The sequence below is a fragment of the Flavobacterium tibetense genome, from assembly GCF_003293845.1.
GTDB classification, from domain to species: domain Bacteria; phylum Bacteroidota; class Bacteroidia; order Flavobacteriales; family Flavobacteriaceae; genus Flavobacterium; species Flavobacterium tibetense.
In genome coordinates this window covers 1-43,156 of record NZ_QLST01000019.1, presented here as the reverse complement: position 1 = coordinate 43,156, position 43,156 = coordinate 1, and the positions used below count along the sequence as shown (strand labels likewise).

The 43,156-nt window shown below is 31.2% G+C and carries 37 protein-coding genes; 24 read left to right on the top strand and 13 right to left on the bottom strand.

Annotated elements, in window-relative coordinates:
• On the top strand, window positions 1-828 hold an 828-nt coding region (locus DPN68_RS12185), incomplete at its 5' end, for a transposase (protein ID WP_239987041.1).
• Between the two features lie 156 nt (window positions 829-984).
• Here the strand turns inward: DPN68_RS12185 and DPN68_RS12180 are convergent.
• The 8 genes from DPN68_RS12180 to hemN all read right to left on the bottom strand — a co-directional run bounded on the left by DPN68_RS12180 (window position 985) and on the right by hemN (window position 9,554).
• Window positions 985-1,554: a hypothetical protein gene (locus DPN68_RS12180; RefSeq protein WP_133256605.1), complete on the bottom strand. Its 570-nt coding sequence runs from the start codon at window positions 1,552-1,554 to the stop codon at window positions 985-987.
• Window positions 1,555-1,756: 202 nt separating this feature from the next.
• The gene (locus DPN68_RS12175) at window positions 1,757-2,071 is read right to left on the bottom strand and encodes an HPF/RaiA family ribosome-associated protein (RefSeq protein WP_113989920.1); all 315 of its coding nucleotides are present in this window, start codon (window positions 2,069-2,071) and stop codon (window positions 1,757-1,759) included.
• Window positions 2,072-2,146: 75 nt separating this feature from the next.
• Window positions 2,147-2,788 carry a hypothetical protein gene (locus DPN68_RS12170; RefSeq protein WP_113989919.1) on the bottom strand — a complete coding sequence of 214 codons (642 nt, stop codon included), beginning with the start codon at window positions 2,786-2,788 and terminating at the stop codon, window positions 2,147-2,149.
• Entirely contained in the window at window positions 2,775-5,459 is a 2,685-nt protein-coding gene (locus tag DPN68_RS12165) for a cation-translocating P-type ATPase (RefSeq protein ID WP_113989918.1), read from the bottom strand. The genes DPN68_RS12170 and DPN68_RS12165 overlap by 14 nt, the downstream gene beginning before the upstream one ends.
• Window positions 5,460-5,490: 31 nt before the next feature.
• Complete coding sequence (locus tag DPN68_RS12160; protein WP_113989917.1) at window positions 5,491-6,069, bottom strand: cytochrome b/b6 domain-containing protein; 579 nt, start codon at window positions 6,067-6,069, stop codon at window positions 5,491-5,493.
• Window positions 6,070-6,160: 91 nt separating this feature from the next.
• On the bottom strand, window positions 6,161-6,733 hold the full coding sequence (locus DPN68_RS12155; protein ID WP_113989916.1) for a pentapeptide repeat-containing protein: 573 nt from the start codon (window positions 6,731-6,733) through the stop codon (window positions 6,161-6,163).
• A 6-nt stretch (window positions 6,734-6,739) separates the two neighbouring features.
• The gene (locus DPN68_RS12150; protein WP_113989915.1) at window positions 6,740-8,089 is read right to left on the bottom strand and encodes a DEAD/DEAH box helicase; all 1,350 of its coding nucleotides are present in this window, start codon (window positions 8,087-8,089) and stop codon (window positions 6,740-6,742) included.
• A 100-nt stretch (window positions 8,090-8,189) separates the two neighbouring features.
• Window positions 8,190-9,554, bottom strand: a complete 1,365-nt coding sequence (hemN, locus tag DPN68_RS12145) for an oxygen-independent coproporphyrinogen III oxidase (protein ID WP_113989914.1) — start codon at window positions 9,552-9,554, stop codon at window positions 8,190-8,192.
• Window positions 9,555-9,688: 134 nt separating this feature from the next.
• Between hemN and trxA the strand changes: the two genes are divergently transcribed.
• The 10 genes from trxA to DPN68_RS12095 all read left to right on the top strand — a co-directional run bounded on the left by trxA (window position 9,689) and on the right by DPN68_RS12095 (window position 18,658).
• Window positions 9,689-9,991, top strand: a complete 303-nt coding sequence (gene trxA / locus DPN68_RS12140; protein ID WP_113989913.1) for a thioredoxin — start codon at window positions 9,689-9,691, stop codon at window positions 9,989-9,991.
• A gap of 26 nt (window positions 9,992-10,017) precedes the next feature.
• Window positions 10,018-10,401 carry a rhodanese-like domain-containing protein gene (locus tag DPN68_RS12135; protein ID WP_113989912.1) on the top strand — a complete coding sequence of 128 codons (384 nt, stop codon included), beginning with the start codon at window positions 10,018-10,020 and terminating at the stop codon, window positions 10,399-10,401.
• Between the two features lie 18 nt (window positions 10,402-10,419).
• Window positions 10,420-10,635: a YgaP family membrane protein gene (locus tag DPN68_RS12130; RefSeq protein WP_113989911.1), complete on the top strand. Its 216-nt coding sequence runs from the start codon at window positions 10,420-10,422 to the stop codon at window positions 10,633-10,635.
• Between the two features lie 230 nt (window positions 10,636-10,865).
• Window positions 10,866-13,202: a catalase/peroxidase HPI gene (gene katG / locus DPN68_RS12125; protein ID WP_204673663.1), complete on the top strand. Its 2,337-nt coding sequence runs from the start codon at window positions 10,866-10,868 to the stop codon at window positions 13,200-13,202.
• A gap of 231 nt (window positions 13,203-13,433) precedes the next feature.
• Window positions 13,434-14,687 (top strand): tyrosine-type recombinase/integrase, encoded by a 1,254-nt coding sequence (locus tag DPN68_RS12120; protein ID WP_113989910.1) that lies wholly within the window; start codon window positions 13,434-13,436, stop codon window positions 14,685-14,687.
• Window positions 14,687-15,382 (top strand): hypothetical protein, encoded by a 696-nt coding sequence (locus DPN68_RS12115; RefSeq protein ID WP_113989909.1) that lies wholly within the window; start codon window positions 14,687-14,689, stop codon window positions 15,380-15,382. The genes DPN68_RS12120 and DPN68_RS12115 overlap by 1 nt, the downstream gene beginning before the upstream one ends.
• 113 nt (window positions 15,383-15,495) lie before the next feature.
• Window positions 15,496-15,774, top strand: a complete 279-nt coding sequence (locus DPN68_RS12110; protein WP_113989908.1) for a helix-turn-helix domain-containing protein — start codon at window positions 15,496-15,498, stop codon at window positions 15,772-15,774.
• A gap of 79 nt (window positions 15,775-15,853) precedes the next feature.
• On the top strand, window positions 15,854-16,837 hold the full coding sequence (locus DPN68_RS12105; RefSeq protein WP_113989907.1) for a replication initiation protein: 984 nt from the start codon (window positions 15,854-15,856) through the stop codon (window positions 16,835-16,837).
• A gap of 183 nt (window positions 16,838-17,020) precedes the next feature.
• Window positions 17,021-17,887 (top strand): toprim domain-containing protein, encoded by an 867-nt coding sequence (locus tag DPN68_RS12100; RefSeq protein ID WP_162298420.1) that lies wholly within the window; start codon window positions 17,021-17,023, stop codon window positions 17,885-17,887.
• Window positions 17,888-18,028: 141 nt separating this feature from the next.
• Window positions 18,029-18,658 (top strand): BfmA/BtgA family mobilization protein, encoded by a 630-nt coding sequence (locus DPN68_RS12095; RefSeq protein WP_113989906.1) that lies wholly within the window; start codon window positions 18,029-18,031, stop codon window positions 18,656-18,658.
• Window positions 18,659-18,660: 2 nt separating this feature from the next.
• On the opposite strand, the gene DPN68_RS12090 is transcribed toward DPN68_RS12095, so the two are convergent.
• On the bottom strand, window positions 18,661-19,284 hold the full coding sequence (locus DPN68_RS12090) for a hypothetical protein (protein WP_133256604.1): 624 nt from the start codon (window positions 19,282-19,284) through the stop codon (window positions 18,661-18,663).
• A gap of 381 nt (window positions 19,285-19,665) precedes the next feature.
• Between DPN68_RS12090 and DPN68_RS12085 the strand changes: the two genes are divergently transcribed.
• From DPN68_RS12085 to DPN68_RS12050, 8 genes are all read left to right on the top strand, one after another.
• Window positions 19,666-22,935 (top strand): type ISP restriction/modification enzyme, encoded by a 3,270-nt coding sequence (locus DPN68_RS12085; RefSeq protein WP_113989904.1) that lies wholly within the window; start codon window positions 19,666-19,668, stop codon window positions 22,933-22,935.
• Window positions 22,936-22,939: 4 nt separating this feature from the next.
• Entirely contained in the window at window positions 22,940-23,395 is a 456-nt protein-coding gene (locus tag DPN68_RS12080) for a hypothetical protein (protein WP_113989903.1), read from the top strand.
• A 103-nt stretch (window positions 23,396-23,498) separates the two neighbouring features.
• Window positions 23,499-26,681: a P-loop NTPase fold protein gene (locus tag DPN68_RS12075; RefSeq protein ID WP_113989902.1), complete on the top strand. Its 3,183-nt coding sequence runs from the start codon at window positions 23,499-23,501 to the stop codon at window positions 26,679-26,681.
• A 36-nt stretch (window positions 26,682-26,717) separates the two neighbouring features.
• Complete coding sequence (locus tag DPN68_RS12070; RefSeq protein ID WP_113989901.1) at window positions 26,718-28,325, top strand: coiled-coil domain-containing protein; 1,608 nt, start codon at window positions 26,718-26,720, stop codon at window positions 28,323-28,325.
• 51 nt (window positions 28,326-28,376) lie between these two features.
• Window positions 28,377-29,519, top strand: a complete 1,143-nt coding sequence (locus tag DPN68_RS12065; RefSeq protein WP_113989900.1) for a putative phage abortive infection protein — start codon at window positions 28,377-28,379, stop codon at window positions 29,517-29,519.
• Window positions 29,520-29,596: 77 nt separating this feature from the next.
• A complete protein-coding gene (locus tag DPN68_RS12060; protein WP_113989899.1) occupies window positions 29,597-32,866 on the top strand; it encodes a DEAD/DEAH box helicase in 3,270 nt (1,089 codons plus the stop codon).
• Between the two features lie 71 nt (window positions 32,867-32,937).
• Window positions 32,938-33,432, top strand: coding sequence for a helix-turn-helix transcriptional regulator (locus DPN68_RS12055; RefSeq protein ID WP_113989898.1), 495 nt, complete (start codon window positions 32,938-32,940; stop codon window positions 33,430-33,432).
• Complete coding sequence (locus tag DPN68_RS12050) at window positions 33,432-34,082, top strand: nucleotidyl transferase AbiEii/AbiGii toxin family protein (RefSeq protein WP_113989897.1); 651 nt, start codon at window positions 33,432-33,434, stop codon at window positions 34,080-34,082. The genes DPN68_RS12055 and DPN68_RS12050 overlap by 1 nt, the downstream gene beginning before the upstream one ends.
• A gap of 398 nt (window positions 34,083-34,480) precedes the next feature.
• Here the strand turns inward: DPN68_RS12050 and DPN68_RS12045 are convergent, their stop codons facing one another.
• Window positions 34,481-34,684, bottom strand: coding sequence for a hypothetical protein (locus tag DPN68_RS12045; protein ID WP_113989896.1), 204 nt, complete (start codon window positions 34,682-34,684; stop codon window positions 34,481-34,483).
• Between the two features lie 266 nt (window positions 34,685-34,950).
• On the opposite strand from DPN68_RS12045, the gene DPN68_RS12040 reads away from it, so the two are divergent.
• The 4 genes from DPN68_RS12040 to DPN68_RS13265 all read left to right on the top strand — a co-directional run bounded on the left by DPN68_RS12040 (window position 34,951) and on the right by DPN68_RS13265 (window position 36,636).
• The gene (locus DPN68_RS12040) at window positions 34,951-35,709 is read left to right on the top strand and encodes a hypothetical protein (RefSeq protein WP_113989895.1); all 759 of its coding nucleotides are present in this window, start codon (window positions 34,951-34,953) and stop codon (window positions 35,707-35,709) included.
• A 47-nt stretch (window positions 35,710-35,756) separates the two neighbouring features.
• Window positions 35,757-36,149: a DUF5675 family protein gene (locus tag DPN68_RS12035; protein ID WP_113989894.1), complete on the top strand. Its 393-nt coding sequence runs from the start codon at window positions 35,757-35,759 to the stop codon at window positions 36,147-36,149.
• Window positions 36,150-36,227: 78 nt separating this feature from the next.
• A complete protein-coding gene (locus tag DPN68_RS12030) occupies window positions 36,228-36,461 on the top strand; it encodes a hypothetical protein (protein ID WP_394336429.1) in 234 nt (77 codons plus the stop codon).
• A 1-nt stretch (window position 36,462) separates the two neighbouring features.
• On the top strand, window positions 36,463-36,636 hold the full coding sequence (locus tag DPN68_RS13265; protein ID WP_164496748.1) for a hypothetical protein: 174 nt from the start codon (window positions 36,463-36,465) through the stop codon (window positions 36,634-36,636).
• Between the two features lie 208 nt (window positions 36,637-36,844).
• Here DPN68_RS13265 and DPN68_RS12020 read toward each other — a convergent pair whose 3' ends face one another.
• From DPN68_RS12020 to DPN68_RS12000, 3 genes are all read right to left on the bottom strand, one after another.
• The gene (locus tag DPN68_RS12020; RefSeq protein WP_113989891.1) at window positions 36,845-39,040 is read right to left on the bottom strand and encodes a hypothetical protein; all 2,196 of its coding nucleotides are present in this window, start codon (window positions 39,038-39,040) and stop codon (window positions 36,845-36,847) included.
• A 138-nt stretch (window positions 39,041-39,178) separates the two neighbouring features.
• Window positions 39,179-39,601: a DUF6943 family protein gene (locus tag DPN68_RS12015; protein ID WP_113989890.1), complete on the bottom strand. Its 423-nt coding sequence runs from the start codon at window positions 39,599-39,601 to the stop codon at window positions 39,179-39,181.
• Between the two features lie 1,356 nt (window positions 39,602-40,957).
• Window positions 40,958-41,602 carry an SOS response-associated peptidase gene (locus DPN68_RS12000; RefSeq protein WP_113989887.1) on the bottom strand — a complete coding sequence of 215 codons (645 nt, stop codon included), beginning with the start codon at window positions 41,600-41,602 and terminating at the stop codon, window positions 40,958-40,960.
• Between the two features lie 716 nt (window positions 41,603-42,318).
• On the opposite strand from DPN68_RS12000, the gene ltrA reads away from it, so the two are divergent.
• A partial coding sequence (gene ltrA / locus DPN68_RS11990; protein WP_113988696.1) for a group II intron reverse transcriptase/maturase occupies window positions 42,319-43,156 on the top strand: 838 nt, incomplete at its 3' end.

Sequence of the window (43,156 nt, the reverse complement as noted above, 5' to 3'; positions counted from 1 at the left end):
TATTTTGGACAAATCGCAGTAGACGATGCACACCATGTTATTACTGGAGCGTGTTCTGATTTTGCAGACAAGCGCGATAGTCAATGTTTAGAAAAAATTGTGGAACTTATCGAAGAAAACCTAAACGAAAACGACATTGAATTAGAAGAACTTTTAGCCGATGGCGGTTACAGCAGTGGCGAAGCGTTGGCGTATTTACATAAAAAAAATATTGATGCCTACATTCCTAACTTCGGGCAATACAAACCCGAGCGCGAAGGTTTTACCTTCAACAAAGAGGAAAATTATTACCAATGCACTAAACCCGAAGGCAACCAAGCCAAACTCCTTTTCAAAGGCGAAAAAACGGATAGTAAAGGCTACACCAAACGCACGTACCGAAGCAGCGAGAGTGACTGTAAAAACTGCCCACTCAGAGAACAATGTTGTGGCAAAAGCACTAAGTTTAAAAAGCTAGACGATAGCATCCACAAAGAACATTACGACCGTATGCATCAAAAACTCACACAAAATGCCAAATATGCCAAAAAGATGTCGAGAATACGAAGTAAAACAGTCGAACCTGTGATTGGAACCTTGGTCAACTTCACGAACATGAAACGAGTCAACACCCGAGGCATCAAAAACGCAAACAAACATGTACTCATGGCAAGTTTAACCTACAACTTGAAGAAATACTTGCGTTTTACCATCAAAAAACCAAGTGTTTTAGCCCAAGTTATTTCCTTAAAACAAGGGAAGTGCTTTGCTTTTATAAAAACGGTCTATCAAGACTTTATAATTTCAAATTTAAGCAACCAAAATTTTAGAATTTTGTACAGGAACTAAAAAGACAAACCTCGCTTAAAAGTGTTTAAACGAGGTCGGAATTTTATGTTTTTTGAGATTTTATTTTAAAAAATAGTAGTTGTGCAACAGTTACGGCTGTTAGCGGTTCGGGCTTCTTTTTCAGCGTCAATATTTTGTCTGTTTTCGAAATTCATTTTAGTCAAATATGTCTCTTACAAAAACTTTTGAACTGTCTAAATTAGTCCAAATTGTTTGAATATTTTTACTGTCGTTTGTTGAATATTCATAAACTATAATTGTGTCGCCTAAAGTCGCTGGATTGAACCAATCTAATGTTTCACCGTAAGGAATTTTCCCGTCCCATTTTGCTGTCGATAGTCTTTCTGTTGTAAACTCGTGTCTCGATAAAATTCGCTTTAATTCGTCAGGGCAAGTTTCAAAGTGTAACCAAATTGCATAGTCAATTTTTGGAACAACTTGGTCTTGGAAATTCAAAATCTTAATGCAGTCCGATTGTCTTTTGTCAAATAATGCGTCATAAATTTCTTCACCTGTTCTAGGTCTTAAAGTTTCTGATACTTTGTTATAGGTCTTACTTACAAACTTAAAACCTGTCCAAGCTGTCAAACCGATAAATGCAAAAAATAATAGTAAAGCTGTTAGTTTTAGTTTCTTGTTCTTTTTCGTAAAACCCAAAATCAGTGTCACGAGAAAAACCAAAAACGCAAGTCCTGAAATTACTGTCAATATTATTAGTTCCTTCATTTATTATCTCGTTTCGTTGTCTGTCTGTTGTGTCGTCTTTTAGCCTGACCGCTAACTTGTTTATATGCGAAACTTTCGAACTAGTTTCATGCCATAAAGGCAAGATAGGCGAAAGTTTTGCAATTTTTTAATTCGTTTATTTTTCCAAATATACAAAAAACCTCTTACAAAAAAATCCCGATTCTCATCGGGATTTCTAGTATTAATGTTCGCGCATTTTCTCTAAAGTAGTGCTTAAGGAACGCTTTATTTTTTCAACGGCTTCGTAAAAGGCTTTTTCAGGTGTATCGGAATGTGCTGTTACTGCAATTGGATTTTTCTTTTCCATTCTTGCTTCAATCATGCACTTTTTATCATTTTTTCCAAATTTATCGCCATTTTCGTCGCCTAAATGCACTTCTATTCGGGTTATTTTATCATCAAAACGAGCTAGTTCTTTTTTAATTTCTTCTGAAAAGAATTCATTCATTCGGCTGTGACCTTCAATGTTTTTGTCGGTGTTGATTTGTATTAACATATCTAATTGGGTATTAAATTAATAATACTTAAAGTTACGAATTTTCACTCAAATTAACAAGTGTAACTGTAAGAATTAACTATTTTTTATCTTTTGACCTAAAAATGCTTTCATGAAGTAACCAAACAACAATCCAGCTACTAACCAAACTGGAATGCTAATTAAAACTTTCTTCCAATTAAAAGGCGTTTCATCAATCAAAGGAGAAATTAGATTCATGAAAACAAACATAAAAAAACCAAAACTCAACCCTTGTTTCAACCACATGTTTTTTCCAAAAGGATTTTCAAAAGTTGCTAAATCAATGTTTTCAAAGCGTTTGGGTTGTGCCGCTAACCATTTGGCTTTCCAATTGTCTCTAAACCAATACCAAACAGGAAAAGTAAGCCATTTTAATAAAAAAGTAGTAGCATTCATCAAACACGGAATAATTTCACCACAACTCACACAATACAAGCCAAACCAGTTTTTCATGTGTGTTTTGTAATTGGCAGACCAAAGCCGAGCATCGTGCAAGGTATTGCAATGCGGACAAGGAACATAGGAACGCTCAATAAAGGGTTTGTCTTTTTGTGTTTTGTCTACCAATGAAACTTTTGGAACGCGCATTCCCAAGAAAATTTCATTAAACGCAATTCCTGGATTGATGATGTAATGCAGCACCATCCAGTTTTTCCAAGAATAAATTTTGTATTGTTTGGAATCAAATTCTTGCATTTTTTATCATTTTATAAATTTCCATTACTAAAACTATTGGTATAGCTAAAAGAGCAACTAAAACCCAATGGTCAAAACTAATTTTTTCTACACCAAGAATTTGTTGCATAAATGGAATTTGCATACTTAAAATATGAATTCCTTGTGCTAAAAGCACACCAAAAACAAGAATGATGTTGTTTTTTAATGACACTTTAAAAGTAGAAACTCGCTCTGAACGGCAATTGAACACATGGAAATTTTGCAAGAAAACCATTAAAAGTAAGACTAAATTTCGTGCAGAAGCTTCTTCAATTGTAGTATATTCTAATAAATAATACCAAAGTCCGGCAGCTAGTATTCCCATAGTTAAACCAGAAATCATATTTTGCTCTATCATTAAGCGATCAAAAATAGATTCTTTTGGGTTTCTTGGCGGATGCTTCATCGCTCCCTTTTCTCCTTTTTCAAATGCTAAAGAAACATCTTGTATGCCATTGGTCACTAAATTCAACCATAATAATTGCACCGCTAACAATGGTAAAGGCAATCCTAATAACAAAGCAACTAAAAAAATGAATATTTCCGCAGTTCCAGTAGAAATCAACAAATAAATCACTTTTCGCACGTTGTCATACGCAAACCTTCCTTCTTCAATTCCTGCTACTATTGAAGCAAAATTATTATCAACTACAATCATAGCACCAACTTCTTTTGCTACATCAGTTCCTGAACCCATGGCAACTCCAATATTTGCTTTTTTAAGTGCGGGCGCATCGTTTACACCATCACCGGTTACAGCAACAAATTCTCCTTTTTCAATTAAAACTTCAACAATTTCCAGTTTTTGTTGGGGTGAAACTCTAGCAAACACGGTTGAAGACAGAATTAAGTCTTGCCAAATTTCTTTATTTTCTTTGTGCTTGGTTAGCATTTGACCTGTAACTACTTTGGTATTCTGATTGGCAATGCCCAACTCTTTTGCAATGGTTAAAGCAGTTTCAGGATGATCGCCAGTAATCATAATTACTTTTATTCCTGCATCATGACACTCCGCTATAGAGGCAATTGCTTCAGGACGTAATGGATCAATAAAACTGATTAGACCTAAAAATACAAGAGACGAATATTCCTTTTCATTAGTTTCATCAAAATCAGCACTTACATTTTCATAGGCAAATGCTAGTACGCGGTAGCCTTTTTTGGCTAATGCTTCTGCATCGGTGGTGATTTTTTCTATATCTAGTGGAACAGTTGTGTCATCAATTTGCATTCGATTGCAAAATCCAAGAATAGTTTCAACTGCTCCTTTAACAAACAACTGTTTTCCTTCTGTATTTTGGGTTATTGCACCAGCAAATTTTTTCTCTGATTCGTACGCAATGGTTTGAAGCAATGTTACTTCGTTTAAAATTTCGTTTTGTTGGATTCCAAATTTGTATCCTAATCCTAATAGCGCAATATCCATAGAATCTCCAGAATAGTTCCATTTTTCATTGTCCAATGTTAAGGTAGCTTCATTGGCAATTAAAGCCGTTTTAATCAGATTCGCTAATGGATGTTCCGTTGAAAAAGTAATAGGATTGTTTGCAGCGTCATTTATTGTTCCAATGCCATTATAACCTTCTCCAGTAATTGAAAATTGGTTGCCATTGGGTAAGGTAATGACTTTTGCAGTTTGTTCGTTTACGGTTAGGGTTCCTGTTTTATCACTAGCAATTAAGGTGCAACTGCCTAAACTTTCCACCGAAGTTAGTTTTCTTACCAATACATTTCGTTTTGCCATTCGTTTAGTAGCAATAGATAAAGCCACGGTCAACGCAATAGGTAATCCTTCAGGAATTGCAGAAACGGCTAGTGCTACAATGAAAAAGAAAATAGCAGTGAAATCAGCACCTTGCAAACGCATGATGATGGCTAGAATAACACTAATTACAGCAATTATGATGGTTATTTGCTTCATAAAACGCTCCATTCTTTGTACCAATGGAGGTTTAGCAGATTCTGATTCGGTAACGCTTTTTGAAATTTGCCCTACTTGAGTTACTGTTCCTGTGGCAACGACAATACCAATTCCTCTACCTTTTAAAACGGTTGCGCCAGCAAAACCCATGTTTTTTCTTTCGGCAACTAGGGTGTTTTCTTTGGTAGTGCCAACAAATTTTAAAGAAGGAATAGATTCACCTGTTAAAAAACTTTCATCAATTTCTAAATTGTTTACTTCTAGAAAGCGCATATCAGCTGGGACTTTCATTCCTGATTCTAAATAAACAATATCTCCAGGGACAATTTCTTCAGCTGGAAGATTAACTAAAGAGTTATTTCGTTTTATTCGGGCATTAATTTTTATTAATTGTTGCAAACTAAATGCACTTTCTTCGGCTTTGAATTCTTGATACGTACCAATGAATGCATTGAAAAAAATTACAATAAAAATGAAGAGCGAATCACCACTTTCTCCAATCGCAATTGCAGCAAATGCCGCAGCAACTAAAACAAAAATTAGCGGATTAAGAAACTGACGTATAAAAATTTGAAAAACAGTTGTACGTTTGTTAGTTGGCAAAACGTTGGAGCCAAATTTTGTTCTTTTTTCAATTACCTCATTATCACTAAGACCTTTTGGAGTACTTTGAAAAGAAGTGAAAATTTCATCTAAATCTAAACTGTGCCAGTTGTTTTTTGTATGCATTGGAATTGTTTTAGCCAAAGCAGTAAGATAGCTATTTATTTTGGTTTCCCGAAATAATATTGGAAATAATTCCTTTTTGGTTACTAAATTCAGCCCATAAAACGCCGCTGAAATGAATCACTATAAAAGCGAGTAAATAGTAAATAGAAAGTTCGTGAATCGATTCCATTGGTTTTTTATAGGATTTTGGTCCCCATTCAATGATTAATCCTGTGATTAATGAAATTCCTGTGAAAATATAGAAAATCAAATACGTCCAATAATGGAATTTAGTTTTGGTGTCTAAATCTTTTTGAAACGGAGAAGTAAATTTCATTTCACCAAAAAAGGGTAGTGCTAAACGGATGCAATACAAACCTACTAAAACATATCCAAAATAGATGTGCCAAACCCACATTGGTTTTCTGATTTTTTTAGCCAAAACAATTGCTTCATCTTGTGGTAAGGTTTCGTAATTGTTTTCTGTTAAATAGGTTTGGATAATTTCGGCTACATGATTTTTTTCCATCCAAGTTTTTCTCAGGAAAATAGTCAGCAATAACAATAGAAAGGTAATGGCAATAGACCAATGTAAAACACGAAATATTTTGGAATAGTTTCTAGGTTTCATAAAGTTATTTTTAATTAGTCCAAATTTAGTAAAATTCGTTGAAGAAAAAACAGCAAAATAAAATTTAACAAATTCTAAAAAATAGCTTCAATTATTTAATAATCAAATCGTATTTTTCTAACAAACCTTTCAAACCTTCTAAGGAGAATTTGGCTTTTTTCAATTTGTTTTGTTCTGGGTCAATGGTGAAGTTGAAACTGGTACTAAAATCGGCTTTATTCGCTATGGTTTTGGAAAAAACAGCTCTGCGTAAATCGCAATGATCAAAAATAGATTCGGTTAAATCGGTTTCCATGAAATCGGCTGCAACCATACTACAACCAATGAAACGAATTTGTTTTAACTTGAGTTTGTAAAATTGGGTGTAATCTAAAGTACAATCGGTAAAATGAAAGGAATAAATAACCTGATCGGTCATGGCAAAGTTCACACTTGTAAAATCGCATTGTTTGAATTCTACATCGCGTAAGGAAACGTAATTAATTTTTGCTTCTCTAAAATTGCAACCAATAAAAGTACAATCTAAAAAGAAAACACTCTGAAAATTACATTTCGAAAAATCGCAATTGATAAAAACACAAGTATCAAATTGTTTGTATTTTATGGCATTTTCCTCAAAAACTTGGTTGTTCAAGGTAGTATCTCTTACAAAATCAGAAATCATAATTGTTTAACGATTTTTCTTTTTAGCGTCTCGTTTTGCTTCTACACCACGATTTCTTGGTGCGGTTTTTCTTGGTTTTGTTTTTCCTGGTCCGCCCAAGTTAACTTTTTTGTTTTTATCTTTTTTCTCGTGAAAAGCAGCGCCTTTTTCCTCTACATTAATTTTTTTACCAATGGTTTTGAACCTCTTTTTATCTTTTTCAAATTCCAATTTCTTTTCTTCAACAGTCACTTGCTCAGGAAACGGTACGAATTCAATTTCTTGGTTCATCAGTTCTTCAACTGCTAGTTGTTTTTCTTCTTCATAAGGAGCAACAAAACTAATGGCAATACCTTCTTTATCGGCTCTACCAGTTCTTCCTATTCGGTGAATGTATTGTTCGGGAACTTCAGGAAATTGTAAATTGAAAACGTGTGTAATATCAGAAATATCTAAACCACGCGCCATTACATCGGTTGTAATCAAACCTCGTAAGTCGCCATTTTGGAAACTTGCCATGGTTTGTAAACGATAATTTTGAGTTTTATTGGAATGAATTACACCAAATTGCCCAGGGAAAGCTTCTTCCAAAGCATCAAAAGCCACTTCCACAATTCGTTTGTTATTTACGAATAATAAAACGCGTTCTGTAGTTGCATCCGTCTCTAAAAGATGTTTTAACAAATTGATTTTCGTTAAGAAATTGGGAATATGATATACTTCTTGTTTGATTTTTTCTAATGGAGTTCCGCTTGGAGCCAAAGAAACTTCTTCAGGGAATTCGAAAAACTCATCTAGCAAAGCATCAACATCTTCTGTCATGGTTGCAGAAAACAAAATATTTTGTCGTTTGCTACGAATCATGGATAAAATAGAGGTCAACTGCACTCGGAATCCTAAATTTAAGATTTCATCAAATTCATCAATGACTAATTTCTGAAGCACATCAAATCGCAATACCCCGTCTAATGATAAATCCATTACTCTTCCTGGTGTTCCTACCAAAACATCTACTCCTAAGGCTAAGTCTTTTCTTTGTGTGTTGATATTAACTCCACCATAAATGCCTAAAGTTCGTACCGACATGTACGTGGTTAGTTTTTGAACTTCTTCTACCACTTGAACTACTAATTCTCTTGTTGGAACTAAAATTAGTACTCTTGGACTATCTGTTTTTTGAAATTTCCATTGCTTTAAAACAGGTAACAAATAAGCAAATGTTTTACCCGTTCCTGTTTGGGCAATTCCCATCATATCTCTTCCTGATAAAATTACAGGAAAAGCTTTTTCTTGAATAGGAGTTGGGTTTGTAAAGCCTAGTTCTTCAACGGCTTTTTGTAAGGATTTAGGTAAATCAAAATCTTCAAATGTCTTCATAGCGGGTAATTTGCCACAAAGGTACTCTTTTTAAACGAAATAGAAAGTTTTCACCATTTCGGTTACGGCATTTGAATTTTTATAAAATGATTTACTGGTATTAAATGGTCATTGAAAACAATTGCGTTTGTGGTGCTTTTCTCTTTAGGCGTAAATCAAAAGCCATACAAATATTTCTTATAAAGGGTTTTCCTTTTTCTGTTACTGTAATTTTGTTTGCTGAAATTGCCAATAAACCATCATTTTCCATTTCTTTTAATGCACTTACTACTTCATCAATTTCTGGAAATTGCATTTCGGGTTTTTCCCAAGAAGTTTCAAATTGGCACATAATATTTAAAATATGACGACGAATGATCAAATCTTCTTCATTCAACAAATGACCACGATAAATTGGAATTTCGTTTTTGTCTAATCGGTCGTAATAGTCTTCCAATACTTTTTCGTTTTGTGCAAAAGCGGTCCAACTATCACTTATGGAAGAAACGCCTAAACCAATCATTAATTGGGTATTAGTAGTGGTGTATCCCATGAAATTGCGATGCAGTTCTCCTTTTTGGAACGATTGGTACATGGAATCGTTGGTTAGAGCAAAATGATCCATTCCAATTTCATGAAATCCATTAGCCGCTAATTTTAATTTTCCTTGTTCGTATAATTGACGTTTTACATCATCTTTAGGAACATCTTCGTCATTGAAACCGCGTTGTCCGTTTCCTTTAATCCATGGCACATGAGCGTAGCTATAAAAAGCCAAGCGATCGGGATGTAAGGAATTCGTTTTATCGATAGTATCCAAAACATCATCAAGTGTTTGAAAGGGTAAACCAAAAACCAAATCATGACTAATAGAAGTATAGCCAATTTCTTTCGCCCAAAATGTCACTTTAGCTACATTATGGAAAGGTTGCATGCGATTGATTGCCTTTTGTACTTTTTCGGAATAATCTTGAACACCAAAACTTACTCTTCGGAAACCCAAATCATATAAGGTTTGTAAATGTTCTTTGGTTGTATTATTAGGATGCCCTTCAAAGCTAAATTCATGACTTGGAGCAACGTTACTTTTTGCTAAAATTCCTTGAATCAGAGTAGTTAGATTTTCAGGAGAAAAAAACGTGGGAGTTCCGCCACCCAAATGAATTTCTTTTATTAGTGGTTTTTCAGGGAACAATTGGCAGTATAAATCCCATTCTTTTAAAACGGCTTTGATATATGGATTTTCAACTTCATGACGTTTGGTAATTCTTTTATGGCAACCACAAAACGTACACAAACTTTCACAAAAAGGTAAATGAATGTATAAACTAATACCTTCTGAAGCGTTGGTTTCTTGAAACGTTTTTAAAAAGGAGTTTTGCCAATCTTTAGCCGTAAATAGTTCTTCTTCCCAATATGGAACCGTAGGATAACTGGTATATCTTGGGCCAGGGACGTTATATTTTTGTACTAATGAAGGTTGCATAGTAATAAATTTTGTCAAATGTATATCGATTTGAAACAATAAAAAATGACAATTGTCATATTGGCAGTTTTGTAACAAATATTACAGATGCGAACATTTGAATGCTGTAATTTTGTGTAATTAAAATCATAATTATGAATACGAAATTTAATACCCTTATAAACGAGAGACAATTAACCTTAGTTGATTTTTATGCCGATTGGTGTGGCCCTTGTAAGATGTTAGCTCCAATTTTACAAGAAGTGAAAGCTATATTGAAAGATGAAGTACGCATTATTAAAATCAATGTTGACCAACACCAAGATTTAGCTGCTGAATTTATGGTGCGTGGTGTCCCAACTATGCTCTTGTTTAACGAAGGAAAAATGCTTTGGAGACAATCTGGAGTTTTGAGTGCTCAAGATTTAGTGACAATAATTCGTCAACATTCCAAATAATTTTATAATTTTAGAAAAAAAATAGTATGAAAGTATTTTTATTGAGTTTCTTAACATTGCTTGCTTCATCATGTTTAAAACAAAAAACGGAAGGAGTTTTAGTGGTTAATGCATCGGTTTTTGAACAAAAAATGGCAGAAGAAGGCATTCAACTAGTAGATGCCAGAACTCCAGAAGAGTTTAGTGAAAAACATATAGCGAATGCTTTAAATGCAAATATTTTAGGAGAAGATTTTGAACAAAAAGTTACATCCCTTGATAAAAACAAACCTGTATTGGTGTATTGTAAATCCGGTGTTCGTAGTGCTAATGCGGCAGCTAAATTAAAAGCGATGGGTTTTACAACTATAATCGATTTGGATGGAGGAATAACGCAATGGATAGCTGATGGGAAACCAGTGGAGAGCTAATCAATAAACTATAAAATTATGAAAAAAAATGTAGGTAATGGAGATCGTTTTCTTCGCGTCATACTAGGTGTTATTGCACTTATTTTAGGTTTATCTGGAGCATTTGATGGTACTACAAAATGGGTTGTTTTAGCTATTGGGTTGTCAATGGTACTAACATCATCCTTTCAGTTTTGTCCAGCTTACACGCTTTTAGGTATTAATACTTGTAAGGTTAAGACCAAAAAGAAATAGTTTTCGAGTGGTATTTGCCACTCTTTTTTTAAGAACTATTAATTGAAAAACTTAGACAATTTAATTTTTGTCTATAAAAATTTATGATTATCAATCAAAAGTTTTTGTTTATAGCTATTTTAATTAATTATATTTAAAATCTATAGTAGTATAAAATTTATCATTCTAAAATACCGTTTTTTTTACTCAATATTGTTGAATTTTGAATTATAAAATTTAAAATCAAACAAATGAAAAGAACAGTATTACTTTCAAGTTTATTTCTTGCGTCAGTTGCTTTTGCACAAGAAACCGTTACTTGTCCGGTGACTGGTAAAACTTACAATGTGGGCGAAATGGGAGCACAAAGAGGTCCCCACACAAGTTCCATTGAACAATACACTAATGCCAAACCAACTACAAATCCTAAAGTTGAAGTAGCTCAAAAAGGAAGTGAAAACAAAGACAAAAACAAAGAATGGTGGCCTAATCAGTTAAATTTAGACGTTTTGCGTCAGAATTCTGAATTAAGTAATCCAATGGGAGCTAAGTTTGATTATGCGAAAGAATTCCAATCATTAGATTACAATGCTTTGAAGAAAGATTTAACGGAATTAATGACGCAATCTCAAGAATGGTGGCCAGCTGATTTTGGTCATTATGGAGGGTTATTTATTCGTATGGCATGGCACAGTGCAGGAACTTATAGAACAGGAGATGGTAGAGGTGGAACGCGTGCTGGTCAACAACGTTTTGCACCACAAAACAGTTGGCCTGATAATGGGAACTTAGACAAGGCACGTCGCTTGTTATGGCCTATTAAACAAAAATATGGTAATAAGATTTCTTGGGCAGATTTGATGATTTTAACCGGAAATGTAGCCTTAGAATCAATGGGTTTTAAAACATTTGGCTTTGCTGGAGGTAGAGAAGATGTTTGGGAACCAGAATCACATGTCTATTGGGGACCAGAATCAAAATGGTTAGACGATAAACGTTATTCTGAAGGAAGAAAATTAGAGAATCCATTAGCTGCTGTTCAAATGGGATTGATTTATGTGAACCCAGAAGGACCAAACGGAAATCCAGACCCAGTACTTGCGGCAAAAGACATTCGTGAAACTTTTGGAAGAATGGGAATGAACGATGAAGAAACAGTAGCCTTAATTGCTGGTGGACATACGTTAGGAAAAACTCACGGTGCTGGAGACGCAAAGCATGTAGGTCCTGAGCCAGAAGCAGCTCCAATTGAAGAACAAGGTTTTGGGTGGAAAAGCAGTTACAAATCAGGAAAAGGTACTGATGCAATTACTTCAGGTTTAGAGGTAACTTGGACATCAACTCCTGCAAAATGGAGTCATGATTATTTGACGTTCTTGTTTAAATACGATTGGGAATTAACTACAAGTCCGGCTGGTGCAAAACAATGGATTGCAAAAACAGATGACAAAATTATTCCAGATGCATTTGACAAAAACAAAATGCACAAACCTTATATGTTAACTACAGATTTATCCTTGCGATATGATCCGATATATGAGAAAATATCAAGACGTTTTTTAGCAGATGAAAACGCTTTTAATGAGGCATTTGCTCGTGCTTGGTTTAAGTTAACTCATCGAGATATGGGACCAAAAGCTACATATTTAGGACCAGAAGCTCCAAAAGAAGATTTAATCTGGCAAGATCCAATTCCTGCTGTAAATCATAAATTGGTAAATGATAAAGATATCAAAGCACTAAAAAATCAAATTTTAGTTTCAGGTTTATCCATTCAAGATATGGTAACGGTAGCTTGGGCTTCAGCTTCTACTTACAGAGGTTCGGATAGAAGAGGTGGAGCTAATGGAGCGAGAATTCGATTAGAGCCGCAAAGAAGTTGGGAAGTTAATAATCCAATGCAATTGAATCGTGTTTTACCAATTTTAGAAAAAATTCAAGCAGATTTTAATGCAAAATCTAAAGACAAAAAAGTTTCTATAGCTGATTTAATTGTATTAGCAGGAAATACTGGAATAGAACAAGCAGCTAAAAATGCGGGTTACAATGTGCAAGTTCCCTTTACACCTGGTAGAATGGATGCTTCTCAAGAACAAACGGATGCAAATTCATTTGCAGTGTTAGAGCCACAAGCGGATGGATTCCGAAACTACCTGAAAACAAAATATACGTTAGCAACCGAAGAATTACTAGTTGACAAAGCGCAATTATTAACATTGACAGCTCCAGAAATGACAGTTTTAGTTGGTGGAATGAGAGCTTTAAATACAAACTACAACGGTTCAAAACATGGAATTTTTTCAAATAAAAAAGACCAATTGACGAATGATTTCTTTGTGAATTTATTAGCAATGGGAACAACTTGGAAAGCAACTTCTGATGATCAAGAACTTTTTGAAGGTAGAAACATGAAGACTAATGAATTAAAATGGACAGCAACTCGTGCCGATTTAATTTTTGGTTCTAATTCAGAATTAAGAGCTATTGCTGAGGTTTATGCTCAAGAAGACAACAAACAAAAATTTGTAAATGACTTTGTAGCTGCTTGGACGAAAGTTATGAACTTAGATCGCTTTGATGTAAAATAAAATTATAGTTATTTAAAATTTAAAAGCCTGTAAATCATACGATTTGCAGGCTTTTGTACTCTTTTGAATTTGTTTTAGTGGAGTCGGAGAGAATCGAACAATATATATATTGATATATTGTTAATAACTTAAATGCTATATTTATCAATACATTACAGGTTTATTTATATTTGTATATATCATTTTTTTATATGTAAATATAAAAAAAACGGCAACTAAAACGGCAACTGTATGAAATATACTTTTAAATTAAAAGAACCCAATTCTAATAAAGAAACACTAATTCTTTTTACCTGTTCATTTAAAGATGAGAATAAAAAATTTGTCTATTCAACAGGAGAAAAAATACATCCAATTAATTTTGACTTCCAAAATAAATTTCCATTTGCAGCAGGAAAAAATAAAGCAAAGGGATTTGAAAGTATTAAGATGCAATTAAACCGATATTCAGATTTATATCTTGAAACTTCAAGTCTTTATAAAAGAATCAATGAGCCTTTTAATTCAATATTACTTAAAAAGACATTTGATGAAGCTTTTAAAAAGACTAAGAATGTTAAAAACATTTTCTTTGATGCTTATGATGTTTTTACTGCTGAAAAGATAAAAGGGAAAGAATGGTCAGCTTCTACTATCAAAAGATATCAGAATATTAGAAATATACTTGAAAACTTTGAAGTAGCAAAAAAGTATAAATTGACTTTTAGTAAAATCGATCATGCATTTCATCGTGAATTTACAACTTATTGCATGGATGATTTAAAGCATATTAATAATACTTATGCTAGAAATCTAGGGTTATTTAAAACATTTATGTTTTGGGCTAAAAAAAACAAATATACTTTTAACGATACTTTCACCGAATTTAAAAAAGTAGAGCGTGTTATTACTAACCAGGTTGCATTGACAATTGAAGATATTGAAAAGCTTTTAAATCATGAATTTGAAAGCAAAAAACTTGAGAGAGTTAGAGATGTTTTTGTCTTTGCCTGTGTTACAGGAATGCGTTTTGGTGAATTATCCTTAATTACAAAAAGCAATGTAACTGATTCCGAAATATTGCTAAAAGAAGATAAAGACACAAATAAAGTTGCAAGAAATATACCTTTAACTACTATTTCTAAGTTCCTACTTTCAAAATACGATTATAAATTACCTCTAATTGCAAATCAAAAGCAAAACAAATACATAAAAGATGTTTTTGAAGAACTCGAATACACTCATAAAATTCAGAAAGTTACAACTAAGGGTAAAGAAAATATTAAGGAAGACTTGTTTTTTTATGATAGGATTTCAACTCATACCGCAAGGAGAACCTTTATTACGATGATGAAGCGTCAAGGTAAGTCAGATAAGTTAATTGCCTCTATAACAGGGCATAACGACCTAAAAACCCTAAATCAATATTATCAAGTTGATAGTGAGCAAAAAAAGGAAGCAATGGATGAAGTATTTAATGTTGAACTTAAAATGAAAGTTGTGTAATGGAAAATCATAGAGGAAGATTATATTCTGTTTTATTAATTGTAATTATAATTAGTAGTATTGTTTGGTATTTTTATAAATTGGATAGTAACATTTCTAATTATAGAACATTTATTATTCTTGTTTTATCAGTTATCTGTTTGCTTTTTTACTTACAAGGGCTATTTAAAATTCATAATTTGGAATTTTATGGTATAAAATTAAATCAAGAAATTAAGAATTCAAATATTTATAGAACAAGTCATAATGATAAAAGTGACAAATCATTTTTTATAGAATATGAGGTTGTTGATGATGTTTTTTCGAATCAATATTTTACAGAAAGTAGTCTTGTTCAAAATTTTGAAAAGACTTCAAACAATTTTGACAAGAAAAAAGAAGAAGATAAATTCGATGAAAAATTGAAAAATAAATTAATTAAAATTGTTGAAGATTTAAAAATTACAACAAAAAAAGACTTTGTGATTTTATTGCTTTTTGTAAATGAAAACGAATATCCACTAAAAAAAGACACTTGGTTAGTTGAAAATTTTAATTTAATTTTTAATAATGATATCAAAGCTCAGTATGTAAATCAAATTAGAAAAACTGAGTTTGAAATTTTTCATAAAAATGGCGAGTTTACTAGAGTTCAAAAAAAATCTTATGAATTATATGAGAGAATTAAATCTCATTTTATAGCTATAAGTGAGTGAAAATTATAAATAATGATAATATTTTACTTTAATTTACTTTAGAAAAGTCTTCTAAACTATTCTAAAGTATTGGAATTAATAACATTGCGGTAAACTTTTTAAAACGCAATGTTATGACTCACACAAATCCATTTGAAGCAATTCATTCAGAGTTAAATGAATTGAAGGGTATGGTAAAACAGATTCTTACCGCACCTAAAGAAGATTATTCTTTAAAAATCTATACCGTTCAAGAAGCTGCAAAAATACTTGGATGTAATCATCAAACGGTAACTAATAATATTAAAAAAGGTAATATTGAAGCCTTTTATGTAGGTAATAGAAAAAGAATCAAACACGACCAAATTTTTGATTCTAATAACAAAGTAAAGTCAATTAAATACAAAAGATAAGTATGGAACTAAGGTTCTGTACTTGTCTTTTTTGTTTACAATAGTTGAGGAAAATTGTACCAAGCTAAAAATTTAGACTTTGAAAAACACTATTTACATAAGAAAACCCAATCATATTTCGACGGCTCGATTTACATTGTCAACTATTGAATATAATATCATTTATTTCATTATTGATGAGCTTACAAAATCGCAAAGTTTAGATGTTAATGTGGAATATTCGGAGCAAGAAATTGTAATTGAATTAAAGAAAATAGAAAAGCATAATAATTATCAAAGAGTAAAAGATTCAATTAAATCATTAGCTTCAAAACAAATAGAATATCATATTAACATTCCAGGAGTTAATGGAAAATCACAACAAATCCAAGAGAATATTACTTCTTTAATTAGTGGAATAAAGTATGTTAGAAATTCAAAGTACATATCATTCATCGTTCCTTCACAAGCATGTAGGTTTTTTTGCTATTTAGGAGGCGGTTTTACGCCAATTCAGAAGACAATCGCAATAGGATTAAGCTCAATCTATTCTAAAGCCTTATATGAGCTTTGTTGTCGTTGGTTAGATAAAGGTGGTTATAATTGTTCTATTGATGATTTAAAAGTGTATTTGTCTATTGAAAATAAATACAAACAATTAGCGCATTTTAGACAAAGAGTGCTTGATGATTCTATCATTGAGTTAAAAGAAAAAGCAGATTTATTTTTCACTTACACATTGACAAAATCCAATAAAAAATACGACAGAATTTCAATAAAAATTCATGGTAATTATAAAAACAAAAGTGGCTTTTCTGGTGTTAAAGAGGAGCATTATAGATTCGTTTATTTCTTTTTGAAACGTTATTTTCCAGATTATTTAGACTCTAAAGCATTGGATTACACGGAAATTTTAGTCAAGCAGAATAATTTAGAGAAAGCGTATTATCGATTTCTTAAACTAGACGATAACCATTCCGATGGAAGTAAAACTAAAGAAGATATTTACAATTTATTAATAAATGTGATTTTGCCTGAACTGGAAATTACAAAATCACACAAAACTTTAAATAAGTGTGAGTGATTAATGAACTTAGTCATTTTGTGTGATTTACTTAGTCATTTTGTGTGAATTGATTAAAAAAAGTTAGTCATTTTGTGTGATTTACCTTTGTTAACCCCAATAAAATAAGCACTTAACAACCTTGTACAATAGGTTAACCTATAATTAATTTTACAAGTTAAACGAAAAAAAAAAAATTTCCTGATGAAAAAAGAAAAAATCACTTTGGAAAAAGCTCGAAATATTTCAATTGAATTAGTACTTCAAAAAATGAATTATACACCATCAAAAAAAATAGGTTTTGACATTTGGTATTCCAGTCCTCTACACGAAGAAAAAACACCTTCATTTAAAGTGAATACTAAAATTAATCGATGGTATGACCACGGACTTCAAAAAGGCGGTAACGTTATAGATTTTATTTCAATTAAATTCAATTATTCGATTCCAGAAGTTTTAAAGTTCTTAGAAAACTATTCAGATGAATCTATTTTTTCTTTTCAAAAGCAAGAAAGTATAGAATTCAATTTTACTGAAACTGAAAGTAAAATTAAAATCAATAAAGTGATTGATATACAGCATTTTGCATTGAAGCAATATTTAGAAAATAGAAAAATTTATTTCTATGATAATGAACCATTTTTAAAAGAGGTTCATTACGAAGTAAATGGGATAAAATATTTCGGAATTGGATTTCAAAATCAAAGCAATGGATTTGAAATTCGTTCCAAATATGCAAAAGTTTGTATCGTTAAAAAAGACATCAGTTTAGTTGTAAAAGGTTATAAAAACAAATTAAGAATTTTTGAAGGTTTTTTGGATTTTTTATCATTCACAAACACATACAAATCTGATTCCGATTTTTTAATTCTTAATTCAATAGCATTGATAAATCGATGCGATGAAATTTTATCAAACTATGAAGAAATTGAGTTGTATTTTGATAATGATGCAGCAGGAAATTCTCATACAAAATCAACTCAAGAAAAATTTAAAAATGCAAAAGATTGCAGAACATTTTTTAAAGATTTCAAAGACTTAAATGAATGGCTTATAAATACGATTTTATGAGGGTGGTTTAAGACACGCAAGAGGGAACGGAGTTAACACTCCATTCTATCAGTAAATACGACATTAGTTTTTTAGATTTTACGGAAATAATACGTAAATAAAGTTTAATTAGTTTATAATCAAATATTTAATACTACGGAAATGAAAAAATTGACACAAAATAAAGACATCCGTTTATCAGGAACTTTAGCAGACAGATGGGTAACATTGCAAAATAGATTTGGTTACAAAACCAATATTCATTTAATTGAAGATATGATGTATTTTTTTGAAACAAATCCAGTAAATCCAAAACAAAGTTTTGGTGGACTTTTAAAAAAATTAGAAGAAAAAATGATTGAATTTAATTCAGATAATAATCGAGTTATTGCAATTGTTCGTAACATTGAAAAAATAAAAATTGACCCAATATACCGTATTCTATCGACTGAAATAACTTCAGATTTAAGAGATATTAGAAAGAGAATATTGCTATCAGAAGCGTATAGAAAACCTTCAGAAAACAACTCTGAAATCCAAAAAGAAATTGAAGAAAAAATTACAAAACAACTTACTGAAAAATATGAAAATAAATTAACAGAGCACCGTAAGAGCTACATGGAATTAAATAAAAAATATGACCAAATCACACTTGAAAACGCTCGAATTCAGAATAAATTTTTAAAGTTTGGTAAATTATATTCAATTGAAAAATCAACATTTGGTTCAAAAAATAAAATTGTTTTCGATATGAGTGAAAGTGATTTTTTGGAATTAATTTCTTTAAAATAAATTTATTCAAACTGAATTTTTTTTGTTGTATAAATTTTCAAAATTGATTCATATTCCTTTTCCGAAATTTGAAAACTTTTTGAAAATTTTGATTCGAATAAATCAACGAAATATAATCTGAAATAGATAAGAATCAGCGTATTTAATTGGTTGTCTGACTGATAATAGAGCAACATTTTTAAGAATTTAGCTTGAATATTATCAGGTTTATTTTTGAAATGTTTTTCTATTTCCATTGTAAATAAAAACAATAAAACATCATAACTATTTTTATCATCTAATAGGGTATCAATGATTTCGCCTCTATCCTCATAGTTCAGATTAAGTAACTGAATTTTAAATATGTCGATTAATTTTGAATTCAGAACTTCTTCTGTTGATTTTGCAGTTTTGTTATTCTCAATAAAACTTTCTGACAGACTAGCATACCCAGAAATAAAGTCTGGAGTAGTAAAGTCTTGAAACAGTAAGTAATTTAGGATTTTTTGAAAAGCAGATCTGCCGCTTTTTGTTGTTGCTTTTTCTTTCATAAGTGCTAAAAAAATGCGTGAGACATTAGCCATCAGTAAAAGAGGTACTAGGAGACCCAACAACCAAATGACTACGCCCACGCAAGTATCATGCACAGGCGTAAGCCTTTTAGTTTGGTTGTTTAGAAGATTCCTAGTTTTCTTTTACCAAATAAAAGCTTACGCGATTAAATATATTTTCTGATGTAAAATTAAGAAATATATTTTTTAAATATGTGGTAAAGTTTCGATTAAAATTAAAATTTCAATAATTTCTCTTTTTGACTTAATTTATTTGAAAATTTGTTAAATCTGCTGACTAATTTTTTTTATAACCTTTTACGGTTTTTCTCATTTTTATCTCAATCCCTTTATTTACTTTGCCTCTCGAAAGCATACCGTAAAAATACGCAGTTTGAAAATAGGGTAATTTTACGGGTTGTATAGGTGCTTTTTTTTTCTTATGTTTGAAAAAGTCATAATTTAATTACTAGCCTAATGACACTTACTCAGTACATCGACAAAATTAATACGCTTTACAAAACAGGAAACGCTAGAGAGCATTCCTATCGTGGTGATTTACAAAATCTTTTAATGCGTTTACTGCCAGATATTCTAGTTACCAACGAACCCGCTCGTGTGGAATGTGGAGCACCTGATTATGTGCTAACTCGTAAAGATATTCCTGTAGGTTATATTGAAGCAAAAGACATTGGTGTAGACTTAGGAAGCAAAACTTTAAAAGAACAATTTGATAGATATAAATCGGGGTTATCTAATTTGATTTTTACCGATTATATGGATTTCCATTTTTATAAAGATGGTGAATGCATTACAAAAATTGCCATCGCTTCTCTTGAAAACGGTAGTATTATTGCTAAACCTGAAAACTTTGAGCAATTCACTAATCTAATTCAAAATTTTGCGATTTCAGTAAGTCAAACCATTAAGTCGCCTACAAAATTGGCGCAAATGATGGCAGGAAAAGCTCGTTTAATGGCTGATGTAATTGAGAAATCATTAAATAATGATGACCTAGAAGGCAAGCGTTCCCAAATTAAATCTCAAATGTTAGCTTTTCAGCAAATGCTTATTCATGATATTGATAACAAATCATTTTCTGATATTTATGCTCAAACCATTGCTTATGGTATGTTTGCAGCCCGTTATCACGACCCTACTTTAGCTACCTTTTCAAGAGAAGAGGCAGCTTCATTGATTCCAAAAAGTAATCCATTTTTACGCAAATTGTTTCATGACATTGCTGGCTACGATTTAGATAATCGTTTGGTTTGGATTGTAGACGAATTGGTAAATATATTCTTGGCTTCTGATGTGGCTATGATTATGAAGAATTTTGGTAAAAGCACCAAACAAGAAGACCCTGTTGTACACTTTTATGAAACGTTTTTGGGCGAATATAACCCAGCATTAAGAAAAGCACGAGGCGTTTGGTACACTCCACAGCCTGTAGTAAACTTTATAGTTCGTGCTGTAGATGATATTTTAAAAACTGAGTTCGGGTTAAAAGAAGGTTTAGCCGATACAAGTAAAATAAAAGTAAAAAAGACGATTCCAAAGTTTGATGAACGTTCTAAAACTAAATCAAAAGTTATTGGAGAAAAACTAACCGAACAAGAAGTACACAAAGTACAAATCTTAGACCCTGCTACTGGAACAGGAACGTTTTTAGCCGAAGTAGTAAAACACATTTACAAAAAGTTTGAAGGACAACAAGGTATTTGGAGTAAGTATGTTACCAATGATTTAATCCCTCGATTAAATGGTTTTGAGTTGTTGATGGCAAGTTATGCAATGGCACATTTGAAAATGGACATGCTATTAACCGAAACAGGTTATAAACCATCGGACGACCAACGTTTTAAAATATTCTTAACCAACAGCCTAGAAGAAGCCCACCCTGATACGCAAACACTATTTAGCAGTTGGTTAAGCGATGAAGCCGACCAAGCCAATGCCATAAAGCGTGAAGCCCCTGTAATGGTGGTTATGGGAAATCCTCCTTATAGCGGTGAAAGTGCTAATAAAGGAGAATGGATTATGAACCTCATGGAAGATTATAAAAAAGAACCAGGAGGCAAAGAAAAATTAAAAGAACGAAATCCAAAATGGATAAATGATGACTATGTGAAGTTTATGCGTTTTGGGCAACATTTTATAAATAAAAACGGAAGTGGAATTTTAGCATTCATAAATCCTCATGGCTTTTTAGATAATCCAACATTTAGAGGAATGCGTTGGAATTTATTGAAAACGTATGATAAAATTTATACTATAGATTTACATGGCAACAGTAAGAAAAAAGAAACTGCACCCGATGGTTCTATTGACCAAAATGTATTTGATATTATGCAAGGTGTTTCTATAAATGTATTTGTGAAAACAGGGATAAAAAAAGAAAATGATTTGGCAGAAGTTTTTCATTTTGATTTATTTGGAAAAAGAGAATTTAAATATGATTTTCTATCGAATAATTCAATTAAAACTATTGAATATAAAAAATTACCAAATGTTGCTCCAAATTATTTTCTAGTAAATAAAGATTTTGATGTTCAGGAAGTTTATGACAAAGGTTTTAAGTTAAATGAATTTTTTACTTTAAATAATGTTGGAATTGTAACAGCGAGAGATAATTTTACAATTCATAAATCAGAACAAGATCTAATCGCTACAATTGAAGATTTTCTGAGTTTAGAAGATGAAGCTGCCAGAATTAAATATGAATTAGGAAAAGATGTAAGAGATTGGCAAGTAAATTTTGCAAAAAAAGATTTGCAAGAAAACTATCCTAATAAAGGAAAAATAACAAAAGTATCTTATCGTCCTTTTGATATTAGATATACATTTTATACAGGGAAAACAAAAGGATTTCATTGTTATCCGAGAAATGAAATAATGCAAAATTTTACAAGTAATAATAATTACGGTATTGTTTTTAAATTAGGCAATTCAGAAGAGAACTCTGTTCCTGTCATGATTACAACTAATATTATTGATTTTAGAAGTTGGTCAAGACCTGGAATGCAAGGAGGTGATTATGTAGCACCTTTGTATATTAATCACAAATCATCAAACCAAAAAAGTTTAATTGATTCAGAAGTTCGCACGCCTAATCTAAACATAGAAATTGCTGAGAAAATAGCTAAAGGTATTGGAGCTAAATACATTCCAGATTTAGAAGAAAGAGATTATGCACAACCTCCTGAAGGCTACGACCCACAATTAGAAATTAGTCCGCTTTCAATTTTAGATTACATCTATGCTGTACTACATTGTCCAAGTTATAGAGAAAAATACAAAGAGTTTATAAAAATTGATTTTCCTCGAGTACCCTATCCAAAAGATGCAAAGACTTTTTGGCAATTAGTGGCATTAGGTAGCGAATTAAGACAAATTCATTTATTAGAAAGTGAAGTTGTAGAAAAGTACATCACACAATATCCCAAAGATGGCGATAATGTTGTCACAAGGCCAAAATTTGTCATTAATGATGACCACAGGATTATGAATCCTGCGCTCATTACAGGTAACGTTTTTATTAATGAAACACAATACTTCGCTAATGTTCCTGAAGTTGCTTGGAATTTCTACATCGGTGGTTATCAACCTGCTCAAAAATGGCTTAAAGACCGTAAAGACCGTGAATTAAGTTTCGAGGAAATTCTACATTATCAAAAAATAATTGTAGCGTTAAGTGAGACGGATAGGATTATGAAAGGGATTGATAAAATTGAAATTTTAAAATAATCATATGGACTATAAGCTTTTAATTTCAATCTACGCAGCATTAATTTCAACTGTAGTTTTTGCTTGGCGTTTGTATGAATTTTACTCTGATAGAATTGGTAAATTAAATGTATCTGTCAAAAGTATTTTCAGGACACCTGTTTACGGCAATAATAGTATTGGTAATACAGAATATTTTCTAATCGTTTCTGTTGTAAATATTGGAAAAAATAAGCGCTTTATTGAGCAACCACTTTTTGAAAGTAATAAAAATTTTGAAGGTCAAAAACACCTTAACCTAGTTAGAACAGATGTGATTAAGAAATATCCAATATGTTTAGAACCAGGTAAAAAATTTGAATATGATTTACCTTACAGCGAAATAAAAGAGAATTTAAAAAAAGCAGGAGTTAGTAAAATAAAAGCAAGGGTTTATGATACCCATGGAAAAATTTATTATTCCAATTGGTTTAATCTTTAAAACTTTAACGTTCTAATCGATTTGCTACCAATAATGATGTTAAAGGATTTGAAGCTTTTGTTGTTTAAAAATACGACGATGATTTAGAATAAAAGAAGAAATTATGAAAGAAATAGAGTATCCAAAATTTTTACCAAACACTCCAATTGGAGCTGACCTATTTGAAGGCAAATCTCAAGATAAAATTGCTGAAGTTATTAGTGAAGTAATAACAAATAATAATTTTCAAGTTGTAGGTATTGATGGTGCTTGGGGAACTGGTAAAAGTAATTTGGTTGAAATTATTAAAACAAAACTTACCAATTATAATTTCTTCATGTATGATGTTTGGGGTCATCAAGAAGACGATCAACGTAAGGCAATATTAGTTGAGCTAACAGAATTTATTTCTTGTGAGAAAAGAAATTTAGTTGCTAATAAAAGTAAGTGGAATGGCAAACTAAAAAAACTCTTAGCAAGAGAAAAAGAAATTACAACAATAAATAGACCATATTTAAGTGTAGGATTTATATTTTCTTTATTTTCAATTATATACATTCCGACAGTTAATACTTTTGCTAAAACTTCTGAGAATCAAACTACAATTTTTGGCATTGAAAGTACTTTAGGTAAACTAATCATTATTTTGTTTCCCATCTTTTTGATTTTAGCTATATATATAGTTAAATTGGTTTTTCAATTGTGCAATGATGGCAAATGGAATTCTTTTAAAATTGCATTGCAGGAGACTTTTCAAGTATATAACAATAAACAAGTTGATGAAACAAAAATCGAAACAATTTCTGAAAATGAACCAACAGTAAGAGACTTTAGAAATTGGTTAAAAGAAATTGATACTGATTTAAAAGATAAAAAAGTAATATTAGTATTTGATAATTTTGATAGACTACCAAGGAAACATATTTTAAGTATTTGGTCATCAATACATATCTTTTTTGCAGAAGAAAAATATAAAAATATTAAAGTAATTATACCTTTTGACAGACTACACATCAAAAATGCTTTTAAAGAATTAGAATCTGAACAATCAGACACAGATTATGCAAACGACTATATAAATAAAACATTTGACCTTGTTTATAGGGTTTCACAACCTATTTTATCCGATTGGAAAGACTTTTTTAAAACAAAATGGCTTGATGCATTTGGTAAAATAGACGAAGAAGAATATTTAAAAGTTCTTCAAGTTTATGAAACATTTAGAGAAAAAATAACTCCCCGTGAGATAATAGCCTGTATAAATGAAATAGTGTCAATAAAATTACTTGACGATTCTATTCCAGATAGATACATAGCAATTTTTGTTTTAAATAAAGATGAAATTTTAGAATCACCTTTAAAAGCAATAAGTATTGCTAAGTTTTTAAAAGGGCTAGACTACTTGTATATGGAAGATGAAGATTTTCAAAAACACATCACTGCACTTGCTTATCAAATTAAGCCAGATAATGCTCTTGAAGTTGTATACACAAAACAATTAAAGGATTGTATCATTAATTATAAAAGCGATATTTTTAAAGAGATTTCAAAGACAACGATTTTTGATAAAATTATAGATTCTGTTATACATGAATTAAGTAATAATAATAATAATAATTTAATTTTAGTTTTAGATAAAATTGAAGAAGATGCTAAAATCTCGAAAATTCATTTAAAAAGCATATGGAATGATATCTATCTCAAAATGGTTAACTCATTTCATGATGGGTTTGATATTGTTGAATATCAGAAGACATTAATTAAAAATATTGAAAAAGAGAAAGCAGAAGTCTTTATTTCAAAAATCCTCGATAAACTTTTGAAGCATGATACTTTCGCATCAGATAAGTTTTCAAAAATGATTGACGAATTACAGGATTACATAGTAAATCAAAATATAGAAATTAATGTTTTTGATATACTTAATGAAAAGCCTGTTAAAAAAATTGATGCAATATCTTTTATCAATTTTGTTAAGCAAAAAAATGATAAATATTTGGATTATAAATTATCAACTGATGAGAGTAAATTAAACGAACATTTGGTTAGTTTAGAAGCTGAAGATTTGAGAAGTGCCGAGTATTTTAAAATAATAAATAAAGATTTTGGTTTAAATAATTTTGAAAAAGAAGTGAGAAAAAAAATTGAACAAAATAAAAATGATTTAAACTCAATTGATGTTTTAGTAAATGCTTTAAAATGTATTTCGGATAAACCACTTGATTTAGTTTTTGGTGATGATGAAATTTATTCTTTATTTTCTCAAACTAATAGTAGTAATGATTTCCATTACGATATAGTTTGTTTGCGTCTAGCAAGATCTAATGAATATAATCATTCATATGTTAGGTACTTTCAAAATGTTTTAGAAAATAATGATGAGACTTTTGCAAAGAAGATAGCAGAACGCATTGAATTTTATGTAGATTTTGATGATTTCTTAATTAATAGTGAACATTTTTCAAACTCATTACTTTATAAAAATGTAGCTAGTCATTTAATAAATAATTTATCTGAAAATGATAATAGATATACATTAAAAAGTTTATTGATACATTTTGAAGGTATCTGCAACAACTTAGAAGTTGAACCAGACAACTTAATTTTAAAACTTGATACGTTTAATCTTGAAAAATTAAAACCAGAAGATGTTATAGAATTTCCAGTTTTCTTATTTGAACAAATTGCTTCATATGATAATGATCTAAAAAAATATTTATTTGATTTGTCTAATAAATATTTTGAAGAACTTTCTACTGAAAATTGGATAAAATTATTTGGTGATTTTGAAAATAGAAATTATGCTATACTTAAAGTAATAAATTATAAAAATTGGAGTAGTAATTCTTTAGAAGCATTTAAATCTGTATTATCCAATAATATAACTAATAATGTTTTTCAGGACAGAATCGAGTGGGAATTTATTCTGAATAGTTTTAAAGAATCAGGTCTTAGCATAGTGAATACTCTTAAAGATATTAGGGATGTTTTATATGATAATCCATCATACACATCAACTGAAATCTTTAAACTATTATTTAATCCTTTCATTGAGTATTCAATTATACATGATAAGCCTAAAGAAGCTTTTAGAACGTTTTTTAAAGTTCAATTTTTAAATGACATTACGATTTTAAAATTATTGATTGATAATTCTGAAAAAATCAAAGAATTATTAAACATATCTGATAGTTCAACAACTGCGGACTTCAAGCAAGCAATAAGAGATAAAAAAGAAGAGAACGATAATATTAAAACTTTAGCAAGTAAATTAGATATTAGATCTTTAAAAAAGCATGATGAATAAAATTGTATTAATTTGAAAAGGTTTTGAATTATCTCAATGAATAATAATTATTTAGAACAGGACAACGATTGGGCAAATAACATTGAAGGAAAGCCAATTCATATAACCCAAGCCGAAAGCGGTGCAAAGGGTTATTATTGTATGGGTTGTGATAAAGATATGCAGGCTGTAAAAAGAAAGAAAAAGGAATATAAATCCTATTTCAGACATCATGTTAAAGATGTGGATAATTCTAAAAAAGAGTGCGTACATGCAAGTAGAGAATATCGAGAAAAACTCGCTTTTTTCTATTTCATGAGAACAAAACAAATAACAGTTCCAGCTGTTTATAAATATCCACCAAAAGGAGTTGAAGGATTCCCAAATCTTCTAAAAGAAAAAGAAACCATATTTGCTCACAAAGTTGACAAAGAAGTTACTTTTTTTGAAGATGAAGATGGCAAAATTCATTGGGAGAAAGATGTCAAGGTAGATGAGCGCTATTTATGGGTAAGACCTGATGCCGTTTTTTTTGATAAAGACGGAAAGCCTATTTTATTCATTGAATTTGTTGTAACACATAAACCTGATATTGATAAACTCAATAAACTTCAACGATTGGGAATTAATACAGTTCAAATTGTTATTCCAAAATTACCTGAAGCAGAATTAGAAAAAGAAATTAGTAAAGTATCAAAAGTTAAATGGACATATAATGAAATCGAATCCAACACCGAATATGTACCAATTTCCGAAGGAAATACAGAAGGAGTTCCATCAATTGATGACGACCAAAGAAAACTTTTTGATGAATCTTACAAGTGTAGAGCAGCGCAAGTTGGAAACCTTATACGGTCAATTACTAGATGTTTGGAATCGCAATCATACAAAAGAACTGAACGACTCTTTGAACAGGAAATACAGCGAATTGAGAAAGCTACAAGAGAGCATCAATCAAGATTTGATGAACAGGAAGCAAAACTTGAAAGTGAAATTAGTTCAGAACTTAGAGAGCGAAGAGAAAAACTTGATTTGGCAAAAGAACAGCATGCAAAAGAACAGACTGGCTGGGAACAAGAATATTCTGGATTGGAAAGACGATATTTTAAGCGAAGAAGAGAAATTAGAGAGGAACAAGAAAATACTAATAGGGAAATTGAGCTTAGATTCAGAATTGGAAAAACTGAAGACGACATTAGAAGAGAGTTTGAATACGAAGAAAGATTTATTGAATCAGAGCAAGAAACAATTGACGAACAACAGGGAAAAATACTCAGAGATATTGAGTCAGAATCAAGATTTAAGGACAATTTTGAATCAAGAAGAGAATCTCTTAAAAGAGAATTTGACGAACTTGAAGGCAAAGAATATCAAAACTTTATCTCAGCTAAATCAGACCTGGAATCAAAAATCTCAAGATTTAGAGAATTCAAAGCCGAAATTGATTCTGGAATACGAAGCGAATTTGAAAGGCAATACAATGAGATTGCTGAAAGAGTTGACAAAAGAGATTTACAAAGCGGAGACGAATTGTCCGAAAGAATTAAAAGCATACTTGAATTACGGGGATTTTTTGGAAGTTATTCAGATGGTCAAGCAACAATCGAAAAATACAGAAAAGGAATACAACTTATTAAAAATGGAACTTGGAAAGAATGGGATTGATGAAGAGTGGTTTATGGAGAGAATAAATTCAATTTAAAATAATAAATATTTATGGAAACCTATAACTTACTTTTAACTTGTGTTTTAATAGTTTTTGTTTTTCTTCTTTTATCATTATTAAGTTTTAAAAATTATATTGATAAATATTTTAAACAAGTAAATAAAAATTATATAATTACACCCTTAATATTAATAGGTATAACATTAATAATTATTTCTTTTTTTTCTCCATATTACTTCACTAAAAAGCAAATTGGAGATACTTTAGTCTTTGATGAAAAGACAGGTTGGACTGGTGATACACTAGGTGGAATCATGAATCCATTTATCGCTCTTGCTGGAGCAGTATTTACATTTATCGCTTTTTATATACAGAAAATTGCAAATGATGATATTAAAAATCAATTTAAAATTCAACAATTTGAAAGTCAGTTTTATGAAATGCTAAGATTTCACAAAGACAATGTGAATAGTCTTTATTTAACAATTAAAAAGAAAATAGTTTATCCCAAAAGTGAAGAAATAATCGAAAGTTCAGTTCAAGGAAAGATTGTATTTGAATATATGAAAATAGAGCTGTCTGTTATTTATATGATTGCAATAAAAAACTTTGTCGATAAAACTCCTAAAAATCTTTTAAATGAATCATACGCAATTTTTTTTAATGGTATAAGCGAAACATATAGAGGAAAGCATACATTTTTTGACGAGATATTAGAGTTAGAATCATATTTTGATAATTTCGATTTTGATAATTTTAATAAAAAAATGAGAGATGGATTAAATTTTAATAAAGATATAATTAAAATGCTAGAGTTTCCATTATTCAAAGGACATGCTCATCAATTAGCTCATTATTATCGTCACCTTTTCCAGACTGTAAAATTTATTGCTAATCAAGATGAAAATTTTATTTCTTATGAGAAAAAACGTAATTATCTAAGAATATTAAGAAGTCAATTATCTAACACTGAACAAACTTTACTTTTTTACAATTGGTATTCTAAATTTGGAAAGCAATGGGAAGATAATAAAAATAAGTTTTTTACCGATTATAGAATGATCCATAATTTATTTAATGAGCTATTAATAAGTCATTTTAAATTAGAAGATATTTTTGATTTAGATAATGGATATAGAAAGGAAGAAGATAGGGAATCAGATAGTTTATTTGAATTTCAAGATTGGGGATAATTAAAATTATATAACATAAATCAGAAAAAATTGAATCCTAAATAAGAAGTCAAGTTTAATATAAATAATAATTCTAAATGAAATTAAAATTACCTCGTTTAGTCAGAGAAGAAAAAATTGGAAATTCTGCAAAAAAGAATGTTATAAAACATTTAGTATGTGATGAAATCGAAAAAGATTTTGAAATTGTATCTTTCCAACGAGGTAAGGTAATTTTAAAGGATTCAGACGGAACTGAATTTTATATCACATCTACTAAAAATGATATTCCTGACAATCAAAATTTTGTTTTGTTATCAAAGAGTTTTCTTAAAAATGATGTGGAAAACGGAAATATTACATTCATAAAATGGTTAAAACATCCAAATAATATTGAGAATCTAACTATTGATATTGTTAATTCTTGGAAGAATGCTTTTAACTTCAAAGAAGAAGATGTAGAGAACGAATTAATTGGACTAAGAAAACCGCAAATAGGTGCAATACATTCAATTTTAGGTCATTTAACAAATGCAAATGAAATTGCAACAGTAGTTTTACCTACAGGAACTGGTAAAACCGAAACAATGTTATCCGTTTTAATTGCAGGTAAATGCAATAAACTTTTAGTTACAGTTCCTTCTGATGCTTTAAGGGGGCAGTTAGCTGGAAAATTTTATGATTTAGGATGGTTAAAAAAACTTGATAAAGAAGGAAATTCAATTGTTTCATTTAATACTAAATATCCAAAAGTAGGAATTCTCAATACTGGTTTCAGAGATGATGACGAATTAAATCATTTTTTTGACAAGTGCAATGTAGTCGTATCCACTATGGATTTAATGACTTCAATGTCTATCCAACAAGCTAATCTAATTTCTGAAAAATGTTCACATCTTTTTGTTGATGAAGCTCATCACTCAAAAGCAAAAAGTTGGAATAGATTTATTAAATCATTTGACAAAAATAAAGTGGTTCTGTTTACCGCAACACCATATCGAAATGACGGACAATTACTTGACGGAAAAATTATATATAATTTTACACTTAAAGAAGCACAAGAACAAGGTTACTTTAAAGAAATTGATTTCATCCCAATAAGAGAATATGACCAGAAAACTGCTGATTTAAAAATAGCAGAAGTAGCTGTAAACAAGTTAAGAGAGGATATTGCGAATGGATATGACCATATTTTAATGGCTCGATGTGAAGATAAAATTCGTGCAGATGAAGTATTTGAAATTTACTCAAAACATACTGATTTAATTCCTATCAAAATATATTCAAATCTAAAAGGTCAGTCTAACATTAAACAAAATATAATAAACAAACAGCACAAAATAATTGTATGTGTTGATATGCTTGGAGAAGGATTTGATTTACCAGAATTAAAAATTGCTGCTTTTCATGATGTAAGAAAAAGCCTGCCGATTACATTGCAATTTGCAGGTAGATTTACACGTACAAATAAAGATAATAATTTAGGAAAAGCAAGTTTTATTGCAAATCTTCATCAACCAAGTTTGAGTGATGAATTAAGTCTACTTTATGCAAAAGAATCAAATTGGAACTCAATTTTACCAACACTAAGTTTACAAGCAACTCAAGAACAGATAGACTTACAGGAATTTTTATCAGGCTTTAACCATTTGGATGAATCAATTATACCATTTCAAGAAATCCGTCCTGCTTTTAGTTCTGTTGTATATAAGAACCAAACTGATAATTGGCGTCCTATCAATTTTAAAGCTGGAATAAAAGGTTATGAAAATTATGATTATAAATTTTATGACTTAAATAGAGATAGAAAGACTTTAATAGTTTTTTTAGGAAATAAGAAACCTGTTGATTGGGGTAGTTTTAAAGATGTCTATAATATTGAATGGGATATATACATAGTTTATTGGGAACAGTCAAAGAATTTATTATTCATTCATTCTTCGGATAAAGGAAGTCATTATAAAGAGTTAGCAAATGCAATTGTTGGGGATAGTTCAATTTTGATTAAAGATGAAGATGTTTTCAAAACTTTTTATAATATTGATAGAGTAAAACTTTTCAATTTAGGATTAAGAAAAGGACTTGGCAAGGATATTACTTTTCAATCATATTATGGAAAAGGTGTACAAGAAGGACTTTCTTTGGCAGAAGAAAAATCAGGCATCAATAACAATGTTTTTGGAGTTGGTTTTGAAAATGGAAATATGACATCAATAGGTTGTTCAAGAAAAGGTAGAATTTGGTCTTACTCAAGAGGAACAATAAATCAATTTTTAGATTGGTGTGATGAAATTGCAGTAAAATTGACAAATAATGAAATTGACCCCAACGATATTTTATTTAAGAATACTATAAAACCTAAAAGAGTTTCAATTAGACCAAATGCTTATCCCATTTCTGTAGATTGGCATCATGAGATTTACAAAACTATTGAGGATAAAGTTATTTTCAATATCAAAGGAATTAATTACGATTTGTCTTCTATAGAACTCAATACTTTAAATCCTGATAATAACAATCCACTATGTTTTTCAATGAATTCTGATACTGATAGCGTTACTTTTCAATTGAATTTGAGTGAAAACAATGATAATGGCAATATACTATTCAGCTTTGATATATTAAAGACTTCTGCATTAGAAGCAAATGTAAGAATGGGTTCAAAAAATTATTCTATAACTGAATTTTTTAATGAATTCCCTCCAAAGTTTTGGTTTCATGATGGTTCATTTTTACAAGGTAATGAATATGTTAAGTTTAATGAAGATATTCTTGAGTTTCCTAAAGAATCAATTGAAGTTTGGGATTGGAACGGAGTAAATTTAAATAAGGAGTCTGAAGGGTTTGGGATTATTAATAATTATTCAATTCAATATTTTTGTATTGAGAAATTAATTCAAGAAGATTATGACTTAATATATAATGATGATAATAGTGGAGAAATAGCCGATATTGTCGCAATAAAAAACACAGAAAATGAAATAATTATTGATTTATTCCATTTAAAGTATGCATCAAAAGGAATTGTCACAACCGAAATTAAAAATTTATATGAAGTTTGTGGACAAGCACAAAAATCATTAGTTTGGAAATATAAAGAAAACGCAGAATTTTTTAATCATTTGATTAAAAGAGAAGATAAAAAACAAAATATTGGTCAAACAAGAATTAGAAAAGGTAATATTGAATTATTAGAAAAACTACTCTTTGAAGCTAAATGGAAAAAAGAGCTAATGTTTAATATAGCAATTGTTCAACCTGGATTTTCTAAAGAAACAGTAACGAAACCTATTTTAAGTTTATTAGGAGTCACTTCAAATCATCTTAAAAAAGAAGGTGGGGTTAACTTAAGAGTTGTTTCAAGTTAATTTATAATATCTAAATAAAACATCTGGCAACATTTTTGTAAAATGTAAACAAATTTGTTTACATTTGTACTATGAGTTTTCAATTAGAAAAATATAAAGGTATTCATCCAGGAATCATTTTAGAGCGTTTATTAGCTAAAAAAGAGATTTCTCAGCGTCCTTTTGCCCTTTCTATAGGAGAACATCCACAAACCATTAACGCTATCACAAAAGGAAGAAGAAGCCTTAATACTGCATTAGCTTTAAAAATAGAAGCTGCTTTAGGTTTAGAAGAAGGTTCATTGGCATTTCTTCAAACCTATTACGAAATTGCTCAAGAAAAAAAGAAAGTACTTCGCACTCCTAACTTATCTAATCTAAGAAAATCACTTTTTTGGGATACAGATATTTCTAAAATTAACTGGGATAAGCAATACAAAGCGATTATTCAACGTGTTTATGAAAGAGGGAATGAAACTGAGAAAAAAGAGGTAGAAGCTTTTTATGGTTTACCTAAGATTAGAGTGGCTCTTCAAAACTCAACAAGAAAACCTTATACTATTCATAAAAATAAACAAAAAGCATAATGCTCTACTATAATACCGTAAATGATTTGCTAAAGAATAGTCTCATTACTTTAATGAATGCTCCTATTTTTCAAAATTTTAGATTAGTTGGTGGTACAGCATTAAGTCTTCAAATTGGACATAGAGAATCCATAGATATTGATTTATTTAGCGATGCAGAATATGGTACATTAAATTTTAAAGAGATTGAAGATTTTTTGAGAAACAACTTTGAATATGTTGATTTTTTAGATGTTCCGCCTGCAATGGGAAAGGCATATTTTATTGGGGATAACGAAAACAATACAATAAAATTAGATATATTTTATACCGATACATTTATTCAGCCTTATATCGAAGAAGATGGAATAAGAATGGCTACTATTGAAGAGATTATTGCTATGAAGGTAGATGTCATCCAAAGAGGCGGAAGAAAAAAGGATTTTTGGGATTTACATCATTTACTTGATTCCTATTCTATAAGCCAAATGATAGCATTACACGAACAAAGATATCCTTTCAATCATGATAAAGATTTAATTATTCAAAACTTTATTCTTTTTGAACAAGCAGATGATGATTTTGACCCAATTTGCTATAAAGGAAAATATTGGGAATTTATAAAAGAGGATTTTGAGGAAATTATTATGCTATATAAAAGACAATTTTAGAATGTCCCTTATTATAGACAAAAATGGTCTTTTTGTGTAGAATAACTATCAAAACTATTCTTACAATAAATTAAAGAAAGAGGTAAAAGGTTAATTAATAATTACAAAACTCACTTCTAAATAAATTATAAAACGGCAACAAAAACGGCAACTATAAATAAAAAACCCTGTAAAACAAGTGCTTTACAGGGTTTTTTGTGGAGTCGGAGAGAATATAACTATTCTCAAAAATCCTATGTTTTTCAAGGCTTTAAAGAGGTTGCTTTTTTAGGGTAACCGATTTTATAACCTTATTTTTCTATTCAAAATAATATCAAATCGTATGAATCAAATATAGTGAATATTTTTAATATTCTTTAATAAACTTGTTTAAAATTTGATAGAGTAGGAGAGTCTTATTAATCTATAATTACTTCTATTACATGTTCATATTTTAACCCAGTATACTCACAAAACTCTTCTATACTTACAAGGCTATTTTTAGGCTTTCTGAGCGACTTTCTTATTTGATTAAATATTCTTATGCTTTGACGATAGCTTTTACCTGTAATGCGTTGTATGTCCTTTGGATAAATACAAACTCTTTTTGATACTTGATTCATACTTTAACCTTGCTTTTGAGTTGGCTTTGACATAGGTTAAAGGTACTTAATTAATCTTTTCATTTAACGTTGATTGGAATTGAGTTTTGATTGTTAAATATGTCATTTAATGACAAATAAGGACATATTATGACATTTGGAATGGTTTGAGTTTTTTCATGGATTTTGTGTGGGAAATTTGCGGTGTAATTATTTCAGAAAGTGTTGCAACCGAATTTTGAATGATTTATGAAAGTGAATGAATGTTGAATTAAAATTTTGATGTTATGGCTAGACAGAAAGGCATAATTAAGTTAAAAGGTACTATCGGGGATATTACTTTTTACAAGACGCAGGATGGGCATTTAGCTCGTGAGAAAGGTGGAATTGAGGCTAGTAGAATTGCTAGTGACCCTGCGTTTCAAAGAACGCGTGAGAACGGTTCTGAATTTGGTAGAGCAGGGAAGGCTGGTAAGCTTTTGAGAACGGCTTTACGCCCATTATTGTTGAATTCTGCTGATGGTAGAATGGTGAGTCGTTTGACGCAACGTATGGTTAAAGTTATCCAGATGGATGCGGTGAGTGATAGAGGATTACGTAATGTAATTGATGGGGAAATTGAATTGGTGCTTGGTTTTGAATTTAATATTCGTGGGAAATTAGGCACTTCATTGTTTGCTCCTTTCACTACGAATATTGATCGTGCAGCTGGAACTTTGGCGGTGGCTATTCCTTCGTTTGTTCCTGCGAATATGATTGCGGCTCCTAGTGGAACTACTCACTTTAAAGTGATTTCTGGTGGAGCTGCGATTGACTTTACAGCTGAGAATTATGAAGTGACTACTTCTGAAACTGCAATTTTACCTTGGGATGCTACGGCTACGGCTGTGATTAACTTGAGTAATGCGGTTACTGCGAACTCTACTCATCCAATGGTATTGGCACTGGGTGTGGAGTTTTACCAGCAAGTGAATGGGCAAATGTATCCGTTGAAAAATGGTTCTTTTAACCCGTTATCGATTGTGGCGGTTGACGGAGGGGTTTAATCGATAGACTTCGACAAGCTCAGTCTGACAAAAGAAATAGTTAGAAAATGGTATTATTTTTAACTAGAACTTATTTCCCTGAAGGAACGAATGGAAAATTGGAATGTGAGGGCAAATTGATTTGTTATACGATTGAATTGCCTTGGAAGCGAAATGAGCGTGGGATTTCCTGTATTCCTGAAGGGAAATATTTTATTAGAAAGCGATATAGTGCGAAATACAAATGGCATTTGGAATTGGTGGATGTACCGAACAGAACGTATATTTTGATACATCCTGCCAATCATGCGCAAAAGGAATTGCGTGGCTGTATTGCTCCGGTGACGAAACTTTCTGGACCTGGATTGGGTTTGCTATCTAGAAAAGCTTTTGTGAAGTTGAAAGGATTGGTTTATAAAGCTTTGGATAACAAAGAAAGTGTGGAATTGATTGTACAATAGATCCTTTACAGGATTATAAAAAGAAAGATTATGAATATAGTAGAACGTGCCAAGGCACCCACTCCGAAATTTTTTAAGGTGTTGCGCACCATTGGATTAGCCTTATTAGCAGTAAGTGGAAGCATTGTAGCTGCTCCAGTAGCTCTACCTGCTGTTGTTGTAACCGTTGCGGGTTATGCTGCCGTTGCAGGCGGTGTTTTATCAGCAGTAAGCCAAATTACTGTTGACACTTCGACAAGCTCAGTGCAGGCTCAAGAAGATAATTTACGCAACAAAAAAGATGAGGTTAAGCCCGAAACTGATGTTGGGTAGAATGGAAAATTCTTTAACTTTGAAGGCGGGAACTTTTGGAGGATTTGTATTGAGTGTTATCCCTAATTTAACCTCAGCGGATGTCTTGAAAACAATAGTTTTAGCCTTTATTGGAGCAGTAGTGAGTTTTGGTGTTACCTTGCTTTTAAAGCAATTGACCTCAAAAAAGAAATAAGCTCAGTTTTGATTGGTAACCTTTACTGAGCATGAGAAAACCTGAATGAAAATTCAGGTTTTTTTTGTTTTAACATTCATAAGCTAAATGTCTGTTTCAAACTAATATTTATAGAATATCTATTTTTGTTTTAAAATAAAGATATAAATCAAACTTTAAATTATTTCTAAAGCAAGAAAAAAGGAAAAACCATGTTAATTGCTACCTTTTATTGCATTTTTTTCAATTCACTATCTAAAAATAATTCAACTGAATGTCTATTTCTAAGTTTTGGGTCAGATTTTAATTTTTCCCCTAGATTTTTTAGTATTTGTTTTATTCTTACTGTTGGTTTGTCATGAAACTCTTTAATTTTTTGTCTCACTGTTTCAGATACTTCTTTAGGCATATGGTAGCTCAAATTAACACCAAGCATTGTTGGAAATATTTCACTGTAAGCTTCTTTTACTTCTGAAGTTGATGGTTTAAGAGCTATATAGTTATATATAAAATCAGGTCTAATATAACAACTGATAGGATATTTATTTCCTAATACTTCCTCAACAGCCCAAAATGTACTTGTATCTTTCGATAACCACCAAGTTTTATAACCAAAAATACCAGAGTCGGATGATTCATTATTTTTATTTCTCAAATGATAAATAGCCAAAATCATTTCAGCATCACTTTCAGCTTTAGGTCTAATTTTCTTTTCTTCTAGTTTGATTGTAAGTTTTTCTTTTTCCTCTTGGTCAATCTTTATGTCCCATGATTCATTAGAAATATAAATAATATTAAAAACATCTTTTAAGTATATTATTAATTCATCTTTAAGGAATTTTAAATTTGGGTCTACAAAATTATTTAGAAAATCGTCAAATGTTTTTACAAAATTTCTCTTTTTGGCATAGAAATATGCTCTTATTAAAACTTCATCGATAAAAAGTAACTCATAATCATCAAATAAATAGTACTCTTCATTATCTTTAAAATCCTTATAATATACATTATTGATTTTTTGAAAATGTGATACTAATTCATCCAAAAGCGACTCATTTATGTACATTTTGATTCCTGATTCACTTGCTTTTTTTAATAAATTCCAATGCCTTTTATTACTTTCATCAAGATAATGTTCAGAAAGTGCTGGTACAATTATCGAATTATCTACAAAAACATTTAATTTAGAAGCTAATGTTTCGAAATAGGTTGAAACTTTTGGTTCCCATTTAAGCATAAACATCATCAAATATGTATTTGATAGACTTTTTAGAAACCTGTGCTGTTCTTCAGTACCATTGTATATTATTTCTCTAATAGATAGATGAATTGCTGTTTTAACTTTTTCCTTATTCTGTAAAACCACAGAACTTGAATCTACAACATTACCAATTACTGTAGATAAATCTTGTTCGATATTTGACTTATTATCACCATTCAATACAAAATTTGAAAATTCTAATCCTTGCTTTTCATAAATTTTGTTAAATATATCTGTTATTAGTTTTTGAATGTCCTTTACATTAACACTCAAATCACTGAAGAATTTTTGAATTTGTTTTTTTGTTTGTTCAAAAAAGGTATTTAGCAGTATTTCATCTTTTATATTTCTTTCTTCAATTTCAATCCTTGTCTCATATGGTAAACAATAACCATCTTTAGGAGTATGATATTTTATTTTTCTTGGCTTTCTTGAAAGTGAAACTAATCGTTCATCTATTTTGCTATCGAGTAATTGAGGATCAAATTTTATATATTTTTTTATGGCTTCTTTAATTTCATTTTTATTCATTAAAAGTTCTTTATCTGGATCTGTACCTTCCAAAGCATAAATGATTAGCGTATCTGCCAACAAATCATCAAGTTTGAAATCGTCTGATTTGACATCAAATTGCTGACTTAAGAATACATACAACCTAGAATCACTGTCTAGATTTGCAATAACTTGTGATTTTCCGGGTTTTGAAAACTCGTGAAGATATGTCTCAACATATGAATGATATGCTCTAATACTACTTTCATTATTATTGGAATTTGAAACAAACCACCTGATATCAAAAATTCTTACTTGAATTTTATATTTTTCATATAATGTTTCAATTAAAGCATCAGTATTGTTAAGTTTTCTGTTGGTAACATAATAAATCGCATCAAATTCAATTTTATTTTGTTGTAATTTTAAAATAGTATCTTCAATTTTATCAGAGTAAGTAAGTTGAGTAGAAAGTTGATATATAATTTTTTCTTTTCCCTTTCTGTGAAAAGTATGTTGATAACCATCAACACCTTTATCTTTAGTTCCTCCAACAGGAATAAATTCATAACCGAGGGTTGAACTTAAAAAGCTAACTGCAAAATTTTCAAAAATAAAACCATCATCTATTTTTTGGATTGCATATTCAAATGCTTCTTTATCTATATTCATAGTTAATTTATTAAGTTTCTTATAATTCGCAAATCGTTGCTAACCAATAGCGAATTTTATTTTCAAATATAAGTAAACTCTTTCGATTTTATTTTTTTTTAAATAAAAAAGCCCAGACAATCAAGTCTAGGCTTACTTTTACTTATTTCTATACCTCATCATAATAGCGTTTTTGAGCTCGTTGATTAGGTGGATGTTTTTGTTGTAGTGGTTTTCTTGTTCTTGCAGCAGCTTTAGTGCTTGAATGTTTTTTTTATGCAACTCGTGTTCTCGCATCATTCGCGTTGCCCTTGGATTGAACTCTTTTTTGAATTCGTAAAGCGATAAGAAGGGAATAACGGAACCTCTAAGGTATTGGTGCCAGAATTTGGATTTCCAGAGGCTCATGGCTATCCAGTAAACGTCTTCTTTTTGTTCTTCGGTTTGGAAGATTAATACAAAGCTGTTTACAAAAGCTTCGTGATGCGGTCTGCCGCTGTTTAATCCTTTGTTTAAAACGAAAAAATGCGGTTTGGCATAGTGCATGCCGGCACGGTGGGATTTGATAAAAATTGTGTCCATAATACAAGGATTTAAAAGGTTAATTCCTTTCGTCTTCCTGTTTTGGTTGCGCGAAATGTGAACTGGAAACAAGGTTCTTCACACACATTTTTGCAAAAGAAAAAAGGAAAAAAAAGAAAGCCGTCTTGCCTTGTGGAGGGTTTCAAAAAAGCAAGTTTTCTGGGTAAAATACTATTCGCTGAAGGCGGAATGGAGATTTTATCCGGAACCGAAGGCTTGAACTTGCTTTTTTGAATACCCGGAACAAACCTTTGGCTTCTTTTTTATCCTTTTTTTTGTAAAAATGTTTACTCTGATTTTCTTATGAAATGGGGTTTTAGGGGTATTCAATCAGGATTTGTGAACAAGGGTGTGGTTTTCTTTTTTGCTGGACGACCTCGACTGCGCTCGGTTTGACAATGTGGCTTTATGAAGATGAGAAAAAAGAAAAACACACTCTTGTGGTGGTTTGATTTTTGAGGATGCCTTTATAGTGTTCAGTGGTCAGTTTTTAGTGTACAGTGAACTGGAAATGGGAGGCATCTTCAAAAAACAATGTGATACTTCCTAGTGCGAGGGCAGTAGCTGAAGAAGGGTATGGTTTTGTTTTGGCTGGACGACCTCGACTTCGCTCGGTTTGACAATTCATCTTCATGAAAAAATTATAAAAAGAAAACCATACGCTTGTGCGGGAAATTTGATTTTTGATAATGCCTTGTTAGTGTTCAGTGTTCAGTGTTCAGTTTTTAGTGGTTAGTGAACTGGAAATGTATGGCATTTTCAAAAAACAATGCAAATTACGGTAGCGGTAGCGTTCCTATGTTCCTACGGGTGGGTGCGGCTGGGAGCGTTGGGATGTTGGGGTGTGCGGCTATTTTACATAATAACTGTTATAACTGCCGTTGGTGTTGCATTGGGGATTGGAAGGCATTATAACACTTATTATGTAAATATAGCTTGGGAGTGGTTTTTGTGTGTTTTTAGCGTTTGTTTTTGGATTGGGTGTAAGTGGATAAAAAAAGGCGGACTGTGCGCGAGGGCCCTTCGACAAGCTCAGGATGACGGTTAACGGATTTATGCTCTTTAGTTGAAAACAGGGAGCCTTTTTTTATTGACTTACTTTGGGTAAAACAAGTGCTAAAAACACACAAAATACCACATGTGCGGTGGGGAGCCCTTCGGCAGAGCTCAGGATAAACTATGGACTGGGTGGGCGCAAATAACTCAGCGAAGCGTTCCTATTAGAAAAAGAAACCAAGAAAGCCATTTGATTACTCTCTAGCCCCGATGGGAGTGATACCGTGTTTAACGGACAGCGGGAAAATGGAAACCAAGAATGCCCGAACCTTTCGCTTCATAATAATCTGTATATGAGTACTAGAATAAAAGACCTTGTGGAGTATTATCTAATTTAGTTGCTATTAGATTTATTTCATAGGGATAGGCAAAATTATTGATTGGTTCGTGTTGTAACCATTTGGATTCGTCTTCTGGTTTTAGAATGATTGGCATTCTTTTCTTGGTGTTGTGGATTTCTGCCATTAGTTGATTGGCTTGTGTGGTAACTATTGAATAAGTGTCTTTAATTTCTCCAGTGGTTTGATTAACCCATTGGGAATAGATTCCTGCAAAAGCGAATAAATCCTCATTTCCAATTCCAATTTCGTACTTGATTTTATTTTTGCCTTTACTGTCTTGCCATTGCCATTCGTAGAAACCATTAGCGATAACCAAACATCTTTTATTAATAGAATTCTTGAATGATGGTTTTTGCTCGATTGATTCTATTCTTGCGTTTAGTGTTAGTTTTTTGATGTCTTCGTCTTTTGACCAGGAAGGAATTAAACCCCAATTGTAATGTTTAATGATATTTGGGTTTTCATCTATGATAACTGGGTTTATTCCAAAATCAAAACCATTTATATCCATAGAAGGCTTGAAAAGTTCTTTCTTTTCTATAGTTGCTTTAAATCTGTTTTCGACTTCTAAAGCTAGTTTTGTTTGTTTGGAATTGAAGCACATGTTTTATTTATGCTTTAAATGAAATATTTAACGTTTTGCAGCTACCCGAAGGGCGGGACTTTTACCACAAAACTTGATTTGAAAAACTAAACTTTCATTAACCACAAAACTGTCTTTGGAACACAAAACCCCGCCTTTTGGGTAGGTGCTGTGTGTGCCCTGCATATGCAGGACACACCCCGAAAGCTTTTCAAATAGTTCAAAAATACAAATTTTGACTACAAAAACTAATTTTCGGGGTGTTATTTTTCCAGAGGGTGTGAGTCCCTTAACCGCGAGAGTAACGTCTCGAAGGTTTAGTACGTGACAAGGTGGTTTACCGCGAGGTATGCACTGAAGGAAGTCAAACGGCAAAAGTCTGTACTGACGAACAGAAAGTACATAAGAGGCATAGCAGTAAGGATGAGTATCCACAGCAATACGAAGTCCAAAACAGTGTTCTGAACATGCTACTAAATCAGATTACTGTCATGTAGATGTACCAGGAATAGACGGAAGGAAAAAGCGGTTACTAGGGGAGGTCTCTTAGATTACGAGTTAATCACAAAGAGAAGTCAGCAGAGGTCATAGTACTTGAAAGCAACGAGGTGTGAATAGATACCGCACAGGTCTCACAAACAAGGAAGGACTGAACGCAAAGAGGTTTTCAATAAGTAATGGAATCTTGCCTAGGTAGATAGCCCTACTTAACGAAAACAGGTTAAAACAAAACTAAGATGATTGAAAAAGTAGTACATCCATACAACTTTCAAAAAGCATTGGAACACGTCATTGCCAATAAAGGTAGTGCAGGTGTTGATGGCGTTTCTATCAAAGAACTCCGCAAGGTATTCCCAGAAAAGAAAGACCAGTTAATTATGGAAATAAAACAAGGAAATTATCAAATTCAACCCATTTTAGGAATAGAAATTCCCAAAGGCAACGGAAAAACCCGATTATTGGGAGTTCCCACAACAAGCGAACGAGTGTTGCAACAAGCGGTTTCACAAAGCATCGCACCTTTATTTGAACCCGAATTCAAACCCAGCAGTTTTGGATTTAGACCTAACAAAAATGCCCGACAAGCCGTTGGACAAGCACGGGACTACATCCATTCAGGACTGAACCACATTGTGGATATTGACTTGAAAAATTTCTTTGATGAAGTTGACCATTGTTTACTTCTGAATTTGTTGTTTCAAAAAGTGAAATGCAAAACCACAATGCAACTCATTCGCAAATGGCTTCGAGCACCGATTAAAATCAACGGAAAGCTACGAAAACGAAGAAAAGGCGTTCCGCAAGGTTCTCCTTTAAGCCCACTATTGTCTAACATCTTACTCCATCAATTGGATAAAGAAATGACCCGAAGAGGACATAAATTCGTTCGTTACGCTGATGATTTTAGTATCTACTGCAAGAGCCATAATCAAGCGAAAGCTACGAGCGTAGTGATTGAAAAGTTCCTTAAGAACAAGCTCAAACTAACCATCAACGAGGAAAAGAGTGGGATTAGAAAACCCTCTAACTTTACGTTACTTGGCTTTGGATTTGTGCCCGTTTACAATAAAGGAA

Coding starts and splice junctions, on each gene's coding strand:
- DPN68_RS12180 (WP_133256605.1), bottom strand. CDS start 1,554: ATGAAGGAACTAATAATATTGACAGTAATTTCAGGACTTGCGTTTTTG.
- DPN68_RS12175 (WP_113989920.1), bottom strand. CDS start 2,071: ATGTTAATACAAATCAACACCGACAAAAACATTGAAGGTCACAGCCGA.
- DPN68_RS12170 (WP_113989919.1), bottom strand. CDS start 2,788: ATGCAAGAATTTGATTCCAAACAATACAAAATTTATTCTTGGAAAAAC.
- DPN68_RS12165 (WP_113989918.1), bottom strand. CDS start 5,459: ATGCATACAAAAAACAACTGGCACAGTTTAGATTTAGATGAAATTTTC.
- DPN68_RS12160 (WP_113989917.1), bottom strand. CDS start 6,069: ATGAAACCTAGAAACTATTCCAAAATATTTCGTGTTTTACATTGGTCT.
- DPN68_RS12155 (WP_113989916.1), bottom strand. CDS start 6,733: ATGATTTCTGATTTTGTAAGAGATACTACCTTGAACAACCAAGTTTTT.
- DPN68_RS12150 (WP_113989915.1), bottom strand. CDS start 8,089: ATGAAGACATTTGAAGATTTTGATTTACCTAAATCCTTACAAAAAGCC.
- hemN (WP_113989914.1), bottom strand. CDS start 9,554: ATGCAACCTTCATTAGTACAAAAATATAACGTCCCTGGCCCAAGATAT.
- trxA (WP_113989913.1), top strand. CDS start 9,689: ATGAATACGAAATTTAATACCCTTATAAACGAGAGACAATTAACCTTA.
- DPN68_RS12135 (WP_113989912.1), top strand. CDS start 10,018: ATGAAAGTATTTTTATTGAGTTTCTTAACATTGCTTGCTTCATCATGT.
- DPN68_RS12130 (WP_113989911.1), top strand. CDS start 10,420: ATGAAAAAAAATGTAGGTAATGGAGATCGTTTTCTTCGCGTCATACTA.
- katG (WP_204673663.1), top strand. CDS start 10,866: ATGAAAAGAACAGTATTACTTTCAAGTTTATTTCTTGCGTCAGTTGCT.
- DPN68_RS12120 (WP_113989910.1), top strand. CDS start 13,434: ATGAAATATACTTTTAAATTAAAAGAACCCAATTCTAATAAAGAAACA.
- DPN68_RS12115 (WP_113989909.1), top strand. CDS start 14,687: ATGGAAAATCATAGAGGAAGATTATATTCTGTTTTATTAATTGTAATT.
- DPN68_RS12110 (WP_113989908.1), top strand. CDS start 15,496: ATGACTCACACAAATCCATTTGAAGCAATTCATTCAGAGTTAAATGAA.
- DPN68_RS12100 (WP_162298420.1), top strand. CDS start 17,021: ATGAAAAAAGAAAAAATCACTTTGGAAAAAGCTCGAAATATTTCAATT.
- DPN68_RS12095 (WP_113989906.1), top strand. CDS start 18,029: ATGAAAAAATTGACACAAAATAAAGACATCCGTTTATCAGGAACTTTA.
- DPN68_RS12085 (WP_113989904.1), top strand. CDS start 19,666: ATGACACTTACTCAGTACATCGACAAAATTAATACGCTTTACAAAACA.
- DPN68_RS12080 (WP_113989903.1), top strand. CDS start 22,940: ATGGACTATAAGCTTTTAATTTCAATCTACGCAGCATTAATTTCAACT.
- DPN68_RS12075 (WP_113989902.1), top strand. CDS start 23,499: ATGAAAGAAATAGAGTATCCAAAATTTTTACCAAACACTCCAATTGGA.
- DPN68_RS12070 (WP_113989901.1), top strand. CDS start 26,718: ATGAATAATAATTATTTAGAACAGGACAACGATTGGGCAAATAACATT.
- DPN68_RS12065 (WP_113989900.1), top strand. CDS start 28,377: ATGGAAACCTATAACTTACTTTTAACTTGTGTTTTAATAGTTTTTGTT.
- DPN68_RS12060 (WP_113989899.1), top strand. CDS start 29,597: ATGAAATTAAAATTACCTCGTTTAGTCAGAGAAGAAAAAATTGGAAAT.
- DPN68_RS12055 (WP_113989898.1), top strand. CDS start 32,938: ATGAGTTTTCAATTAGAAAAATATAAAGGTATTCATCCAGGAATCATT.
- DPN68_RS12050 (WP_113989897.1), top strand. CDS start 33,432: ATGCTCTACTATAATACCGTAAATGATTTGCTAAAGAATAGTCTCATT.
- DPN68_RS12045 (WP_113989896.1), bottom strand. CDS start 34,684: ATGAATCAAGTATCAAAAAGAGTTTGTATTTATCCAAAGGACATACAA.
- DPN68_RS12040 (WP_113989895.1), top strand. CDS start 34,951: ATGGCTAGACAGAAAGGCATAATTAAGTTAAAAGGTACTATCGGGGAT.
- DPN68_RS12035 (WP_113989894.1), top strand. CDS start 35,757: ATGGTATTATTTTTAACTAGAACTTATTTCCCTGAAGGAACGAATGGA.
- DPN68_RS13265 (WP_164496748.1), top strand. CDS start 36,463: ATGGAAAATTCTTTAACTTTGAAGGCGGGAACTTTTGGAGGATTTGTA.
- DPN68_RS12020 (WP_113989891.1), bottom strand. CDS start 39,040: ATGAATATAGATAAAGAAGCATTTGAATATGCAATCCAAAAAATAGAT.
- DPN68_RS12015 (WP_113989890.1), bottom strand. CDS start 39,601: ATGGACACAATTTTTATCAAATCCCACCGTGCCGGCATGCACTATGCC.
- DPN68_RS12000 (WP_113989887.1), bottom strand. CDS start 41,602: ATGTGCTTCAATTCCAAACAAACAAAACTAGCTTTAGAAGTCGAAAAC.